This window comes from Streptomyces sp. NPDC040432, assembly GCF_055595445.1.
The window spans coordinates 1-57,671 of sequence record NZ_JBVIVP010000034.1 but is presented as its reverse complement, the minus strand read 5'-3'; the positions used below and the strand labels follow the sequence as shown (position 1 = coordinate 57,671).

The 57,671-nt window shown below is 72.7% G+C and carries 44 protein-coding genes (1 of these 44 running past the window's edge); 17 read left to right on the top strand and 27 right to left on the bottom strand.

Features of this window, described 5'->3' with window-relative positions:
• From ACZ58N_RS36725 to ACZ58N_RS36715, 3 genes are all read right to left on the bottom strand, one after another.
• A protein-coding gene (locus tag ACZ58N_RS36725) for a DUF5719 family protein (protein ID WP_471169273.1) crosses the window boundary here: on the bottom strand, positions 1 to 1,402 show its 5' portion. It extends 83 nt beyond the left edge of the window; the window shows 1,402 of its 1,485 coding nt (coding positions 1-1,402); its start codon is at positions 1,400 to 1,402; its stop codon lies beyond the left edge, outside the window.
• Positions 1,399 to 4,956, bottom strand: a complete 3,558-nt coding sequence (locus ACZ58N_RS36720) for a glycosyltransferase (protein ID WP_471169271.1) — start codon at positions 4,954 to 4,956, stop codon at positions 1,399 to 1,401. The genes ACZ58N_RS36725 and ACZ58N_RS36720 overlap by 4 nt, the downstream gene beginning before the upstream one ends.
• Positions 4,957 to 5,172: 216 nt before the next feature.
• Positions 5,173 to 5,436: a WhiB family transcriptional regulator gene (locus ACZ58N_RS36715; RefSeq protein ID WP_003983763.1), complete on the bottom strand. Its 264-nt coding sequence runs from the start codon at positions 5,434 to 5,436 to the stop codon at positions 5,173 to 5,175.
• A 640-nt stretch (positions 5,437 to 6,076) separates the two neighbouring features.
• On the opposite strand from ACZ58N_RS36715, the gene ACZ58N_RS36710 reads away from it, so the two are divergent.
• Genes ACZ58N_RS36710 through ACZ58N_RS36700 form a run of 3 tightly spaced genes read left to right on the top strand, consistent with a single transcriptional unit; the run spans position 6,077 to position 8,895 of the window.
• Complete coding sequence (locus tag ACZ58N_RS36710; RefSeq protein ID WP_471169269.1) at positions 6,077 to 6,631, top strand: cupin domain-containing protein; 555 nt, start codon at positions 6,077 to 6,079, stop codon at positions 6,629 to 6,631.
• Positions 6,632 to 6,643: 12 nt separating this feature from the next.
• On the top strand, positions 6,644 to 7,603 hold the full coding sequence (gene cofD / locus ACZ58N_RS36705; protein ID WP_471169267.1) for a 2-phospho-L-lactate transferase: 960 nt from the start codon (positions 6,644 to 6,646) through the stop codon (positions 7,601 to 7,603).
• On the top strand, positions 7,600 to 8,895 hold the full coding sequence (locus ACZ58N_RS36700) for a coenzyme F420-0:L-glutamate ligase (RefSeq protein WP_471169264.1): 1,296 nt from the start codon (positions 7,600 to 7,602) through the stop codon (positions 8,893 to 8,895). The genes cofD and ACZ58N_RS36700 overlap by 4 nt, the downstream gene beginning before the upstream one ends.
• Here the strand turns inward: ACZ58N_RS36700 and ACZ58N_RS36695 are convergent.
• Together ACZ58N_RS36695 and ACZ58N_RS36690 are read right to left on the bottom strand one after the other, a co-directional pair.
• Positions 8,892 to 9,884 carry a DNA-3-methyladenine glycosylase family protein gene (locus tag ACZ58N_RS36695; protein WP_471169262.1) on the bottom strand — a complete coding sequence of 331 codons (993 nt, stop codon included), beginning with the start codon at positions 9,882 to 9,884 and terminating at the stop codon, positions 8,892 to 8,894. The two genes, ACZ58N_RS36700 and ACZ58N_RS36695, sit on opposite strands and share 4 nt — an antisense overlap.
• A gap of 844 nt (positions 9,885 to 10,728) precedes the next feature.
• On the bottom strand, positions 10,729 to 12,195 hold the full coding sequence (locus tag ACZ58N_RS36690; protein WP_471169259.1) for a peptidoglycan recognition protein family protein: 1,467 nt from the start codon (positions 12,193 to 12,195) through the stop codon (positions 10,729 to 10,731).
• A 139-nt stretch (positions 12,196 to 12,334) separates the two neighbouring features.
• Between ACZ58N_RS36690 and ACZ58N_RS36685 the strand changes: the two genes are divergently transcribed.
• From ACZ58N_RS36685 to ACZ58N_RS36670, 4 genes are all read left to right on the top strand, one after another.
• Complete coding sequence (locus ACZ58N_RS36685; RefSeq protein ID WP_471169257.1) at positions 12,335 to 13,078, top strand: TIGR03089 family protein; 744 nt, start codon at positions 12,335 to 12,337, stop codon at positions 13,076 to 13,078.
• 274 nt (positions 13,079 to 13,352) lie between these two features.
• Entirely contained in the window at positions 13,353 to 14,507 is a 1,155-nt protein-coding gene (locus ACZ58N_RS36680; RefSeq protein ID WP_471169255.1) for an LCP family protein, read from the top strand.
• A 223-nt stretch (positions 14,508 to 14,730) separates the two neighbouring features.
• Entirely contained in the window at positions 14,731 to 16,476 is a 1,746-nt protein-coding gene (locus ACZ58N_RS36675) for an LCP family protein (RefSeq protein ID WP_471169252.1), read from the top strand.
• A 168-nt stretch (positions 16,477 to 16,644) separates the two neighbouring features.
• The gene (locus tag ACZ58N_RS36670) at positions 16,645 to 18,345 is read left to right on the top strand and encodes an LCP family protein (RefSeq protein ID WP_471169249.1); all 1,701 of its coding nucleotides are present in this window, start codon (positions 16,645 to 16,647) and stop codon (positions 18,343 to 18,345) included.
• A 71-nt stretch (positions 18,346 to 18,416) separates the two neighbouring features.
• On the opposite strand, the gene ACZ58N_RS36665 is transcribed toward ACZ58N_RS36670, so the two are convergent.
• Positions 18,417 to 19,442 carry a glycosyltransferase family 2 protein gene (locus ACZ58N_RS36665; protein WP_471169247.1) on the bottom strand — a complete coding sequence of 342 codons (1,026 nt, stop codon included), beginning with the start codon at positions 19,440 to 19,442 and terminating at the stop codon, positions 18,417 to 18,419.
• A gap of 167 nt (positions 19,443 to 19,609) precedes the next feature.
• On the opposite strand from ACZ58N_RS36665, the gene ACZ58N_RS36660 reads away from it, so the two are divergent.
• On the top strand, positions 19,610 to 21,094 hold the full coding sequence (locus ACZ58N_RS36660; RefSeq protein ID WP_471169244.1) for an LCP family protein: 1,485 nt from the start codon (positions 19,610 to 19,612) through the stop codon (positions 21,092 to 21,094).
• Between the two features lie 33 nt (positions 21,095 to 21,127).
• On the opposite strand, the gene ACZ58N_RS36655 is transcribed toward ACZ58N_RS36660, so the two are convergent.
• Entirely contained in the window at positions 21,128 to 21,664 is a 537-nt protein-coding gene (locus ACZ58N_RS36655) for an acyl-CoA thioesterase (RefSeq protein ID WP_385580731.1), read from the bottom strand.
• A 106-nt stretch (positions 21,665 to 21,770) separates the two neighbouring features.
• Here ACZ58N_RS36655 and ACZ58N_RS36650 point away from each other — a divergent pair, with 106 nt between their 5' ends.
• Positions 21,771 to 23,105, top strand: a complete 1,335-nt coding sequence (locus tag ACZ58N_RS36650) for an LCP family protein (protein ID WP_471169241.1) — start codon at positions 21,771 to 21,773, stop codon at positions 23,103 to 23,105.
• A gap of 219 nt (positions 23,106 to 23,324) precedes the next feature.
• Complete coding sequence (locus tag ACZ58N_RS36645; RefSeq protein WP_471169238.1) at positions 23,325 to 24,488, top strand: acyltransferase family protein; 1,164 nt, start codon at positions 23,325 to 23,327, stop codon at positions 24,486 to 24,488.
• A 77-nt stretch (positions 24,489 to 24,565) separates the two neighbouring features.
• Here ACZ58N_RS36645 and ACZ58N_RS36640 read toward each other — a convergent pair whose 3' ends face one another.
• The 4 genes from ACZ58N_RS36640 to ACZ58N_RS36625 form a co-directional block, all read right to left on the bottom strand.
• The gene (locus ACZ58N_RS36640; protein ID WP_471169235.1) at positions 24,566 to 26,164 is read right to left on the bottom strand and encodes a hypothetical protein; all 1,599 of its coding nucleotides are present in this window, start codon (positions 26,162 to 26,164) and stop codon (positions 24,566 to 24,568) included.
• A gap of 94 nt (positions 26,165 to 26,258) precedes the next feature.
• Positions 26,259 to 27,068 carry a polyprenol monophosphomannose synthase gene (locus ACZ58N_RS36635; protein WP_471169233.1) on the bottom strand — a complete coding sequence of 270 codons (810 nt, stop codon included), beginning with the start codon at positions 27,066 to 27,068 and terminating at the stop codon, positions 26,259 to 26,261.
• 24 nt (positions 27,069 to 27,092) lie between these two features.
• Positions 27,093 to 28,175 carry a mannose-1-phosphate guanylyltransferase gene (gene manB / locus ACZ58N_RS36630; RefSeq protein ID WP_471169230.1) on the bottom strand — a complete coding sequence of 361 codons (1,083 nt, stop codon included), beginning with the start codon at positions 28,173 to 28,175 and terminating at the stop codon, positions 27,093 to 27,095.
• Between the two features lie 454 nt (positions 28,176 to 28,629).
• Positions 28,630 to 29,802, bottom strand: a complete 1,173-nt coding sequence (locus ACZ58N_RS36625) for an acyl-CoA dehydrogenase (protein ID WP_281206420.1) — start codon at positions 29,800 to 29,802, stop codon at positions 28,630 to 28,632.
• 184 nt (positions 29,803 to 29,986) lie between these two features.
• Between ACZ58N_RS36625 and ACZ58N_RS36620 the strand changes: the two genes are divergently transcribed.
• Together ACZ58N_RS36620 and ACZ58N_RS36615 are read left to right on the top strand one after the other, a co-directional pair.
• On the top strand, positions 29,987 to 31,330 hold the full coding sequence (locus ACZ58N_RS36620; protein ID WP_471169227.1) for a UDP-glucose dehydrogenase family protein: 1,344 nt from the start codon (positions 29,987 to 29,989) through the stop codon (positions 31,328 to 31,330).
• Positions 31,331 to 31,437: 107 nt separating this feature from the next.
• Positions 31,438 to 32,751 carry a glycosyltransferase 87 family protein gene (locus ACZ58N_RS36615; RefSeq protein ID WP_471169224.1) on the top strand — a complete coding sequence of 438 codons (1,314 nt, stop codon included), beginning with the start codon at positions 31,438 to 31,440 and terminating at the stop codon, positions 32,749 to 32,751.
• On the opposite strand, the gene ACZ58N_RS36610 is transcribed toward ACZ58N_RS36615, so the two are convergent.
• From ACZ58N_RS36610 to ACZ58N_RS36595, 4 genes are all read right to left on the bottom strand, one after another.
• Positions 32,748 to 33,827: a membrane dipeptidase gene (locus tag ACZ58N_RS36610; RefSeq protein ID WP_471169221.1), complete on the bottom strand. Its 1,080-nt coding sequence runs from the start codon at positions 33,825 to 33,827 to the stop codon at positions 32,748 to 32,750. The two genes, ACZ58N_RS36615 and ACZ58N_RS36610, sit on opposite strands and share 4 nt — an antisense overlap.
• Before the next feature lie 225 nt (positions 33,828 to 34,052).
• A complete protein-coding gene (locus ACZ58N_RS36605; protein WP_471169219.1) occupies positions 34,053 to 35,231 on the bottom strand; it encodes a dipeptidase in 1,179 nt (392 codons plus the stop codon).
• Entirely contained in the window at positions 35,228 to 35,764 is a 537-nt protein-coding gene (gene purE / locus ACZ58N_RS36600; protein ID WP_471169216.1) for a 5-(carboxyamino)imidazole ribonucleotide mutase, read from the bottom strand. The genes ACZ58N_RS36605 and purE overlap by 4 nt, the downstream gene beginning before the upstream one ends.
• Positions 35,761 to 36,879, bottom strand: coding sequence for a 5-(carboxyamino)imidazole ribonucleotide synthase (locus ACZ58N_RS36595; RefSeq protein WP_471169308.1), 1,119 nt, complete (start codon positions 36,877 to 36,879; stop codon positions 35,761 to 35,763). Before ACZ58N_RS36595 ends, purE begins: the two co-directional genes overlap by 4 nt.
• A 242-nt stretch (positions 36,880 to 37,121) precedes the next feature.
• Between ACZ58N_RS36595 and ACZ58N_RS36590 the strand changes: the two genes are divergently transcribed.
• Entirely contained in the window at positions 37,122 to 37,652 is a 531-nt protein-coding gene (locus ACZ58N_RS36590) for a GtrA family protein (protein ID WP_471169213.1), read from the top strand.
• 66 nt (positions 37,653 to 37,718) lie between these two features.
• Here ACZ58N_RS36590 and ACZ58N_RS36585 read toward each other — a convergent pair whose 3' ends face one another.
• Together ACZ58N_RS36585 and ACZ58N_RS36580 are read right to left on the bottom strand one after the other, a co-directional pair.
• Positions 37,719 to 38,984: an ATP-binding protein gene (locus ACZ58N_RS36585; RefSeq protein WP_471169211.1), complete on the bottom strand. Its 1,266-nt coding sequence runs from the start codon at positions 38,982 to 38,984 to the stop codon at positions 37,719 to 37,721.
• 30 nt (positions 38,985 to 39,014) lie between these two features.
• Positions 39,015 to 39,692 carry a response regulator transcription factor gene (locus ACZ58N_RS36580; RefSeq protein ID WP_281206429.1) on the bottom strand — a complete coding sequence of 226 codons (678 nt, stop codon included), beginning with the start codon at positions 39,690 to 39,692 and terminating at the stop codon, positions 39,015 to 39,017.
• A gap of 471 nt (positions 39,693 to 40,163) precedes the next feature.
• On the opposite strand from ACZ58N_RS36580, the gene ACZ58N_RS36575 reads away from it, so the two are divergent.
• Positions 40,164 to 41,678, top strand: a complete 1,515-nt coding sequence (locus tag ACZ58N_RS36575) for a peptide MFS transporter (RefSeq protein ID WP_471169207.1) — start codon at positions 40,164 to 40,166, stop codon at positions 41,676 to 41,678.
• A gap of 70 nt (positions 41,679 to 41,748) precedes the next feature.
• Here ACZ58N_RS36575 and ACZ58N_RS36570 read toward each other — a convergent pair whose 3' ends face one another.
• The 8 genes from ACZ58N_RS36570 to hutU form a co-directional block, all read right to left on the bottom strand.
• Positions 41,749 to 43,134, bottom strand: coding sequence for a hypothetical protein (locus tag ACZ58N_RS36570; protein WP_471169204.1), 1,386 nt, complete (start codon positions 43,132 to 43,134; stop codon positions 41,749 to 41,751).
• Positions 43,131 to 44,246, bottom strand: coding sequence for a neocarzinostatin apoprotein domain-containing protein (locus ACZ58N_RS36565; RefSeq protein WP_471169202.1), 1,116 nt, complete (start codon positions 44,244 to 44,246; stop codon positions 43,131 to 43,133). The genes ACZ58N_RS36570 and ACZ58N_RS36565 overlap by 4 nt, the downstream gene beginning before the upstream one ends.
• Positions 44,243 to 45,241 carry a COG1470 family protein gene (locus ACZ58N_RS36560; RefSeq protein ID WP_471169199.1) on the bottom strand — a complete coding sequence of 333 codons (999 nt, stop codon included), beginning with the start codon at positions 45,239 to 45,241 and terminating at the stop codon, positions 44,243 to 44,245. The genes ACZ58N_RS36565 and ACZ58N_RS36560 overlap by 4 nt, the downstream gene beginning before the upstream one ends.
• Before the next feature lie 17 nt (positions 45,242 to 45,258).
• Entirely contained in the window at positions 45,259 to 45,954 is a 696-nt protein-coding gene (locus ACZ58N_RS36555; protein WP_471169196.1) for an LPXTG cell wall anchor domain-containing protein, read from the bottom strand.
• A 190-nt stretch (positions 45,955 to 46,144) separates the two neighbouring features.
• Positions 46,145 to 47,323 carry an imidazolonepropionase gene (hutI, locus tag ACZ58N_RS36550; RefSeq protein WP_471169194.1) on the bottom strand — a complete coding sequence of 393 codons (1,179 nt, stop codon included), beginning with the start codon at positions 47,321 to 47,323 and terminating at the stop codon, positions 46,145 to 46,147.
• 118 nt (positions 47,324 to 47,441) lie between these two features.
• Complete coding sequence (locus ACZ58N_RS36545) at positions 47,442 to 48,785, bottom strand: formimidoylglutamate deiminase (RefSeq protein ID WP_471169192.1); 1,344 nt, start codon at positions 48,783 to 48,785, stop codon at positions 47,442 to 47,444.
• On the bottom strand, positions 48,782 to 49,972 hold the full coding sequence (locus tag ACZ58N_RS36540) for an allantoate amidohydrolase (protein ID WP_471169305.1): 1,191 nt from the start codon (positions 49,970 to 49,972) through the stop codon (positions 48,782 to 48,784). The genes ACZ58N_RS36545 and ACZ58N_RS36540 overlap by 4 nt, the downstream gene beginning before the upstream one ends.
• 65 nt (positions 49,973 to 50,037) lie before the next feature.
• Complete coding sequence (gene hutU / locus ACZ58N_RS36535; protein WP_471169190.1) at positions 50,038 to 51,723, bottom strand: urocanate hydratase; 1,686 nt, start codon at positions 51,721 to 51,723, stop codon at positions 50,038 to 50,040.
• Between the two features lie 104 nt (positions 51,724 to 51,827).
• Here hutU and ACZ58N_RS36530 point away from each other — a divergent pair, with 104 nt between their 5' ends.
• Positions 51,828 to 53,210, top strand: a complete 1,383-nt coding sequence (locus ACZ58N_RS36530; RefSeq protein WP_471169302.1) for a type III PLP-dependent enzyme domain-containing protein — start codon at positions 51,828 to 51,830, stop codon at positions 53,208 to 53,210.
• A gap of 10 nt (positions 53,211 to 53,220) precedes the next feature.
• Here ACZ58N_RS36530 and ACZ58N_RS36525 read toward each other — a convergent pair whose 3' ends face one another.
• Complete coding sequence (locus tag ACZ58N_RS36525; protein WP_471169188.1) at positions 53,221 to 54,063, bottom strand: MurR/RpiR family transcriptional regulator; 843 nt, start codon at positions 54,061 to 54,063, stop codon at positions 53,221 to 53,223.
• A gap of 160 nt (positions 54,064 to 54,223) precedes the next feature.
• On the opposite strand from ACZ58N_RS36525, the gene ACZ58N_RS36520 reads away from it, so the two are divergent.
• Complete coding sequence (locus tag ACZ58N_RS36520; RefSeq protein WP_471169186.1) at positions 54,224 to 54,619, top strand: hypothetical protein; 396 nt, start codon at positions 54,224 to 54,226, stop codon at positions 54,617 to 54,619.
• Between the two features lie 403 nt (positions 54,620 to 55,022).
• On the opposite strand, the gene ACZ58N_RS36515 is transcribed toward ACZ58N_RS36520, so the two are convergent.
• Positions 55,023 to 56,405: a cystathionine beta-synthase gene (locus ACZ58N_RS36515; RefSeq protein ID WP_471169299.1), complete on the bottom strand. Its 1,383-nt coding sequence runs from the start codon at positions 56,403 to 56,405 to the stop codon at positions 55,023 to 55,025.
• 134 nt (positions 56,406 to 56,539) lie between these two features.
• Between ACZ58N_RS36515 and ACZ58N_RS36510 the strand changes: the two genes are divergently transcribed.
• Positions 56,540 to 57,577 carry an SGNH/GDSL hydrolase family protein gene (locus ACZ58N_RS36510; protein WP_471169183.1) on the top strand — a complete coding sequence of 346 codons (1,038 nt, stop codon included), beginning with the start codon at positions 56,540 to 56,542 and terminating at the stop codon, positions 57,575 to 57,577.
• Positions 57,578 to 57,671: the final 94 nt, after the last annotated feature.

The following is a 57,671-nucleotide window of genomic DNA, read 5'->3' as shown; positions in this document are numbered from 1 at the left end:
ACATCGGGATCCCCTCGTGCGGCACGCTCAGGGTGCGGGCCGCGTGGACGGGCCCACCGGAGAGGGTTTCGATGGTCAGGGCGTAGGAGCCCTTGCCGCCCGAGGGGACGGGCGGTGGGGTCACGGCGAGGGTGGTGCCCGCCTTGACGGTGAACTCCCGGACCTCCTGCGTGCCTCCCTCGGTTCCCGGCGAGGCCGTCATCCGGACCTTCGCGTCGGCGCCGACGGCGGTGAGGGCCGGCGCGGTCGCCCGGTCGGTGGAGTCGGACCGGTTGTCCGCGACGGTCGCCCGCGCGCCGACGGGGGCGCCGGCCGGGATGAAGCCGAGCTCCTGCTTCGTGCCGGTGCCGCGGACCACGCGCAGGGCCGCGACCACCGGTACGGCCTTCTTCGGGTCCGTCGGGGTCAGCAGGAACGAGCCCGCCTCGCCGCGCGTGACGTCGCCCAGGTCGACGCTCGCCGTCATGCCGGCCTTGAGGTGCAGTTGTTCGTTGCCCGCGGGGCTGATCGGGCCGGTCGGCCCGGCCAGTCGCACGTCGAGGTCGGCGTCCTCCTCGCCGGGGGCGAAGGCGACGAGCCGGACGGAGGTGGCGTCCGCGGGAATGCCCGGCAGGACGAGGCTGCCCGCCGGGCCGGCGGAGGCGGGGAGCCAGTCGGCGCCCACGCCGTCCTCGGCGACCTGCGCGAAGGCGCCGACCCGGCCCGAACTGGTCGTCACGTGGGCGGTGACGGAGGCCAGATGGGCCTCCTGCGCGAGGGAGGACAGCAGGACCTTCACCGTGGAGCGGGGTTCGACGGCGATGACGGTGTCGGCGGTCCCCGGCTTGCCCTTCACCAGCCCTTCGGGGCCGTACAGCTTGATGTCGACCTCGGCGACGGTGTCGTCCGGGTTGGTGAGGTGGACGTAGTCCTGACGGCCCTTGGCGGTGCTGACGCCGGGGAACCAGAAGTCGGTGCCGGGCGCGGTGCAGGTCACGCCGAGCAGGCCGCGGGCCTGGCCGACGGAGACCTTGGTGGTCTGCTGGGCGGTCCAGCCGGGTGCCAGGACCCCTTCGGCGACTCCCGTCAACGCGGGGGCCTCGGCGCCGGAGGCGGTCGCTCCGACGGGCCTGCCGGGCTCCTTCGGTTCCAGGACGGCCTTGCCGTCCTTGGTCAGCAGCCGGGCCGAGCCGTGTCCGCCGGGCTTGCCCGGGGTGAGGGAGGTGTAGGCGGTCTCGGCGATGTCCGAGGAACTGGGCGCGGGGCACACCAGCAGGGACCGCTCGACCGGCATGCGGGAGGCGGCCTCCTGCCGGGCCGCGGCGGCCGGGGCCGGGGCGGGGGCGGTCAGGAAGGCCAGTCCGGTGAGGGTGGCCAGCGCCAGCGTCACCGCCGCCGGCGTCAGGAGGGCGCGCTGCTTCACTGCTGGGGGCTCCCGTCCGGACGCGGCTCGTGCTGTCCGTAGGTGTCGTACCGCTGGTCGTACTCGTACGGGTGGGGCTGCTGTTGCTGTTGCTGCGGGAACGGGGGCTGCGGGTACGGCTCGGCGTACTCCTGGTACGGCCCGGGCTGCTGCTCGTCGTACGGCTGGGGCGCGTCGTAGGCGTACGTCTCCTCCCCGTACACCGGCTGCGCCGGGATCCGGGCGTACGGGTCGGCGACCGCTTCGGCCGGCGCCGGCTGCGCGCCGGGCCCGGCCCCGGCGCGCAGCCGGCGGGCGCGGCGGCCCTCGCCCGGCCCGGCCGGGCCGGTGCCGACGGCCGCCCCGACCATGGCGTCCTCGTCGGGGAGGTCGTCGTCGAGGCGGGCGCGGCGACCCGGGAGGGCCATGACGAGCAGGACGAGGGCGAGCAGGCCCTGCGCCCAGTGCCAGGCGTCGCGGGTGAGGGAGTCCTCGTGGACGAGGTCGAGACGGCCGCCTTCGCGGGGCAGTTCGAAGCCCTGGGCCCAACCGTCGAGGGTGGTGGGGGTGAGGGGCTTCCCGTCGAGGGTGGCCCGCCAGCCCGGGTCGGCCCGGTCGGCGACGCGCAGGGTGCGGCCCTCCTCGCCGGCCGGGATCTTGGCGTGGGCCTCGACGGGGCCGGCGTCGACGGCGATCGGGGTCCGGCCCTCCTTGCCGTCGAGGACGGTGACGCGGGCGGGCAGCCGCTGGACCTCCCAGAGGGCGGTGCCGTCCTCCTGGTGGCGCTGCTTGAGGCCGGGGGTGCCGTCGAGGACGCGGCGCATCCGCTCGGGGCCACCGGCCGGGATCATCACGTAGCGGACGGCGAAGGCGCCGAGTTGTTCGGAGTGGTTGGCGCCGGAGCCGGAGACCAGGCCGGCGACGGCCTTGGCGAGGCGGGGTTCGCCGCCTGCGGCGGCGAGGAGCTCGGCGTCGCCCAGGCGGGCGCCGGAGCCCCGCACCAGGGTGTAGGAGACGGTGGCGGGCGAGTCGCCGCCGAGGACCAGGGTGCGGGTGCGGTTGCTGTCGGCGGACTGCTCCGCGACGACCGCGGGGACCTGCACGGGGTCGCGGCGCCGCAGCGGTCCGTCGGCGCCGGCCGCGCCCCACACGGCGGCGGCGCACAGCGGTCCGGCGGCGGCGGCGAGCGCGACGAGCGCGGCGAGCGGCTGGCGCCAGCCGAAGCTGCGGGAGGCGACCCGTTCGCGGGCGCCGTCGGCGCCGACGGCCGCGGCGGCGAGGATGCCGAGTCCCTGGACGAGGCTGCCGGGGCCGGCCCAGCCGCCGCGGTTCAGGACCACGGCCAGCAGCAGCCCGGCGAGGGCGACGGTCCAGGCGGTGGCGACGGCGAACCGACGGTCGGCGCGGAGCAGGGCGGCGAGGGCGGCCAGGACGGCGCCGGCGAACAGCAGGGCGGTGCCGGTGCCGGGCCCGCCCGGATGGGCGGCGAGGAGGTCGAGGGGCCCGGCGGCGCTGCCCGTGTCGGGCAGCCCGGCCTCGTCGAGGAAGCGACCGGGGTGGGTGAGCAGGCCCAGGGACCAGGGGGCGAGGACGAGGAGCGGTACGACGAGGGTGACGAGGAGCCGCAGGGCGTACGTCGTGCGGCGGGCGCGGCGCACCAGCAGGCCCGCGGCCCCGAGGACCGCGGCGAGCGGCCACACGACGGGGGTGAAGGCGGTGGCCAGGGTCAGCAGCAGGGTGTAGGTCCACAGCGCGCGCCGGCCGCCCTGCGGGCCGGCGCCCCCGGGGCCGTCGGTGAAGCCGGCGGCGGCCACTGCCGAGCGGGCGATGAGCGGGAGCAGGACGGCGAGGACGGCGGTGCCGAGGCGGCCGCCGGCGAGGGCGCCGGTCACGGCGGGGAGGAAGGCGTAGGCGACGGCGGCCCAGGCGCGCAGCAGTCGGGATGCGACGAGCGGCCGGGACGCGAAGTAGGCGGTGAGTCCGGCGAGCGGGACGGAGCAGACGAGGAGGAGGGTCAGCGCGGCCCTGGTCGAGTCGAACAGCAGGACGGAGAGGCCGCCGAGGACGGCGAGGTAGGGCGGGGCGACGGCGGTGGTGCCGATGCCGGCGGGCTGCCAGTCGCCGGTGTAGCCGCGCCACAGGTCGAGGCCGCTACCGGGGGCGGGGAGCAGGGCGCCGCCGCTGAGGGATCCGCCGCCGAGGAGGGCGCGGCAGGCGACGAGGGAGACGAACAGGAGCAGGGCGAACAGGACGGGGGCCGGGTTGCGGGCCGCCCGTCGGAGGAGGCCCGCGGGGGCGGGCTCCGGGTGGTGGGCGTCGTCGGAGCCGGGCCCGGCGCCGCCGTGGCGGCCGGCGGCCGGCCGGTCGGTGTCGCGGTCGGAGCCGAGGTACCCGAGGAATTGTTCGGCATGGGCGCGCAGGGAGGCGCCGGGGGGCGGGAAGAGGGGGCGCAGTTCGGCGGCGGGGACGGCGGGCTTGCGGCGGGCCTTGCGGGCGGCCAGGACGCGGCCGGGCCGGAGCAGGGTGGCGAGCAGCCCGGTGATCTCGTCGACGGCCTGGCCGGGGGCCTTGCCGACGAGGTAGCCGAGGGTGCGCAGGAGGGTGCCGACGAGGAGGCGGAGCAGGACGTAGGGCAGGGCGCGGCCGGAGGCGTTGGCCAACACGGTGTGGACGGCGCCGGCCTTGTCGACGCGGTGGGCGCCGACGGCGGAGCGGCCGGCGCAGTCGACGGTGCGGCGTTCGCGGGCGGCGGCCTCGGCGTGGCGCAGGACGGCGTCGGGGGCTACGAGGACGCCGAAGCCGGCGCTGTGGGCGCGCCAGCAGAGGTCGACGTCGTCGCGCATGAGGGGCAGCCGCCGGTCGAAGCCGCCGAGGGCGTCGTACGCGTCGCGGCGCACGAGCATGCCGGCGGTGGAGACGGAGAGGACGGGGCGGACCCGGTCGTGCTGGCCCTGGTCCTGTTCCCGGCGGTCGAGGCCGGTCCAGCGGCGTCCGCCGCGGGCGATGGTGACGCCCGCTTCGAGGAGTTGCCTGCTGTCGTACCAGCCGCGCAGTTTGGGGCCGATGACGGCGGCCTCGGGGTTGTCGTCGGCGACGCGCAGGAGTTCGGTCAGGGCGTCGGGTTCGGGCGCGCTGTCGTCGTGGAGCAGCCAGAGCCACTGGACGGGTTCGCCGTGGGGGTGTTCGGGGAGGTCGTAGGCGTCGTCGCGCCAGGTGCGGCTGACGGGGTCCCAGCCGCTGGGGCGCTTGAGGTAGGGGAGGTCCTCGGGCGTCAGGACGCCGGCGGTGCGGGCCGCTTCGTCGACGGCGGCGCCGAAGCCGGTGCGGCGGGCGAGGTGCAGGACGCGGTCGCGGCCGAGGGCCTCGGTGAGCAGCCGGACGGATTCGTCGGCGCTTCCGGTGTCGGCGGCGACGTGGTTCTGCGCGGGGCGTTCCTGGGCGAGGAGGCCGGCGAGGGTCCGGGGCAGCCAGCGGGCTCCGTCGTGGGCGACGAGGACCGCGGTGACGACGTGCCGGGGGAACTCGGGGGTGGCGTCCGGCCGGTGGGAGGCCGTCGAGTTGCTGTGCAGGGACATCGCGGTACGGGCCCTCCGGCCGGGGATCCGGGGGTGTTGTGCCCTCGGAGGCTGCTGGACAGCGCCCCACACTAACGGCTGGAAAGACGACGGTCCGCCTCCTGCGGGGAAGGTGCGGGAGGCGGACCGTTTGCTCTGCTGACGTCCTGCGGGTGGTGCGGTTCGATATGGAGTCGGTGGCGCTGCGGGTGCCCGGCCGGCCGTGCTCCGGGGGGTTCAGACCGCTGCCTTTTTCAGGCGGCGCCGCTCGCGCTCCGAGAGGCCGCCCCAGATGCCGAATCGCTCGTCGTTGGCGAGGGCGTACTCAAGACATTCGGAGCGGACTTCGCAGGCGAGGCAGACCTTCTTGGCCTCGCGGGTCGAGCCGCCCTTCTCGGGAAAGAAGGACTCGGGGTCGGTCTGGGCGCACAGAGCGCGCTCCTGCCATCCGAGCTCCTCGTCCGCCTCCTCGACCAGCAGTTCCTGAAACAGCTCGGTCATGTGCGCCCCTCGCTCTTCTGTGCGTCCCCGTGGTGTTGTCGTCACTGATAGCTACGTAACGACACGAGTGAAATTACAAGTGTGTGGCTCCTGCGCAGTCAAGCCGGGATCTGCTATTGGGCCCCTTATTCACTCTGCGGAACCAAGCCTATGCAGAAAGTGTTCATATCGCCAAAAATCGTGACACAAGGCACGGGCACCACAATGTTGCGCTCTTGCCCCTTGATCGACGCGTCACTCCGAAGGAGGGGTTGCGATTCCACCGAACATGCGGCGCGGATCACATTCCGGTCACGAGTCGAGGGGGTGGGTTTGAGGGCGGTTTCGGCGGTACTGGAGCGGCACATCCCCTGGCGCGGACTGCACAAACCTTTCTCCGCGCACGGTAACCGGATGAGGTGAAACTTTTCCCTTAAAACGGACATTGGGTTGACAGTCCGACCCTTCCCCCGTTCTCCTTGTCCTCATGTCAGCGCCCGCAGCCGCCACCCGGACCCCCATTCGTGGGTTCCTGCGCGCTGCCCAGGTTCGCTGTTGCTGTTGCAGCTGTTGATGCCCCAGGAGCTCCGGCTCCCGTTGAGCACCGGCTCCCCCACAGCAACCGCCCCGCACGACTGACATCCGTCGAGGAACCCCCACGATGAACAGCGCAGCCGCACCCCTCACCGTCGCCCCCACCGCCGTGGCCCCCACCACCCCGGCCCCCGTCGAGAGCGACCTCCAGATCGCCGGCGACATCCTCGCCGTCCAGCACCTCCTCCAGCCCGCCCGCGAGCACCCGGCCACCATCGCCGAGTTCGTCGGCCTCGCCCGCTCCATCGCCGCCGACCGCGCCGGCTGGGAACACCTCGTCCAGTACGACGCCACCACCCGCTGGTACCACCGCCTGCGCACCGGCCCCGGCTACGAGATCTGGCTGCTCAGCTGGGTACCCGGCCAGGGCAGCGGCCTCCACGGCCACGGCGGCTCCTCCGGCGTCCTGACCGTCCTCGACGGCGAACTCACCGAGCACAGCGCGCGCGGCCCGCTCGCCCTCGGCCCCGGATCCCAGCGCGTCTTCGCCCCCGGCTACGCCCACGAGGTCGTCAACGACACCCTCGAAGGAGCGGTCAGCCTGCACGTCTACTTCCCCGGCCTGACCGAGATGCCGATGCACAGCTGCTCCCCGGCCCACCAGGAGCAGGTCACCGCCTGACAGACTGCCGGCATGCGCATTGTTGTTCTGGCCGGCGGCATCGGCGGCGCCCGTTTCCTGCGCGGCCTCAAGGTCGCGGTCCCCGACGCGGACATCACGGTCATCGGCAACACCGGTGACGACATTCACCTGTTCGGGCTCAAGGTGTGCCCCGATCTGGACACGGTGATGTACACCCTCGGCGGTGGCATCAACGAGGACCAGGGCTGGGGCCGCACCGACGAGTCCTTCACCGTCAAGGAGGAACTCGCCGCCTACGGCGTCGGACCCGCCTGGTTCGGCCTCGGCGACCGCGACTTCGCCACCCACATCGTCCGCACGCAGATGCTCGACGCGGGCTACCCGCTCAGCGCCGTCACCGAAGCCCTCTGCGACCGCTGGCAGCCCGGCGTCCGGCTGCTGCCCATGTCCGACGACCGCGTCGAGACCCACGTGGCCGTCACCGACCCGGAAACCGGCGAACGCCGCGTCATCCACTTCCAGGAGTACTGGGTCCGGCTGCGCGCCTCGCTGGACGCCGAGGCCGTCGTACCCGTCGGCGCCGAACGGTCCAAGCCCGCACCCGGCGTCCTGGAGGCCATCGCCGCCGCCGACGTCATCCTCTTCCCGCCGTCCAACCCGGTCGTCTCCGTCGGCACCATCCTCGCCGTACCCGGCATCCGCGAGGCCGTGGCCGCGGCCGACGCCCCCGTCGTCGGCCTCTCCCCCATCGTCGGGGGCGCCCCCGTGCGCGGCATGGCCGACAAGGTCCTCGCCGCCGTCGGCGTCGAGTCCACCGCCGCGGCCGTCGCCCTGCACTACGGCACCGGGCTGCTCGACGGCTGGCTCGTCGACACCGCCGACGCGCGGGCCGTCGCCGACGTCGAGGCCGCCGGCATCACCTGCCGCGCCGTCCCGCTGATGATGACCGACCTCGAAGCGACCGCCGCCATGGCCCGGGCGGCCCTCGAACTGGCGGAGTCCTCCCGGTGACCGTTCCCTCGTACGAGGTCGTCGCCGTCCCCGGAATCCCCGAGGTACGCCCCGGTGACGACCTGGCGGCGCTGATCGCCGCCGCGTTCCCGGGCCTGCGCGACGGAGACGTCCTCCTCGTCACCTCGAAGATCGTCTCCAAGGCGGAGGGCCGCATCACCCGGGCCTCCTCCCGCGAGGAGGCCATCGACGCCGAAACCGTCCGGGTCGTCGCCCGGCGGGGCGCCCTGCGCGTCGTCGAGAACCGGCAGGGCCTCGTCATGGCCGCCGCCGGCGTCGACGCCTCCAACACCGCCCCCGGAACCGTCCTGCTGCTGCCCGAGGACCCCGACGCCTCCGCCGCCACGATCCGCGAGGGACTGCGCGCGGCCCTGTCCGTGGACGTCGGCGTCATCGTCACCGACACCTTCGGACGCCCTTGGCGCACCGGACTGACCGACGTCGCCATCGGCGCCGCCGGCGTACGGGTCCTGGACGACCTGCGCGGCGGCACCGACGCCCACGGCAACCCGCTCGGCGCGACCGTCGTGGCCACCGCCGACGAACTCGCCGCCGCCGGTGACCTCGTCAAGGGCAAAGCCGCCGGACTGCCCGTCGCCGTCGTCCGCGGCCTGGGCCACGTGCTCGGCGACGGCCCCACCGCCCGGGACCTCGTCCGCGCCCCGGCCGACGACATGTTCCGACTGGGGACCTCCGAAGCCGTACGGGAGGCCGTCACCCAGCGGCGCACCGTACGGGCCTTCACCGACGAGCCCGTGGACCCCGGCGCGGTCCGGCGGGCCGTGGCCGCCGCCGTCACCGCCCCGGCCCCGCACCACACGACGCCGTGGCGGTTCGTGCTCCTGGAGTCGGCGGGCGCCCGCCTGGAACTCCTCGACGCGATGCGCGACGCCTGGATCGAGGACCTCCGCCGCGACGGCAAGTCGCCCGAGTCCATCACCCGCCGGATCAAGCGCGGCGACGTGCTGCGGGCCGCGCCGTACCTCGTCGTCCCCTGCATGGTCACCGACGGGGCCCACGACTACGGGCACGCCCGCCGGGACGCGGCCGAGCGGGAGATGTTCGTCGTCGCCATGGGCGCCGGCGTGCAGAACTTCCTCGTCGCACTGGCCGGGGAACGGCTCGGCTCGGCCTGGGTGTCCTCGACGATGTTCTGCCGGGACGTCGTCCGCAAGGTGCTCGGCCTGCCCGAGCACTGGGACCCGATGGGGGCGGTGGCCGTGGGCCACGCCGCCGAACCGCCCCGCGACCGCCCGGCCCGCCCGGTGGATGCCTTCGTGGAGGTCCGCTAGATCAGGCCGATGTCCCCGCGCGGCATGCGCGGGGTCCGGCGCGGCGGGGTCCGGCCCGCCAGCAGGATCAGACGGGCCGCACGATGACGCTGGCCCGCGTACGGGGCGAGGAGCTCCAGCATGACGGCGTCGTCGGCGTCCCGGTCGCCCGTCAGGGCGTAGCCGACGATCCCCGGCAGGTGCAGGTCGCCCGTGGTCACCGCGTCGGGGGCGCCGTTGCTGCGCTGGAGCGTCTCCGCCGAGGTCCACGGGCCGATGCCGGGCACGGCCTCCAACCGGCGCACCGCCTCCGGCAACTCCATCGCGGCGGCCTCCTCCAGCCGGGCGGCCACCCGGGCGGCCCGCACGATGGTCGCCGACCGCTTGGCGTCGACCCCCGCCCGGTGCCAGTCCCAGGAGGGGATCAGCGCCCAGCTGCGGGCGTCGGGCATCACGTACATGTCGAGCGGCCCGGGTGCGGGCTCCCCGTGCTGGCGCACCAGCCGGCGCCAGGCGCGGTACGCCTCGTCGGAGGTGACCTTCTGCTCCAGCACGGTCGGCACCAGCGACTCCAGGACCAGGCCGGTCCGGGTCAGGCGGAGCCCCGGGCGGCGGCGGTGACTGGCGTGCAGGAGCCGGTGGCGGGGCACGAACGCGGCCGGGTCGTCACCGGCGCCGAGCAGTTCGGGGAGCCCCGCGAGGACCCGGTCGGCACCCGGACCCCACGCCTCGGCCTCCACCGTGTCCCCGCGGAGGGCCACCCTGAGGGTGGCGGGGCCGTCGGGGGTCCGGGTCGCCCGCCACACGGAGCCGTCGGGGGTGGTGCGGAAGGTGGGATCGGCGGGGCCGCGGCGCAACGGGCCGAGGACGAGCCCGAGGTCCAGCGGGGCTCCGGGTGCCCAGGTCCGCGTCCTGGAGCCGGCTCCGGCCGGCGTGCCGGGGCCCTGCGGGACGGCGGTACGGCCGCCGCGCACGCCGGCACGCGTCACGGGTTCCCGGGGTGAGGCCACCCCCCGAGCCTATCCCCTGGCCGGGCCCCGCCCGGGTCCCGCACCGCCCCGACCCCCGGGGCTCCGCCCCGCGCCTCAAACGCCGGCGGGGCTGGATGTACGGCGGGCCCGAACCGTAAAGCCGGGTCCGGCGCAGGCCCCCGGGGCTCCGCCCCGACCCCGCGCCTCAAACGCCGGCGAGGCTGGATAGTGCAGCGGGACCGGACGGCCCGCAGACCCGGGGCCAACACTGCAAACCCCCGGGGCTCCGCCCCGGACCCCGCGCCTCAAACGCCGGCGGGGCTGGATGGTGCAGCGAGGTAGGGGTGTCCGGCAAGGCCGGAGGACGCGGTGGGGCTGTGGGGCTGGAGGATGCGGTGAGCCTGGGGTAGCACGGCGGGCCGGGACGGCAGCACAGCGCGGTACCGCGGCGCGGCAGGCCGGTACGGCGGGACGGTACCGCGAGGCGGCAGGCCGGTACGGCGGGACGGTACTGCGAGGCGGCAGGCCGGTACGGCGGGACGGTACGGCGGGACGGTACTGCGAGGCAAGGGCAGGCCGGTACGGCAGAGCAGCACGGCGAGGCAGGCCGGGACGGCGGGACGGTACTGCGAAGCAGGAGCAGCCCGGTACCGGTACGGCGCTGGTGCCGCGGGTCGGGGACGGGGACGGGGTGGGGTGTCGTCAGGGACTAAAACGTGATTTGTTGGCGCCCGGTACCGCCGCCACCCACGCAGCCCCGGACAGGGCGCCATAAATCATGCCCGTCCCGGACGACACCCCACCCCGGCACCGGCCCCGACCCACCCGCAGCCACCACCCCGGCCAAGGCCCCGACCCCGACCCCAAGCACCGACCGGCCAGGTCAAGGGCGGCCCTGGAGTTTCGCCGACGACGTCCGCGTCGGCGGCAGCTGCCCGTACAACAGCCGACCCGGGCACTCCGTCGCGAAGCCGTCGCGGTGGCCCGAGATGACGTTCAGCTTGACGTTGCTGCCCTTCTTGTACAGGTTGCCGCCACCCGACTTCAGGGTGGCCTTGGCCCGCGGGTCCACCCCGAACAGGCCCAGCTTCCACGCCGTGAGCTGCGCGACCGCGTTGACGGCGGGCGCCGGCGGGGCCGTGGTCGAGTAGGAGCCGATCACCGCGATGCCCATGCTGTCCGTGTTGAAGCCCATGGTGTGCGCGCCGAGGACGGCCTTGGCGACCCCGCCGGCACGCCCCTCGTAGACGGTCCCGCACTTGTCGACGGCGAAGTTGTAGCCGACGTCCCGCCAGCCGCTGCTGACCACGTGGTAGCGGTACAGGCTGCGCAGCACCGCGGGGGCGTCCTTGCAGGCGTAGTTGTTGCCGGAGGCGCTGTGGTGGACGAAGGCGGCCTTGACGGTGTTCGTGTAGACGAAGCCCTTCTCGCGCAGGCTCTCGTCGGCGCCCCAGCCCTGCCGGGTGACGATGCGCGGGCGCGGCCCGATGTAGGGGGCGGCCTTCCCGATCGTGCCCTCCCCGGCGAGGATCGCGTCGGCGGTGGAGTCGGCCTTGTCGAGGGCGACGATCTCGGTGGCGCCGAGGGGGGCGTGCGGAAGGTTGGCGGAGGAGGATTCCGTCATTTCCATGGTCATGCCGGGCAGGGCTCCCACCTGGCCCTTGTCGTCCTCGACGGGGCGGCCCCCGACCCCGCCGGGCATGCCGTTCTTGCCGTCGACGACCGTGGGCGGCCGGTCCGCCCCGGGGTCGACGAGTTCGATGCGCATGCCGGAGGGAAGGCGGTGGGACGCGGCCCGGGTGCCCGCCCCGCCGGCCCCCGCGTCGGCCCGCGCGCCGGCTTCCGCCTGGACCCGTACCTCGACGCCGTCGGACGGTCCGACCCACAGGGGTGCGGTGCTGCCGCGGACGCGGCCGGAGCCGCGTTCCGCCGCGTCGGGGTCGGCGGCGTGTTCGCCGTTGTGGGTCTCCACGTCCTGCCAGTCGGACCAGGCGGCCGTTTCCACGGAGCGGGTGCGGACCTGGACGACCCCGTGGAGCTGGGTGGCGGCGTCGTCCCAGACGATTCCGACCAGGGAGAACGTCTCGACCTCGGGGGCGTCGAGGCCCTGCGTTTCGGGCAGGTCCCGCGTTTCGGGCAGCCCGGGCGAGGCGCTCATGCCGGGGACGCCGGGGATCCGGCCGGCCGAGGGTCCCAGCGGGACGAGCGGCAGCGACTGGGTGGACCCGGCTGGGGTCTCGGGGACGACCGTGCCGGACTGAGCGGCCAGGGCCGGAGTGGTGAGGGCGAGCGGCAGGACCAGTGCGGCAGCCGTCGCGACGCCGATCGAGGAAGCAAGGAATCCACGCATGGAAGCGATGCTGAACTCAGTCACCACGAACCGCCATCGGAGAACTGACGATCCGTCCGATGGCGGCCGGGGCCGCCTCCCCTGGACGGCCGAGCCGTTGCCCTCCGTACGGGGGAAGGCCCCGCGTACGCTGGGGCGGGTGAATGCCACTGACCGCACCCCTGCCGACCTGCTGCGATCCGCTCTGGCCGCGGATCCGGGCCGCCCGCTCGTCACCTTCTACGACGACGCCACCGGCGAGCGCGTGGAATTGTCCGTCGCCACCTTCGCCAATTGGGTGGCCAAGACCGCCAATCTGCTCCAGGGAGACCTGGCCGCCGAGCCGGGCGACCGGCTGGCGTTGCTGCTGCCCGCGCACTGGCAGAGCGCCGTGTGGCTGCTCGCCTGCGCGTCGGTCGGCGTGGTCGCCGAGGTGGGCGGCGATCCGGCCGGCGCGGACCTCGTGGTGAGCGGACCGGACACCCTGGAGGAGGCCCGCGCCTGCAAGGGGGAGCGGGTCGCGCTCGCGCTGCGCCCGCTGGGCGGGCGCTTCCCGCAGCCGCCCGCCGGTTTCGCGGACTACGCCGTGGAGGTTCCGGGGCAGGGCGACCGGTTCGCGCCGTTCGCCCCGGTCGACGCCGACGACCCGGGCCTGGTGGTCGGCGGCGAGGAGTTCTCGTACGCGGAGCTCGTCGCGCGGGCGCGCGCCGACGCGGCGGGGCGCGGGGACGGCTCCCGGGTGCTGTCGGGGCTGGGCTACGACACCTGGGAGGGCCTGTCGGCGGGGCTGTTCGGGGCGCTGGCCACCGGTGGCTCCGTGGTGCTGTGCCGGAACCTGGACGCGCTGTCGGAGGCCGGGCTGGCGCAGCGGGTGGAGAGCGAGCGGGTCACGCACACGCTCTGACCGGCGGGCCGGGGCGAGGGGCCGGCCCCTCCCCCGAACCCATCTGCCGGACTTCGCGCTATTTGTCACCCGCATGGCCCTTGACGGCACCCCGCCCCCGGGCCGGTCCCGTCGCCCGGGGGGAGACTCGGCTCCAGGTCGTGCTCACCCGCACGGCCCGTTCTTCCACGGCGGCCGAGGGGACGGAACGCGAGTGACGGACCGCGCGGGCATACCTGACGGTGCCGGGCCGGCCGGGAGCCCTCCGAAGCCCCCGGCCGGTCGCAGGCGCCGGATGCTGCGCTGGATCGGCCTCGGCCTGGCCCTCCTCGTGCTCACGGGTACCGCGGTGGGGTGGTGGCTGTACGCCAAGCTGGACGGGAACATCACGGCGGACGCGTCGGCCGCCGCCGAACTGGAGCGCTACGAGCGTGAGCGCCCGGCGCACCTCGGGACGGGCGCGCAGAACATCCTGCTGATCGGCTCGGACTCCCGCGCCGGTGCGGGCAACTCCGGCTACGGCCGGGACCGGGGCACCCAGCGTTCGGACACCACGATCCTGTTGCACCTGCCGAAGGACCGCAGGAGCGCGACGGCGGTGTCGATACCGAGGGACCTGATGACGGACGTCCCGAGTTGCCTGAAGCCCGACGGCACCCGCACCGGGGAGCGGTTCGTCCAGTTCAACTGGGCCTTCGAGTGGGGCGGGGCCGCCTGCACGATCCGTACGGTGGAGAAGCTCACCGGGATCCGGATCGACCACCACATGGTGGTGGACTTCGGCGGGTTCAAGAGGATGGTCGACGCGGTCGGCGGGGTGGAGGTCTGTCTCAAGGAGCCGGTGGACGACACGGAGGCGCGGCTGCGGCTCACGGCGGGGCGCCATCTGCTCCGGGGCGAGCAGGCCCTCGGCTTCGTCCGGGCCCGGCAGAGCCTGGGCAACGGCAGCGACACCCAACGGATGCAGCGCCAGCAGCAGTTCCTCGGCTCGCTCGTCAAGAAGGTGCAGGGCAACGGGGTCCTGCTGAACCCCGCGCGGCTGTATCCGGTGCTGGACGCGGCGACCTCGTCGGTGACCACGGACCCGGGGCTGGCCTCGCTGCGGGGGCTGTACGAACTGGTGCGGAGCGTAAGGGACATACCGACCGAGCAGGTCAAGTTCCTGACGGTGCCGCGCCGTCCGTACCCGAGCAACCCCAACCGGGACGAACTGGTCGAGCCGGACGCGGACCGGCTGTTCCGGCAACTGCGCGAGGACCGGCCGTTGACGATCACTCCGCCCGATCCGGAGTCGGACCGGGAAGGTGGCCAGGACCTGCGGGAACGTGCGGACGCCCGCGCGGAGGACGAAAGCGCGGCCGACGCGGACGGGAAAATCGGAACCGGCGCCACCCCCACCCCCGTCCCCACTTTCACGGGAACGACCGCAGGTCAGGCCGATTGCCGGTAAAGCAATCCAAAAAGCCGGGATCCGACCGCGCCGCTTGGGGGTTTTGGCCCGTTATAAGGGGAGTGGATTTTGTCCCCGGCATGGTTTGCTGCCGACCCGGCCGGATAAGGTGAGCGATCCGGTGCACCGGCCGGCCAAGAGGCCGTGCACCAGCAGCCGGATCGTTGACCGCGCGCCTGGGGGGAGGCGCGTCGCGAAGCACCGACGGAGGATTCGAGCAACCGTGGATGCGCAAAGCCGTGGGCGGGCGGACGAGATCGACCCCGCAGACCAGTGGGTCCTCAATCCCCGCACTGGCAACTACGAACTGCAACTGGGCCATTCCCCTGCGCAGCCGCCCACCGTCGCGCCCCCGCGCAGATCCCGCCGCAGAACCCCGGCCGGCCCCGAGGCGCCCGCGACTCCCTCCCCCGCCGTTCCCAAACCCCGTCGGGGCGACGGACCGCCGGGAGGACGGCGCGGCGGCGGACGCTCGCGCAAGGCCGGCGGCGCCCCGAACCGACGCCGCAAGCGTCTGGCGGTCACCGGCGGAACCCTGGCGTTCCTGCTGGTCGGCGGCGCGGCGGGGGCGTACCTGTACTTCGAGCACCTGAACAGCAACCTGAACGTCATCGACACGGGGCGCAAGGCGGGCAGCTTCAAGAAGGACCAGCCGATCAACATCCTGGTCATCGGCACCGACAAGCGCAGCGGCGCGGGCAACCAGGGCTACGGGGACACGGACAGCGTCGGCCACGCCGACACCACGATCCTGTTCCACGTGTCGAAGGACCGCTCCAACGCCACGGCGCTGTCCATCCCCCGCGACCTGATCACCGACATCCCCGCCTGCCCGACGAAGGTGGACGGGTCGGTCAAGGACATCCCCGGGAGCAAGAACACCCGCTTCAACAACAGCCTGGGCCAGGAGGGGCGGGACCCGGGCTGCACGATGCGTACGGTCGAGGAGCTCACCGGCGTCCCCGTCGACAACTTCATGATGGTCGACTTCAACGCCGTGAAGGCCTTGAGCACGGCGGTCGGCGGGGTCCCGGTGTGCGTGGAGAAGGACGTCAAGGACGAGGCCTCCAAACTCGACCTGAAGGCCGGCGAGCACCGGCTGGAGGGCGAGCAGGCGCTGGCCTTCGTCCGGACCCGACACGCGTTCGGCCTCAAGAGCGACCTCGACCGGATCAAGACCCAGCAGCAGTTCCTGGGTTCGATGATGCGCGAGATGAAGTCCAAGGAGACCCTGACCAGTCCGAAGAAGTTCTTCTCGCTGGCCGAGGCCGCCACCAAGTCGCTGACCGTGGACCAGGGGCTCGGCTCCATCGGCAAGCTCACCGACCTGGCCGGTGAGTTGAAGGACATCGACCTCAAGAACGTCACCTTCACGACGCTCCCGGTGATCGACAACCCGAACGATCCGCCGAACCAGAACCTGACCGTCGTCGTCAACTCCGCCCAGGCCGACCCGCTGCTGGAGATGATCCGCGGCGACGTCTCGCTCACCGAGGTGGAGAAGCAGAAGGAGGCCGCCAAGGAGGCGGCCGACACCGAGGCGAAGAACAAGCAGGACGCGCTGCTCCAGGGCAACCGCGCGCCCGCCGGGGACGTCCGCGTGGAGGTCTACAACGGCGGCGGGCCCTCGGGATCCGCGTCCACCACCTTGACCTGGCTCCAGCAGAGCAAGGGCGTCTACCGGGCGAGCAACCACGGCAACGCCTCGGTGAAGCTGGGCAGCACCCAGCTGGAGTACGCCCCCAACCAGGCGGACCAGGCCCGGGCGCTGGCGGACATGATGGGCCTGTCCGCGTCCGCGCTGAAGATCGGTACGACGGACGCCGCACCGAAGGCCCCGATGAAGTTGACGCTCGGCGCCGACTTCAAGGAGCCCGGTGCCCCGCTGAACCCGGCCGCGGCGACTCCGCAGCAGGCGCCCGAAGGGCTCCAGCGGCTGGAGGCGGACAAGGCGGTCTGCGCGAAGTGACCGGTCGACCGACCGGTTCGGCGACGACGCCGGACCGGGCCCGCCGGCGGGCACCGACCGAACAACGCCGCCCGCCGGTGGCACGCACAGGAAGACCGCCGAAAATAACGGGCGGTAGCCGGTAGGACCGGCACCACACCGACGATAGTGATCTTGAGGGGGGTACGCGTGAGGCACAGCAGCGTGCGGGGGGAGGGGGCGCCCGACCGGGCCGCCGGTGGCATATCCGGCGGTGCGGAGGCCGCCGGCACGGTACCCCCGCAGAGACGGGGTTCCGGCTCCGGAACCGCGGGCGGCGGGGGCCCGGTGCGGCGGCGCAGACGCCGCACCCTGCTCTGGGTGGCGTCCGTCATGGCGTTCCTGATCCTGGGGACCTCCGCGGCCGGGTTCCTCTACTACCGGCACCTCGACGGGAACATCCGCAGCGGCCAGCGCCTGAGCGGGGACAGCGGCGTCGAGAAGTCCCGCGCCAACGCCAAGGGCCAGCGCCCGCTGAACATCCTGCTGCTCGGCTCCGACAGCCGGAACAAGCCGGAGAACCTGGAACTCGGCGGCAGCCACGACAGCGTCGGCGCCCCGCCGCTCGCGGACGTGCAGATGCTGCTCCACGTGTCGGCCGACCGGGAGAACGCCTCCGTGGTGAGCATCCCGCGCGACACCCGGGTCGAGATACCCGAGTGCACGGACCCGAAGACCGGGGAGAAGTTCAAGAAGGTCACCGCGATGATCAACGAGACCCTCGGTCGCGGTGGCCCCGGCTGCACCCTGGCCACGTGGGAGAAGCTGACCAACGTCTACATCGACCACTGGATGACGATCGACTTCACCGGCGTGGTGCAGATGGCGGACGCGATAGGCGGGGTCCCGGTCTGCGTCAAGGACAACGTCTGGGACCGCGCCCTCGGCACCGACGGCGGCGGCTCCGGCCTCAAGCTCCCCGCCGGCACCACCAAGGTCAAGGGCGAGCAGGCCCTCCAGTGGCTGCGCACCCGTCACGCCTTCAGCAGCGACCTGGGCCGGGCCCAGGCGCAGCACATGTACATGAACTCGATGATGCGCGAGCTCAAGGGCCAGAACGCCTTCACCGACGTCGGCCGGATCACGGCCCTGGCCGAGGCGGGCACCAAGGCGCTGGAGGTCTCCGAGGAGATCGGGTCGGTCAAGAAGCTCTTCAACCTGGCCATGGAGCTCAAGCACGTACCGACCAACCGCATCACCATGACGACGATGCCGACCTTCCCCGACCCGCGGGACCAGAACCGGCTCGTGGTGAACACGGCGGACGCCGAGAAGATGTGGACGATGCTCCGCAAGGACATCGCCTTCGACAAGAACGGCGCCCCCAAGAACCCCGACGCCTCCCCGAGCGCGCAGCCGTCCCCGGGCTCCCCGCAGCCCGCCGCGAGCCCCTCGCAGCCCGGAACTCCCGTCCAGGACCCGTCCAAGGCGCCGGTCACCGCCAACGACAAGATCGCCGTCCACGTGGTCAACGGCACCGCGGCCGGAATGCCGCTGGCGCCCCAGCGGGCGAGCACGGTCGCGGAGGCACTGGTCGCGAAGGGCTTCACCTCGGCCCGCGCGGACAGCGCGCTGACCCCCGAGAAGACCACCGTCGTGCGCTACCCGACCGCGGACCTCGCCGACGAGGCGCAGAGCGTCGCGGCCGCGCTGGGCATCCCGGCGACCGCGGCGCAGCAGTCGGCGCAGGTCTCCCGCATCACGCTGATCGTGGGCGCCGACTGGCGCGAGGGCTCCGCGTACCCGCAGCAGGCGCCGCCCGAGGCCGGTTCGATACCGGACACGGCCGACGCCCTCAACGGCTCCGACAGCGGGGCCTGCATGGAGGTCTACAAGCCGTACCGCTGGTAGGGCCGGCGGTGGGTGACGCGAAGGGGTGGCCCCGTCCCGCGAGGGAGGGGGCCACCCCTTCCGCGTACCGTTCAGACCGCGGAGGGGTCCCGGCGCACCGACGGGCGGCGGCCGGCGACGACCTTCGCCGCGAGCGAGCGCGGGCTGGTCAGGAAGCCGAAGCCCCAGCACATGTGCATGGTGGCCAGGGCCACCGGGATCCGTGCCCGGGCCTTGAGCGGGAGCCCCTTGCCGGCGGGCACGGAACCGGCGGTGATCGCCGCGAGGTAGCCGGCCGGGACGACGAGGGCCCACGGGGTGAGGGTCGCGCCCGCCACCAGGCCGGCCGCGATGGCGCAGACGGCGGTGGGCGGGGCCAGGTAGCGCGGGTTGATCGAGCCGGAGTGGTGGCGGGCCACCACGTGCCGCCAGCGGCCGTAGTCCTTGTACTGCTTGGCCAGCGCCCGTACGGACGGGCGGGGGCGGTACCGGACCTTCAGCTCGGGTGAGAACCAGACGAGCCCGCCGGCCTCGCGGATGCGGAAGTTCAGCTCCCAGTCCTGGGCGCGGATGAACTCCTCGTTGTAGCCGCCCTGCTGCTCCAGGGCCTCGCGGCGGAACACGCCGAGGTAGACGGTCTCGGCCGGCCCGGCCCGGCCGCCCGTGTGGAACGCGGCGTTCCCGACGCCGATCTTCGAGGTCATCGCGGCGGCGACGGCTTCCTCCCACGCGTTCTCGCCCTCGGCGTGCATGACGCCGCCGACGTTCTGCGCGCCGGTCTCCTCCAGGAGCCGGACGGCGGTGGCGATGTAGTTCGGGGAGAGCAGGCCGTGGCCGTCGACGCGGACGACGATCGGGTGGCGGGACGCCTCGATCGCGGCGTTCAGGGCGGCGGGCGTACGGCCGGTGGGGTTCGGGACGGTGTGGACCCGCGGGTCCTCGCGCACGAGCTCGGCGGCGATCTCGTCGGTGCGGTCCGTGGACGGCCCGAGTGCGATGACCACTTCCATCTCGCCCGCGTACTCCTGTTCGAGTATGTGGCGGACGGAGTCACGCAGATGGCGCTCCTCGTCGAGCACCGGCATGATCACCGAGACTGCGGGCTGCTGCGCGGGCATGTGGTCCTTCGAGGTCGGGTATCCGTGTCACGTTACCGCGTACGGGGGAACCGGGTGCGCGCCGGACAGCTGGTACGGACAGAGGCTGATCGTATGGGCCTACTGTTCTGACGAATCCGAAGATCAGACGACCGTTGCCCTGCTGTTCCCCCGCGGAGGTGTCCCTCGTGCCCCAGCCGCACCGTCCCACCCGACCCGCCAGGCCGCCCCAGCCGCAGCGCGCGCGGCGGGGCGGCCCCCAGGCCCGGCGCCGGAGGGACAGACCCCGGTGGGGGGTGCGGATCGCGGCCGGGGTGGCGGTCGTGGTGCTCGGGTCCGGGGCGGTCGGGCACGCGGTGATGACCGGCCTGGACACCGGGATCCAGCGGGTGGACCCCTTCAAGGACATGAAGAACCGCCCCCAGGCCGGACACGGCCTGAACTTCCTCCTCGTCGGCACCGACGGCCGGGACAGGATCTCCAAGGAGGAGAAGCGGGAGTACCGGCTCGGCGGCGCGCCCTGCCGCTGCACCGACACGATCATGCTGGTGCACCTGTCCGCCGACAAGGAACGGGCGAGCGTGATCAGCCTGCCCCGCGACAGCTACGCCGAGGTCCCCGCCCACCACGACCTGGTGACCGGGAAACCCCACAAGGCCCACCCGGTGAAGCTCAACGCCGCCTACGCCGAGGGCGGGCCCAACCTGACCGTGCGCACGGTCGAGAACATGACCCGGGTGAAGATCGACCACTACTTGGAGGTCGACTTCACCAGCTTCATGAAGACCGTCGACGCCATGGGCGGCGTCGAGATCTGCACGGCCAAGCCTATGCGCGACACCTACACCGGCCTCGACCTGCTGCCCGGCACGCACCGACTGACGGGTGGCCAGGCCCTGCAGTACGTGCGCTCCCGCCACATCGACGGGGCCTCCGACCTCGGCCGCATGCAGCGCCAGCAACGGTTCGTCGCCGCGCTGATCAAGCAGGCCACCGGGAGCGGGGTGCTGCTGAACCCGGTGAAGTTCAAGGAGGTCAGCTCCACGCTGCTGGGCTCCGTCCGGGCCGACAAGGACTTCGGCTCCGAGCAGATGCTGGCCCTGGGCCAGGCCATGCGGGACTTCACCCCCTCGTCGTCCGAGTTCGCCTCGGTCCCGGTCGGCGACGCCTCGTACGCCGTCAAGGGCATCGGGTCGACGGTGAAGTGGGACGCGGCGAAGGCCGCCAAGCTGTTCGAGTCGGTCCGTCAGGACCGGCCGCTGGCCCCCGCCCGCACCCGGAGCACCGCCCGACCCGCCGCGGTACCGGTCGACGTGCCGCCGAACCAGATCAAGGTGCGGGTGGAGAACGGGACCCGGATCGACGGCCTCGGCGGCCGGGTGGACTCGGCGCTGCGCGCCACCGGCTTCGACACCACCGGCACCCCGGGCAACGGCGCGGGCCGGGACGTGCGGCGGACGGTGATCGCCTACGACCCCCGCTGGGACCGCTCCGCGCGCACCGTCGCGACGGCCCTGCCCGGCAGCGAGCTGCGCGCGGTGCCGCGCCAGGGCCGGACGGTGCTGGTGATCGCGGGCACCGACTACTCGAAGGTCGTGCCGGTACGGGCGGAGGACCCTTACCAGGGCACGTTCGGGGTGGTTACCGGCGACCAGGTGGTGTGCGGGAAGTGACCCCGCCCGGCCGGGCGGGGCCGGTCAGTCCGGTCAGTCGTCGAGGCCCTCGGCGGACCGGCGCTCGCGCAGCTCGGTGATCGCCCTGCGACGGGCGAGCCGGTGCGTGCGGCGGATCTGCGCCTCCTGGTTGCGGCGCTCGTCCTGCTCGGTCTCCGGGAGCACCGGCGGGACCTGGCGGGGCTTGCCCTCGGAGTCCACCGCCGTGAACACGAGGTAGGCGCTGCCGACCTGGGTGGCGGGGGTGGACTCGTTCCACCGCTCGGCCAGGACCCGCACGCCGATCTCCATGGAGGAGCGGCCGGTCCAGTTGCACTGCGCCCGGACGTGGACCAGGTCACCGACCCGGACCGGGGCCAGGAAGGCCATCTCGTCCATGGAGGCGGTGACGGCGGGACCGCCCGAATGCCGACCGGCCACGGCACCCGCCGCGTCGTCCACCAGCTTCATGATCACACCGCCGTGGACGGTGCCCAGGAGGTTGGTGTCGCTCGCGGTCATGATGTGGCTGAGGGTCGTGCGGGAGGCCGAGACGGGCTTGCCCTGCGGTTCGGCCGGTATGTCTGTCATACAGCCACCTTAAATCGGTACCGCAGGCATCAGGTGTGCAACAGCACCGGTACGAACCCCCCACCGGGGTGTCGTCCGACACGCCCGGGCAGGCATTCTTGTCCGCATGAGTGACTGGGACGGGTGGAGCGGCGAGCGCGACGGGCGCGGCCGCCGCGATGACGGGTACGGACACGGCAGCGGGCAGGCCCAGCCGGAGGGCGCGCAGCGGATGCGTCACGTCCAGCGACAGCCGCAGCCCCCGCAGCGCCCGGCCCGACCGCCGGTACCCCCGCAGTCGGCGCCCCCGGCGGGTCCGCCCGCCCACGGGGTCCCGCCGCAGCAGACCCGGAGCCCCGGCGACGGCGGCTACGACAGCGGCTGGAACACCGGCCAGGTCTACGGTTCGCCGTCGGGCCCCGGTGGACCGGGACGTCCCCCGGCCGGCGGCGGCACCGGAGGGCCCGGCCCGGCCCGCGGGGCCGTCGACTGGCGTCGACGCATCAAGGTCGGCTCGATCGTCGTGGCCTCCGTCCTCGTGGTGACCACGATCGGCACCTACTTCTGGGCGGACTCCAAGGTCCGCCGCGAGGTCGCCCTCTCCAAGGTGATCGAGCGCCCCAAGGAGGGCGACTGCACGACCTACCTGATCGTCGGCTCCGACAGCCGCGAGGGCATGTCCGCCGAGGAGAAGAAGAAGCTCCACACGGGCTCCGCCGAGGGCAAGCGCACGGACTCCATGATGATCCTGGCGAAGTGCTCCAGCGGGAACACGATGATCTCGCTGCCGCGCGACTCGGACGTGGAGATCCCCTCCTTCGTCGGCTCCCAGTCCGGCAAGAAGTTCCCCTCCCAGGGCCGCCGGGTCAAGCTGAACGCCGCCTACGCGGAGGACGGCCCGGAGCTGCTGGTGCGGACGGTGGAGTTCAACACCGGCCTGCGCATCGACCACTACGCCGAGATCGGCTTCGCCGGCTTCGCGAACATCGTGGACGCGCTCGGCGGGGTCGAGCTGGACATCGAGAAGGCGTTCAAGGACGAGAAGTCGGGCGCCGACTTCCAGGCGGGCCGCCAGACCCTCAACGGCGAGCAGTCGCTGGCCTTCGTACGGACCCGCTACGCCTTCGCGGAGTCGGACCTCCAGCGCACCAAGAACCAGCAGAAGTTCCTGGCGGCGCTGGCGAGCCAGGCGGCCACGCCGGGCACCGTCCTCAACCCCTTCTCGCTCTACCCGGTGATGGGCGCGGGCCTGGACACCCTGATCGTGGACGAGGACATGGGCCTGTGGGACCTGGGCCAGATGTTCTTCGCGATGAAGGGCGTCAACAGCGGTGACGGCGTGTCGATGAACATGCCGATCTCCGGCCAGCGGGGCGGGAACCTCGTGTGGGACAAGGCGAAGGTGAAGCAGCTCGTCAAGGAGATCCAGAACGACGAGAAGGTCACCGTTCGCGGCAACTAGCCTGGTAGAAATGGGTAGTTGGGATGTGAACGGCGCCCGATCGCCGGCCTCGCGATGCCCGGGCGGGTGGAGTGGATGAGAGATGGGACACTTGTGGGGGGCCTGGCTGGCATTGCCGTCGTGACTTCACGACACTGACTTGCTGGCCGGTACGGCAGGTTCTGGGGGGCTTGGCGGTCATCGGCCCCCGCCTGCCACCACCCGTCCAGGAGACCAGTGATGCTCTTGCCCGCCAGCCCGCTCGACGCCCTCGCCAAGTCGCCGCCGCAGGTACCGGAGGCCGACGTCCCGGGCCGGAGCGACCCCGGGGCACAGGCGGACCGGCCGGTCGCCGCCGTCCCCCGGGTCCGGGTTCTCGACGGGCTGCGACTGGTGGCGGCGCTCGCGGTCGTGGCCTTCCACCTCACCGGCGACGCGGTCTGGGGCGACGGCCGGGCGACGTTCGGCCTGCTGGGCCACATCGCCCCGTACGGCTGGCTGGGCGCCGGCTTCTTCTTCATGATCAGCGGCTTCGTCATCTGCATGTCGGCCTGGGGCAAGTCCCTGGGCCGGTACGTCCGCAGCCGCGTGGTGCGGCTCTACCCCGGGTACTGGTTCTGCGTCCTGGCGACGACGGCCGCGCTGTTCGTCATCCCGCAGGCCGCCGGCGGGGACCACCCGCTGACCCTCTCGCGCGTCCTGACCAACCTGACGATGCTCCAGGCCCCCCTCGGCGTGACGGACATCGACGCCTCCTACTGGACGCTGTGGGTCGAGGCACGCTTCTACCTGATCTTCGCGGTGGTCGCTGCGGTGGGACTGACCTACCGCCGCGTCCTCACCTTCTGCTGGATCTGGACGATCGCCTCGCTCGTCGCGCCCGACTCCGGCTTCCCCCTGCTCGACACGCTCGCCAGCCCCGGCTGGTCGCCCCTGTTCATCTCCGGCATCGCGTTCTACCTGATCCGCCGCGAGGGCCCGGGCCGGGCCGAGCTGTGGCTGCTCCTGGCTCTGTCCTGGCTGCTGATGCAGCGCCGCATGATCGACATCATGAACGTCTACAACCCGAAGACGTTCAAGCTCTCTTGGACGGTGTGCGTCGTCATCGTGTCGCTCTGCTACGTGGTGATGGCGGGAGTCGCCCTCGGCTGGTTCGACCGGATCAACTGGAAGTGGCTGTCCGTCGCCGGCGCGATGTCGTACCCGCTCTACCTGATCCACCAGGCCATCGGTGTGGCCGTCATCGGTCACTGGCGCGGCTCGCTGAACCCGTACGTGCTGGTCCTGGCCCTCGTCATCGGCTCGGTGGTGGCCGCCTACCTCATCCAACGGTTCGTGGAACGGCCCGGCGGTGCCGCTCTCAAGCGGTTCTTGGAACGACGTCCGGCGGCCGTGCGCGGCTGATTCGGGATTCGGACACGAGGAAGGGGCACCCCGTATGGGGTGCCCCTTCCTCGTGTCCGAATCCCGAATCAGCCGTGTCAGCCGACGACCTTGTAGAGGACCTGCCCGTTGGGGCCCTTGCGGACCTTGGAGATGGCCTTGTCGGTCGGCGGCAGGCCGCCCTTGTCCTCCCACTGGAGGATCCACTTCACGTCGTACCGGTGCAGGATCTCCAAGCGCTCCTCGCGCGAGGTGCCGGCCGCGAAGTAGCGGTCGGTGTCCTTCGCTCGCCGGTCCTCGTCGGGCAGGAAGAAGTCCGGGTAGCCGGCTATGACGGTGTAGCCGCCGTAGCCGGGGAGCATCTCCGCCGTCTTCTGGTCCGTCATGAAGACGTCGCCGTAGCGGGCGTACTTGGTGGTCCAGTAGTACGTCGGGCCGGCCTGCCAGGCGCCCTCGGTGACGGACTTGGGCAGCGCGTCCTTGCGCAGAACGAAGCCGAGGGCGTCGTTCTGAGCCCACGCTCCGAACACGAGGCCGAAGCCGACCAGAACGCCGAAGACGGTGCGCAGCAGGCGCGTGCCTCCCTCCACGACGGCGATCGCGGCGGCGATCTGCGCCGGGATCACCACGGCGGGCTCCGCACGGCCCCAGGACCACTTCTCCATCAGCCCGCCGGCCACGACCATCGCGAGGGCCAGGGCGAACCAGATGACCAGGGGGTCACGGCGGTTGCGCGCAAAGCGCAGGGCGAGCGCGGCCACGCCGATCAGCACGAAGCAGTACCGCAGGAACAAGTCGCTGTTGTACAGCGACCAGTGGATGTCCTCCAGGCCGCCGGCGCTGAAGAGGGAGAAGAAGGAGTAGTACGGCCACAGCACCAGCACCGCGAGGCCCGTCGCCAGGGAGGCGGCCAGCTTGAGCCAGGTCGCCTTCACCGGCCAGGGGCGTGCCGCCCCGAGGACACCCATGGCACCGAAGGTGATGACGACGCCGGAGAACTGGTGGCTGAGCATCAGCACGGACCACAGCGCGCCCAGTCCGATGTACGCCGACCAGCCGGTGTCGGTGCCCCGGCGCAGCGCCTTCATCAGCAGGGCCAGGAAGTGGAAGCCCAGGCCGGTGGTGAAAGTACTCGGATAGGAGACGTTCAGCGAGAGCGAGGTGAAGGCGAGGAAGCCGCTCCACACGAAGAACTGCGTGCCCCAGAGGAACATCACGCACAGCACGGCCAGCGGCGGGGCCGCACGATGGCGGGTGAGCTGCCGGGTGAAGTGGTAGATGCCGGTGACCAGCAGCGCCAGGCCGACGATGGCGGCGAACCGCAGGATGTTGAAGGTGTTGAACCCGGTCGCCTTGCCCAGCAGGGCCAGGACCACCATCCACGGCGAGTAGTAGGGGCTCGTGGTGTCCGAGTCCACCATCGGGTTGCCGGGGTCGGTCAGGTCGTGCCGAAGGCGCTCGATGGTCGCCGCGTGCACGCCCATGTCACCGATCCAGGGCAACCTGACGATCATGAAGGTGAACAGGGTGAGCAGCACCAGTGTCGCCCCGTGCAGGACGGCGAGAAGGCGGCTCGGCGCGAACGGCTCGCGCCACCAGGGCGTTGCCCCGGTTCCGTCCGCGGTCTGTGCCCGGCCTGCCTCGGCGTCGGGCCGGGGTTCGGCGGAACGGGGCAACGGCTCGACTGTACGACTCACGTGGCAGACACCTGGATCGGAAGAGGGACAAGGGGACGCACCCCGTACACCGGGGGCGTACGGGGTGCGGCGTACGGCGCGCGCCGTACGGAGGTCAGCGCTTGCCCGCGCGGGCGCGGAGCTTCCACGGCATGGCGATGGACTCCAGCTGGACCGCGAGGTTCATCTTGGACTCGCCGACGGTGCGGTCCTCGAAGTGGATCGGGACCTCCATGACCTGGAAGTTCCGGCGCAGCGCCTTGAACTTCATCTCCACCTGGAAGCTGTAGCCCGCGCTGCCGATCGACGCGAGGTCGATGGCCTTGAGCGCGTCGGCGCTCCACAGGTTGAAGCCGCCCGTGATGTCGCGGACACGGGTGCCCAGGATGGTGCTCGCGTAGGCGTTGGCCCAGCGGGACAGCAACTTGCGGTGCGCGCCCCACGCGTCGGACAGGGTGCCGCCCGGAACGTAGCGGCTGCCGACGACGAGGCCGGCGCCGGTGGAGCGGGCGACGCCCAGCATCTCGGCGATCTTGCCGGCGGGGTGGGAGCCGTCCGCGTCCATCTGGAGCACGTACTCGGCGCCGTCCTCGACGGCCTTGGCCATGCCGGCGGCGTAGGCACGGCCGAGGCCGTCCTTCGCGGTGCGGTGCAGGACCGACATGCGCGGCTTGCCGTCCTCGGTGAGGAAGCCCTCCGCGAGTTCGTCGGCGATCTTGCCGGTGCCGTCGGGCGAGGAGTCGTCGACGATCAGCAGGCGCAGGCCCGGCTGGTCGAGACCCATGAGCAGCTCGACCATGCCCGGCAGGTTGCCCGCCTCGTTGTACGTGGGCATGACGACGGTGAGCGGGGTGTGCGCCCAGGTGTCCGGAAGCTTCGTGTTCGCGACGTCGGTCGCGCGGGGGGTCTGCTGCTCGCCTATCACAGGGTTATGCCTCACTGGAGTTGGTCACCGGTCCGAGGAGAAGCGGACGGCGGCAGCGGGAAGTTCCGCCTCGCACCACACCCGCACCCCCGCGCGAAGTTCGTTGTCGGCCCCTACGACGGCGCCGTCACCGATGACCGCGCCGTTCAACACCGTGCGCGACCCCACCGAGGCGCCGGCGCCGATGAGGCTGGCGTTCACCACCGTGTCCGGGCCGAGGGTCGCACCGTCCAGCACGATCGAGCCCTGGACGACCGCGCCCGCTTCGATCCGGGCACCGGCACCCACCACCGTACCCCCCGACAACTTGGCGCCGTCGGCCACCTGAGCCCCGGGGAGGACGAGGGCCTCACCGCGCGGACCGGGAACGGCCGGGGAGGCGACGATGCCGCGCACGAGGTCGGCCGAAGCCTGGACGAAGGACTCGGGCTTGCCGAGGTCCAGCCAGTAGGTGTCCTCGGTCACGCCGTGCAGCTTGGCGCCGGTGGCGAGCAGACCCGGGAAGGTCTCACGCTCGACGGATACCGATCGGCCGGCCGGGATGGAGTCGATCACGCTGCGGCGGAACACGTAGCAACCGGCGTTGATCTGATCGGTGATGATTTCCTCGGGGGTCTCCGGCTTCTCGGTGAAGGCCAGCACCCGCCCCTCGGAGTCGGTGGGGACCAGACCGAAGGCGCGGGGGTCATCGACCCGCACGAGGTGCAGGGAGACGTCGGCGTCGGCCTCCCGGTGGGAGTCGACGAGGCCCGCGATGTCCAGGCCCGTCAGGATGTCACCGTTGAAGACGAGTACGGGGGAGTCCGGGCCACCGGTCAGGCGCTGCGCGGCGTTGCGGATGGCTCCGCCGGTGCCGAGCGGCTCGTCCTCGACGACGTACTCAAGGGTGATGCCGAAGTCGGAACCGTCACCGAAGTAGGGCTCGAAGACCTCGGCGAGGTAGCAGGTGGCCATCACGATGTGCGTGACACCGGCGGCGGCGGCCCTGGCTATCTGGTGGGCGAGGAACGGAACGCCTGCGGCCGGAACCATCGGCTTGGGGGTGTTCACCGTCACGGGGCGCAGTCGCGTCCCCTGCCCGCCAACCAGCAGGATCGCTTCCGTCATTGTTTTCTCCCCAACCGGTTCGGGCGTACGAAGGTTCAAATTTAGCCCATCCGGGGACATGCCAAGGCCGGTGGAGGCCTCTGTGGGGCTTCCTCCGGCCACGTTCGGATCACGGGCGGACGCCTCGGCGGGGGCGGGTGTCATGTGGGGCGTCGGACCGCACCCGTCACGGAGGGCCTCCGATGCGACACATGACGGACAGTCGCCTGTTCGGGCCGACATCACCGCTGGTGAGAGCGTTGTTCACGGGCTGGTCGGGCCGGTGTCGACGGCGGGCGGGCGGGCGTCCGAACGGTTCCGGGCGGGGGCGCGGCCGACGACGATCGTCGGCCGTCCGTCCCCAACCTGTCGGCAACCCGTTACCAACGGACGCCCGCAGTGCCGTGCCGAGGCTGCCTCCCGCAGCAGGGAAGCCCCCGTTTCGACGGGGGCTTCCTTGGGGCTCGTGGTCCCGTTACGGCAGGTTGCGCGCCATGACGATGCGCTGGACCTGGTTCGTACCTTCGTAAATCTGCGTGATCTTCGCGTCGCGCATCATGCGCTCCACCGGGTAGTCGCGCGTGTAGCCGTAGCCGCCGAGGAGCTGGACGGCGTCCGTGGTGACCTCCATGGCCACGTCGGAGGCGAAGCACTTGGCCGCGGCGCCGAAGAACGTGAGGTCCTCCTTGTCGCCCCCGGCGGAGACGCGCTCCGACTTGGCGGCGGCCGAGTACGTCAGCTGGCGGGCGGCCTCGATCTTCATGGCCATGTCCGCGAGCATGAACTGCACGCCCTGGAAGTCGCCGATCGGCTTGCCGAACTGCTTGCGCTCCTGGACGTAGCCCTTGGCGTAGTCCAGCGCGCCCTGGGCGATGCCGAGCGCCTGGGCCGCGATGGTGATGCGGGTGTGGTCGAGGGTCTTCATCGCCGTGGCGAAGCCGGTGCCCTCGGCGCCGATCATGCGGTCCGCGGGGATGCGGACGTTGTCGAGGTAGACCTCGCGCGTCGGGGAGCCCTTGATGCCGAGCTTCTTCTCCGGGGCGCCGAAGGAGACGCCCTCGTCGCCCTTCTCCACGACGAAGGCGCTGATGCCCTTGGAGCGCTTCTCGGGGTCGGTCACGGCCATCACCGTGTAGTACTCGGAGACGCCCGCGTTGGTGATCCAGCGCTTGACGCCGTTGAGCACCCAGAAGTCCCCGTCGCGCACGGCGCGGGTCTTCATGCCGGCGGCGTCCGAGCCCGCGTCGGGCTCGGAGAGGGCGTACGAGAACATCGCGTCGCCCTTGGCCAGCGGGCCGAGGTACTTGGCCTTGAGCTCCTCGGAACCGGAGAGGATCACCGGGAGGGAGCCGAGCTTGTTCACGGCCGGGATGAGGGAGGAGGACGCGCAGACGCGGGCCACCTCCTCGATCACGATCACGGTGGCGAGCGCGTCCGCGCCGGCGCCGCCGTAGTTCTCCGGGACGTGGACGGCGTGCAGGTCGCTGGCGACCAGGGCGTCGAGGGCCTCCTGCGGGAAGCGGGACTCCTCGTCGACCGCGGCCGCGAACGGCAGGATCTTCGCCTCGGCGAGCGAGCGGACGGACTCGCGGAGCATGTCGTGCTCCTCCGCCGGGCGGTACAGGTCGAAGTCGGCAGAACCCGCCAAGATCTCTCACTCCCCAAGGTGACACACGATGCTAACTACCGTTAAGTAACCCAAATCTTAGTGTCCGGCGCCCCGGCAGCGATATGTACGGCGCACGTGAGCTGCGTGACAGCGGGGAGCGTCCCCCGCCCGGGGCCCGACTATGCTCGGTTGCCGCAAACGGCCCCGCACCTCTGGAGCACTCATGGCCCCCCTCAAGATCACTGTGATCGGCACCGGCTACCTCGGCGCGACGCACGCCGCCGCGATGGCCGAGCTGGGCTTCGAGGTACTGGGGCTGGACGTGGTCCCGGAGAAGATCGAAATGCTGGCGGCCGGTCGGGTGCCCATGTACGAACCGGGGCTGGAGGAACTGCTCGCCGCGCACGTCGCCGGTCTGCCCGGCTCCAGCGGGCGGCTGCGCTTCACCACCTCCTGGGAGGAGGTGGGCGCGTTCGGCGACGTCCACTTCGTCTGTGTGAACACCCCGCAGAAGCACGGCGAGTACGCCTGCGACATGTCGCACGTCGACGCCGCCGTGGAGTCGCTGGCCCCGCACCTGACCCGGCCCGTGCTCGTCGTCGGCAAGTCCACGGTTCCCGTCGGGTCGGCCGAGCGGCTGGCGGCGAAGCTCACCGCGCTGGCCCCGGCGGGTGAGGACGTCGAGCTGGCCTGGAATCCGGAGTTCCTCCGCGAGGGCTTCGCCGTCGAGGACACCCTCCACCCGGACCGGATCGTCGTCGGCGTCCGCGGCGACCGGGGCGAGAAGCTGCTGCGCGAGGTGTACGGGACGCCCCTGTCCGAGGGCAGCCCGATGGTGATCACCGACTTCCCGACCGCCGAACTGGTCAAGACGGCCGCGAACTCCTTCCTCGCCACGAAGATCTCCTTCATCAACGCCATGGCGGAGGTCTGCGAAGCCGCCGGCGGCGACGTCGCCAAGCTCGCCGAGGCCATCGGGCACGACGACCGCATCGGCTCGAAGTTCCTGCGCGCCGGCATCGGCTTCGGCGGCGGTTGCCTGCCCAAGGACATCCGCGCCTTCATGGCCCGCGCCGGTGAGCTCGGCGCCGACCAGGCCCTGACGTTCCTGCGCGAGGTCGACTCCATCAACATGCGGCGCCGCGGTCACATGGTCGAGCTGGCCCGCGAGGCGGTCGGCGGTTCCTTCCTCGGCAAGCGGGTCGCCGTCCTCGGCGCCACCTTCAAGCCCGACTCCGACGACGTGCGCGACTCCCCCGCGCTCAACGTCGCCGGTCAGATCCACCTCCAGGGCGGTCAGGTCACCGTCTACGACCCCAAGGGCATGGACAACGCCCGCCGCGTCTTCCCGACCCTCGGGTACGCCGACTCGGCGGTCGAGGCCGCCCGCGGCGCCGAGGTCGTCCTGCACCTCACCGAGTGGCGCGAGTTCCGCGACCTCGACCCGGCCGCGCTCGGCGAGGTCGTCACCGACCGGCTCCTGCTGGACGGCCGCAACGCCCTCGACCCGCTGCGCTGGCGCGCCGCGGGCTGGACGTACCGCGGCATGGGGCGGCCGCACGCGTGACCCCGGCCGGGCCGGTGGAGGTCGGGCGGGACGTGAGGTGACGTCCCCCCGTTTCCGGGGTGTTCAACACAAAATACGGACAAATCGACTGGGTAGACTTCGGGCCGATGACCACGACCAGCACCCCACCGACCAGGGCGCCCGAGGCGTCCGCGTACGCGACGGCGGCCCCCGACACCCGTGATCGGCGACGGTCCTCGGCCCTACGGGGGCCCGGGGCCCTGCTGGGCATCGCGGGCCTCTGGGTGGCCGCTCGGGCGGCGATGCTGTGGATGCTCGTCAACGACTTCCACGCGTCGAGCATCGTCCGGGTCGAGGTCACCGAGACGTACTACGACTGGTACCACGTCCTCGTCACGTGGACCGTGCCGCAGGACGACGTCATGTGGCAGTACCCGCCCGCGGCGGCGGCCGTCTTCCTCTCCCCCGACCTGCTGCCCTTCCTCACCTACTTCCAGGCCTTCGTCGCCCTGACCGTGCTGTGCGACGGCCTGATCCTCCTCGGGCTCGTGCGGGCCGCACGCCGCTACGACGGCAGCATGGCCGGGGCGGTCCTGTGGCTGGTCTCGCTGCCCCTGCTGATGGCGACCCCGTTCGCCCGCTACGACGTCCAGGTCACCCTGCTCGCCGTCGGCTCGCTGCTCTGCCTGCGCCACCGGCCCCGGCTCGGCGGCGTCGTCGCCGGCATCGGCGGCGTGGTCAAGGTCTGGCCCCTGCTGACCCTGCTCGGCACCCCGCGCGGCAGGTCCACCCGCGAGGCCGTCACCGCCGCCGCCCTGTCGTGCGTCGCGCTGCTGGCCGTCTTCGCCGCGCTGTTCCGCGACTCGCTGGGCTTCCTGGGCAACCAGGGCGACCGGGGCGTCCAGATCGAGTCCCTCGGCGGGTCCGTGCTGATGGTGGCCCGCCTCGCCGACGTGTGGCCCGGCGGGATCCGCTTCCAGTACGGCGCCTACGAGTACGTCGGCCCCCATGTGCCGGAGATCGCGCGGGCCTCCCTCGCGCTGACCCTGATCGGCTTCCTGCTGCTCGTGCTCTGGCGCGTCAGGGCCAACCGCTGGTCGCCGGCGACCCCGTTCGACGCCGCGCTGTGCGCCATCATGATGTTCACGGTCACCAGCCGCGTCATCAGCCCGCAGTACCTGATCTGGCTGCTCGGTCTCGCGGCCGTCTGCCTGAGCTCGCGCCACACCACCCAGCGTCCGATCGCGTGGCTGCTCGCGGTCGCCGCCGCGCTCACCTCGCTGATCTTCCCGGTCCGGTACGGCCCGGACATCCTGGGGACCACCGGGCTCGGCACGCTCCTGCTGTGCGCCCGCAACGGCATCCTGCTGTACGCGACCGTGTGGTCCGGTCTGCGGCTGTGGAAGGCGACCGTCGTTCCCGAGCCCGCGCTCCCGACCGCTCCCCGGAGCACCTCCTAGGCGGTCCTGCGGTGTTGGGCGGCGCGGGCCGTGAACTCCACGCCGCGCAGCACCCGCTGGGCGTTGCCCCAGGTCAGCAGGGCGAGGTCGGGGTCCGACCAGCCCCGGTCCAGGAGTTCCGCGATCAGCCTCGGATAGCCCGAGGGGTCCGTCAGACCGGCGGGGCGGGGGCGTCCCCGCTCCGAGCCGAAGGCGGCGCCGAGGCCGACGCCCTCCGGGCCGGCGAGCGCCCGTACGTGCTCGACGTGGTCCGCGACCGCGTGCAGGGAGTCGCCCGTGCGTTCCGTGTCGAAGGTGACCATCGCCAGCCCGTTCGCCGCCCGCAGGGCGAGCAGCACCTCGTCGGTGACGTTGTCCGGATGGGGGTTGAGGGCGTGCGCGCCGGCGTTCGACACCACGACCGGGGCCTTCGAGGCCGCCGTGACGCGGCAGGCCACGGCCGGTGCGCAGCCCGTCAGGTCCAGCAGCATCGCCAGCCGGTTCGCCTCCCGGACCACCTCGTGGCCGAAGGCCGTCAGGTCGCCGTCGGCCCAGGGGGCTCCGGCCGGCGCGACGATCCGTACGCCCAGGGCGTGGAAGGCGCGCAGTGCGCCGAGTGAGTCCGTGAGCGTGCGGCCGGGAACGGGGCCGAGGAACGAGGCGATCCGGCCGCGGTTGCGGGCGTCGGCCATGTCGTCGGCGCCGAGCGCGAGGCACAGGCCGTCGGGGTAGCGGCGCATCAGGGCCAGGGCCGCGTCGATCTGTTCGAGGGTGTCGGACACGACCTGGTCGGGGTCGGTGTCGGGGGCCGCCGGGTCCGGGGGCACGAGCAGGGACCAGAACTGCGCGCCGACGCCGCCGGCCCGCAGCCGCGGGATGTCGGTGTCGACGCCCGTGTCGGGGGTTTCGATGTCGTGGTACGGGCTCTGGCGCAGGGTCCACACGAGGGTGTTGCAGCCGTCGGCGACGGGATGGACGGCGAGCAGCGCGGCGGCGCGGTCCAGGGCTCCGGCCGGCCTCGCGGGGGCGGGGCCGGGGGCGGGTGGGTCCTGGGTACCGATGCCCACGGTGTGGGGTTCTTCCTGCAGGTCGGCCATGGCTTTGGCTCCGGTCTCGGCGGCAGCAGGGGGAGGCTGGTGCCACCGTGACACGTGGGGTGTGTGAGCCGCCCGGCGGATGTGGCGTTCGGGTGTTCCCCGTCGCCCGGGCCCGCCCCGCGCCCCGGCCGGTCGGGCCGGTCCGGGCGCGGGTTTCCCGGAGCCCGTCCCGGGCCCGACCCCCGGGCCCGGCCCCCGGCGCCGGTCGGCGCCGGGGCGGCCCGATCAGAGGTGGGCGTTCGACGGGCCCCGGGTCGCCGACAGGTCGGCGGCCACCGACTCCGCGTCCCGCAGCGCTCGTACCGCGTTCGACCAGGTCAGCTTTGCCAGGTCGGGGGTGGACCAGCCGCGGGAGAGGAGTTCCGCGATCAGGTTCGGGTAGCCCGCGACGTCGTCCAGGCCGGCCGGGGTGAAGGCGGTGCCGTCGTAGTCGCCGCCGATGCCGATGTGGTCGACGCCGGCGACCTCGCGCATGTGGTCCAGGTGGTCGGCGACCGTGGCGGGGGTGGCGACGGGACGCGGGTGCGTCTCCTCGAAGGCCCGGTGCAGGGCCATCGCCTCCGGTGTGGTGTCGAGGTGGTGGAAGCCGTGCGCGCGCAGGTTCTCGTCGGCGGCCAGCGTCCAGTCGACGGCCGCCTGGAGGACGAACTTCGGTACGAAGGTGGCCATCGCGACTCCGCCGTTGGCCGGCAGCAGTTCCAGGACGTCGTCGGGGACGTTGCGCGGGTGGTCGCAGACGGCCCGTGCCGAGGAGTGCGAGAAGATCACCGGTGCGGTCGAGACCGCGAGGGCGTCGCGCATGGTCGTCGCGGCGACGTGCGAGAGGTCCACCAGCATGCCGACGCGGTTCATCTCGCGGACGACCTCGCGGCCGAAGTCGCTCAGGCCGCCGTGCCGGGGCTCGTCGGTCGCCGAGTCCGCCCAGTCGATGGTGTCGTTGTGCGTGAGCGTCATGTACCGCACGCCGAGCTGGTGCAGGGCCCGCAGGGTGGCGAGGGAGTTGTTGATGGAGTGGCCGCCCTCGGCCCCCATCAGCGAGGCGATCCGCCCCTCGGCGCGGGCCGCCTCCATGTCGTCCGCCGTCAGCGCGAGCCGCAGGTCGCGCGGGTAACGCGCGATCAGCTGCTCGACCACGTCGATCTGTTCCAGCGTGGCGCTGACCGCCTGGTCACCGGTGTAGTCGGAGCGGACGTAGACGGACCAGAACTGCGCGCCGACGCCGCCGGCCCGCAGCCGCGGGATGTCGGTGTGCAGGTGTGCGCTCTGGTCCGCGGCGATGTCGCGTCGGTCGAGGTCGTAGCGGACCTGCTCGCGCAGCGCCCACGGCAGGTCGTTGTGCCCGTCGACCACCGGGTGCGCGGCGAGCAGCTCCCGGGCCTGCCCGAGCAGGTCCGCCGCGCTCACTTGCCGAATCCGAACGAGTCCGCGCCGGCGACCTTCGTACGGAGCCGCTTGCCCTTTTCGGTGGCCTGGTCGTTGAGTTCCTGCTGGAAGTCGCGCATCCGCGCGAGCAGCTCGGGGTCGTGGGCCGCGAGCATGCGGACGGCGAGCAGCCCCGCGTTGCGCGCTCCGGCGACGGAGACGGTGGCGACGGGGACCCCGGCGGGCATCTGGACGATCGACAGCAGGGAGTCCATGCCGTCGAGGTACTTGAGCGGCACGGGGACGCCGATGACCGGCAGCGGGGTGACCGAGGCCAGCATGCCGGGCAGGTGGGCGGCGCCGCCCGCACCGGCGATGATCGCCTTCAGGCCGCGATCGGCGGCCTGCTCGCCGTACGCGACCATCTCGCGCGGCATGCGGTGGGCGGAGACGACGTCGACCTCGTAGCGGATCTCGAACTCGTCCAGCGCCTTGGCGGCGGCCTCCATGACCGGCCAGTCGGAGTCCGAGCCCATGACGATGCCGATGACGGGGCCGGCGGTGGGGGTGCTCATTCCGTGATCGTTCCTCTGAGGTAGCCGGCTGCGTGACGTGCGCGCTCCAGCACATCGTCCAGGTCGTCGCCGTAGGTGTTGACGTGGCCGACCTTGCGGCCGTGTTTCACGTCCTTGCCGTACATGTGGATCTTCAGCTGGGGGTCGTGGGCCATGCAGTGCAGGTACGCCGCGTACATGTCGGGGAAGTCCCCGCCGAGCACGTTGGCCATGACCGTCCAGCGGGCCCGCGGGCGCGGGTCGCCCAAGGGGAGGTCCAGGACGGCACGGACGTGGTTGGCGAACTGCGAGGTGACCGCGCCGTCCTGGGTCCAGTGCCCGCTGTTGTGCGGGCGCATGGCCAGTTCGTTGACGAGGATGCGGCCGTCGGTGGTCTCGAACAGTTCCACGGCCAGGTGGCCGGTCACGTCGAGTTCCTTGGCGATGCGCAGGGCGAGCGCCTGGGCCTCGCCCGCCAGTTCTTCCGAGAGGTTCGGGGCGGGGGCGATCACCGTGTCGCAGACGCCGTCGACCTGGACGGATTCGACGACGGGATAGGCGACGGCCTGGCCGTGCGGGGAGCGGACGATGTTCGCCGCGAGTTCGCGGACGTACTCGACCTTCTCCTCCGCGAGGACCGGGACGCCCGCCTTGAACGGGGCCTCCGCGTCCTGGGGGGTCCGGACGAACCACACCCCCTTGCCGTCGTATCCGCCGCGCACCGTCTTGAGGATGATGGGGAAGCCGCTCCCCTCGTCCGCGAAGGCGACCGCGTCCGCCGGATCGCTCACGATCCGGTGGCGGGGGCTGGGCGCGCCGATCTCGTCGAGGCGGGCGCGCATCACCCCCTTGTCCGCGGCGTGCACCAACGCGTCGGGCCCCGGTCGGACGGGGATGCCGTCCGCTTCCAGGGCCCGCAGGTGTGCGATGGGCACGTGCTCGTGGTCGAAGGTGATCACGTCGCAGCCGCGCGCGAAGGCGCGGAGCGTCTCCAGGTCGCGATAGTCGCCGATGACGACGTCGCTCACGACCTGGGCCGCCGAGTCCTGTGGGGTGTCACTGAGGATCTTGAATTTGATGCCGAGGGGGATGCCCGCCTCGTGGGTCATGCGGGCGAGCTGTCCGCCGCCGACCATGCCGACTACCGGGAACGTCACCACTCCAGGGTATCCGTCGGTATTCCGCCATCCGGACCCGCATCGTCGCGGGCCCGGATGGCGGACCCGTCGGTTCCGGCGGAGGGGCCGTGTGCCGTGCGTCGCAAGGGGTGCCAACGCACGGACGGAGCCCGCGGGCGACACTTACCATGAACGGGTTGACGAGATCGAGTGACGCCTCAACGAGGGGCGACGACGACGGACAGGGACTGAACCATCACATGAGCACGCCGAAAGCAGCACCGCTGACCGAGCGCTTCCGCGGCCTCGCCCGGGAGGTCATCAAGTTCGGCGCGGTCGGTGGCCTGGGTGTTCTGGTCAATTTCGGTGTGTTCAACCTGCTCCGGAGCACGACCGACCTCCAGACCGTGCGCGCGAACGTCATAGCCATCGTGGTGGCGATCGTCACCAACTACATCGGCTTCCGGTACTTCACCTATCGGGACCGCGACCTCGGCGGCCGGCGACGCGAGATGTTCCTGTTCGTGCTGTTCAGCGGCATCGGCATGGTCATCGAGAGCGGCGTGCTGTACGCGGCGACGTACGGGTTCGGCTGGGACAGCTCCCTGCAGAACAACGTCTTCAAGTTCCTCGGCATGGGTGTGGCGACCGTGTTCCGCTTCTGGTCCTACCGGACCTGGGTCTTCCAGGCGCTGCCCACTCCGGCCGCGCCCTCGCTGGTCGTCGAGCAGCGTGACGGCCACGAGGCGCCGGTGACCGCGCTCGCCCCGGAGCCGGCGGCCACCAACTAGTACGGCTCCGCTCCTCCCGTACCGGATCCGCCCCGCGCGGCTCCTCCCGTACGGCTCCGCCCGCCCTCACCGCACCGTCCGCGCCGGTTCCGTCCCTTCCGGAGCGGTGGTGCTGAGGAAGAGGGCGAACACCGGCGGCTGGGTCTGGAGCAGTTCCAGCCGGCCGCCGTCCGCTTCGGCGAGGTCCCGGGCGACGGCCAGGCCGATGCCCGTGGAGTTGCGGCCGCTGATGGCCCGCTCGAAGATCCGGTTGCCGAGGTCCGGCGGGACGCCGGGGCCCTCGTCGGTGACCTCCAGTACGGCCTGGTTGCCCGTGACCCTGGTGCGCAGCGCGACCGTGCCGCCCCCGTGCATCAGCGCGTTCTCCACGAGGGTCGCCAGGACCTGGGAGACCGCCCCGGGGGTGCCCACGGCGCGCATGCCCGTCCTCCCCGAGCGCACAATGGCCCGTCCGGCGCTGCGGTAGGCCGGCCGCCACTCCTCCACCTGTTGTTTGACGACCTCGTCGAGGTCGAAGGGGACCGCCGAGCCGGTCCGCGGGTCCCGCGAGTTGGTGAGCAGCCGCTGGACGACGTCCGTGAGGCGCTCCACCTGGGTGAGGGCGATCGTCGCCTCCTCCCGTACGGTCTCCAGGTCGTCGGTGACCGTGATCTCCTCCAACCGCATCGACAGGGCGGTCAGCGGGGTGCGCAGTTGGTGGGAGGCGTCGGCGGCGAGGCGCCGTTCGGCCGTGAGCATCCGTCCGATCCGTTCGGCGCTGGCGTCCAGGACGTCCGCGACGCGGTCCAGTTCGGGTACTCCGTACCGCTTGTGGCGGGGGCGTGGGTCGCCGGATCCGAGGCGTTCGGCGGTCTCGGCGAGGTCGGTGAGCGGGGAGGCCAGCCGGTTGGCCTGGCGTACGGCGAGGAGGACGGCCGCCACGACGGCGAGCAGGGCCACCGCGCCGACCACGGCCAGGGTCCGCCCGACCTCCTTGGTGACCGTGGAGCGGGTCTCCTCCACGATGACGGTCTCGCCCTGCTCGCCGCGCGCGGTGCCCCGGATGACGCTGCCCTCGATGCGGTGGCCGACCTCGACGACCGGCTGTCCGGGGACGGTGATGCGGGCGTACGTGCCGAGGTCCAGTTGCTCGGCGAGCGCGGCGGCGTCGACGGGTTCGCGCTCCAGGGCGTCGGCCTCGACGATGCCCAGCAGCCGCAGGGCCTCGGACCCGATCCGGTCCTGGGCACTACTGGTGATGGTCCGGGTCTCCACGATGACCAGGGAGACCCCGAACACGGCGATCACGACGAGCACCACGGCGAGCGTGGAGTTGATCAGGCGGCGGCGCATCCTTAGAGGATGCCCTAGGACGGCGTGGGGTCAGCTCTTCTCGAAGCGGAAGCCGACGCCGCGGACGGTGGCGATGTAGCGGGGGTTGGCCGCGTCGTCGCCGAGCTTCTTGCGGAGCCAGGAGATGTGCATGTCGAGGGTCTTGGTGGAGGACCACCAGGTGGTGTCCCAGACCTCGCGCATCAGTTGGTCGCGGGTGACGACCCGGCCGGCGTCGCGGACGAGGACGCGCAGGAGGTCGAACTCCTTGGCGGTGAGCTGGAGCTCCTCCTCCCCCATCCAGGCGCGGTGCGACTCGACGTCGATCCGCACGCCGTGGGTGGCGGGGGGCTGGACGGTCTCGGCGGCGCCGCGGCGCAGGAGGGCCCGGACGCGGGCGAGCAGTTCGGCGAGCCGGAAGGGCTTCGTCACGTAGTCGTCGGCGCCGGCGTCGAGGCCTACGACGGTGTCGACCTCGTCGGCGCGGGCGGTCAGGACCAGGATCGGGAAGCCGTGGCCTTCGGCGCGCAGCCGGCGGGCGACCTCCAGGCCGTCCATCCCGGGCAGGCCGAGGTCCAGGACGACGAGGTCGATGCCGCCCTGGAGTCCGGCGTCCAGGGCGGTGGGGCCGTCCTCGCGGACCTCGACCTCGTAGCCCTCCCTGCGCAGGGCGCGGGCCAGGGGTTCCGAGATGGAAGCGTCGTCCTCGGCGAGCAGTACACGCGTCATGTGGGTGATGTTAGTCCGCGGCGGGTCAAAGGAGAGGCCCTCCTGCGGGCCCCTCGCTATCTGTGCTTGCGTACGACCCGGGACCTTCGAATATGGTCAAACGGTTCCCTCGGAACCTGTGATCCATCTCTCAAGTCCTTCCATATGCCGCAGTGTCGTGTCGTATGGTGGCGAGACGCCTCTTGCACTACTCCGGGGATCCTTGTGCCGAAAAGCGCGCCATGGACCTCAAATTCTGCTCTGGTCGGATTGCTCCGACCCAGATGACAGTGAATGACCTGTGGGCCGGGCCCTGCGCGCGACGCTGCGCGTGGGGCGTGGATCCCGGTTACGGCTGACCCTTCGACTCCGGCACACCGGAGGCCGAGACCCCGGGCGTGGGGTGGGACATCCGTCGCCGGTGCCGGCCACCCCCCACCGGGCGCTGTTCGGCTCACGAAGCCGAGCGTCCCGAGCAAGCAAGGATCGACCATGGCTTCCAGCCTGACGACGGCTTCTCCGAGCCCAGCTCACGAGAAGACCCTCTTCGGCCACCCGATCGGCCTGGCCACGCTGTTCATGACCGAGATGTGGGAGCGCTTCTCCTACTACGGCATGCGTGCGCTCCTCGTCCTGTACCTGGTCTCCGGTGGTACGGACGCCGCGACCGGGAGCCAGGGCGGTGGCCTGGGCTTCAAGATGGGCGCGGCCACGGCGATCTACTCCGTGTACGTGGCGATGGTCTACCTCATGGCCATGCCCGGCGGCTGGTTCGGCGACCGCGTCTGGGGCGCCCGCAAGACCGTCGCCATCGCCGGCTTCGTGATCATGGCCGGTCACGTGGCGCTGGCGCTGCCCGGTCAGATCGCGTTCTTCGTCGGTCTGCTGTTGGTGGCGATCGGTTCCGGTCTGCTGAAGGCCAACATCTCCACGATGGTCGGCCACCTGTACAAGGGTGCGGACGACCCGCGTCGTGACGGCGGCTTCACGCTGTTCTACGTCGGCATCAACCTGGGTGCCTTCGGTGCGCCGTTCCTGATCGGCACCGTCGGCGAGGTCGTCAACTGGCACCTCGGCTTCCTGCTCGCCGCGATCGGCATGGGCCTCGGCCTGGTGGTGTTCCTGGTCTTCGGCCGCACCCTGAGCCCGCAGAGCAGCGTCGTCCCGAACCCGCTGTCCGCCACCGAGCGCAACGGCATCGTCGTCAAGGCCGTGATCGCCATCGCGATCGTCGGCGCCTTCTACGGCACCGTGACCGCCATGGGCATGTTCACGATCAACTGGGCGCTGTACCCGATCACCATCGCCGGTCTGATCATCCCGGTCGTCGTCCTGACCCGCATCAAGCGCGACAAGGACCTCTCGGCCCCCGAGCAGTCGAAGATGTCCGCGTACATCTGGTTCTTCATCGCGGCCGCCGTCTTCTGGATGATCTACGACCAGGGTGGTTCGACCCTGTCGCTGTTCGCCGATTCCAAGACCGGCACGCTCTTCGGCTGGGACCCGTCCACCACCTGGTACCAGGCGCTGAACCCGCTGTTCGTCATGGCGCTGGCCCCGGTCTTCGCCTGGATGTGGCTGTGGCTGGCGCGCAAGAACCAGGAGCCGAACACCATCGTGAAGTTCGCGATGGGTCTCGTCCTGGTCGGCGGCTCCTTCTTCGTCTTCGTCGTCCCGATGAGCATGGCCTCCGACGGCACCAAGGTGTCGCCGATGTGGCTGGTGTCGATCTACATGATCCAGACCATCGCCGAGCTGTGCCTCTCCCCGGTCGGCCTGTCGGTCACCACGAAGATGGCCCCGCAGAAGTACGCCTCCCAGATGATGGGTGTCTGGTTCCTCGCGGTCACCGCCGGTGACTGCACCACGGGTCTGCTGTCGCTCGCCGGCGTGGACCTGAACGGGACCTGGATCATCGGCATGCAGGCGGCGCTCGCCGCGGCCGCCGGTTTCGCGGTCTACATGTACCGCAAGCGGGTCCAGGCCCTGATGGGCAGCGTCCACTGACGCACCCCCGCGCAACGGAACGGCCCGGCACACCGGAAGGTGTGCCGGGCCGTTCCGTCGTACGGGGTTCCTACCTCGTGCCGCGCAGACGGCGCCACGGGGTGAAGGCGAAGACGGCGCCGCCGAGCAGGATCACCGTGCCGGCGACGAGGGCGAGGGCCTTGATGCCGCCCTCGTCCTCCGCGCCGGTCTCGGCGAGCCCGCCCGAGGCGGCGGAACCGCCGGTGCCGGCCGTGGTGGTGCCGGCCGTGGTGGAGCCGCTGCCGCCCGGCTGGGCGGCGGTGTCCAGCTCCAGCGAGACACCGCTGCTGGCCGCCTTGCAGGGCACGTTGATCGGGGTGGACCCCGGGGCCATCGTGACGTCGATGGTCAGCTGGTCGGGGCTCAGGGTGACCTTGCCCGACTTCCCGGGCTTGTAGGTGCCGGTCATGTCGCTGAGGCTGACCGGGGCCTTGTCGGGGATCGGGTCGGCGTTGGCCGGGCCGGAGACCTTGACCGTGCCGGAGTCGGCGCCGCCCAGCTTGACGTTCATCGACGGCTTGAGCGCGCCGGCCGGCAGGGCCATGGGGGCGGCCATCGCGCCCTTGGCGGTCTTGACCGTGAGCTGGTAGTCGCCGCCGCTCTTCTTGGCGTTGATCGTCACCGGGGTCTTGATGCCGCCGGGGACGACCGGACCGCAGTCGAAGGCGACCTCGACGGCCTTGCCCGGGAAGTCGGTCTGTCCGCCCCCGCCGCCGCTGGTGGAGCCCGTGGTGGAACCGGTCGTGGCGCCGCCGGTCGTGGAACCGGTCGTCGCGCCACCGGTGGTCGCCCCGCCGGTGGTCGCGCCGCCGGTGGTCGCGCCACCGGTCGTCGCCCCGCCGGTGGTCGCGCCACCGGTGGTCGCCCCGCCCGTCGTCGCGCCGCCCGTGGAGCCCTCGGCGACGTCGATGGTGGCGCCTCCCGAGACGGTGCCCACCGGGGCGCACTTGGTGACGAAGGTGCCGAAGGGGAAGGAGACGGCGACCTCGTACCGGCCCGGGGTCAGCGTGACCTTGCCGGCCTTGGTCAGCTTCAGCTTGCCCTTCATCGTCGACATGACCATGGGGGCCTTCTTCGGGATCTCCGGGTTCTTCTTCTCCCCGACGACCTTCAGTTCGCCCCCTCCCCCGCCGACCGTGAACCAGCCGGTGGGCACCACGGAGTCCTTCGGGATCACCATGAGGTCGGTGTTGTTGGAGGCGGGTTTGACGGTCTCCCACGACACGTCGACCTCGTCGCCCACCTTGGCCGTGGCCGGGGCAGTGATCTTGACGGTGCTCTCGCCCTCCACCGGGTCTCCGCCGCCCGCGGGCGGCACGCACTTGACCTTGTAGGTGGCATCGGCGGCCTGGGCGGGGGAAGCCGCCATGGCGATGCCCGCGCCGCCGAGCAGCAGCGCGACCAGGGCCGCGCTCGCCCTCCGTTGGGTGTTCACGAATGTCCCTTCGTTGTCGGACTTTGATCGGACGGTGCGGATGTCTGCGGTTGCTCCGCCGGCGCGTCCCGCGCCGGCACCTGTTCCTCGGGGGTGAACCACGGCAGGACCGCCGTGGGGGTCTGGGGGGCGGCCGGCGCGGGGCCCCGCGCGGCGGGGATCCTCGGCAGCCGGGCGGTCACGGCGCCAGCGGCGTCCAGGGCCTTCGCGCCCCGGTGTCGGCCGCCGGCGGGCGTCGTCGCGGGCGGTCGGAGCCGGTCGACGACGGCCATGCCGGCCCGGAACAGCGCGGTCGGGACCACCACCAGGAGCAGGCCCCAGAAGAGCAGCACCCCGTACGGGCGGTCCACGCCCCACGGCTGGGCCGCGAGCACCGTGTCCCCGTACTTGAGGGAGACGGTGTGATCGCCGTGGGCTCCGGCGGGCAGGGTCACGTCCAGGCCGATCTCGGCCTTGCCGCCGGGCGCGATGGTGCCCTTCCACCGGGCTTCCTCCCAGGTCGGGGCGAACACCCCGCGGGAGGTTCCGAGTTGGAAGACGGGGTCCTTGACGGGTGCCGAGCCCAGGTTCCCGACGGTGACGGTGAACCGGCGCCCGGCCGGGGCGCCGAACCAGGTCAGCACCCCGTCCTCGCCCCGGAGCCGGACCCCGGTGAGGACCGCGAGGCGGGCCGTCCCGGACTCGGCGGGCAGCGGGGCGCTCTCGTGGTCGGTGATCCTCAGCGGGAGGGCGACGGTGGACCGGTCCCCGTTCACGGAGGCCACGTTGACCACGCAGGGGCAGGGCTTGGGCGGTGCGACGACCTGGAGCCGGGCCGTGAACCCCCCGTCGGCGGCGACCGCGACGGCGGCCCCGTCGGCGTTGGCGCAGCTGTTGGTGCCGCCGATCATGTTCTGGCCGCAGACGAGCAGCATGACCATGGTCCGGGCCCGCCAGCCTGTGCCGGTGACGGTGAGTTCCGTGCCCTTGGCGGCCTCCTGGAGGGAGAGCGCGGCCGCCGCCCCGCCCTCGTCGGCGACGGCGGGCGCAGCCGCGGGGAACAGGGCCAGGGCGAGCGTCGCCAGGACCGCCGCGAGGAGGGATCGGGCCTTCGCGCCCGCGGTGCGGCTCACCTGGATGCTCCCGTCAGCTCGTGGTGCGGTGACCGGTCCGGCGCGGCGTCGGGTTCCGGGGGCGGCGGGTCCGCCGGGGCGCCCCGGGTGCGGCGTACGAGGAACAGCGCGGTCGCCGCGGTGGCGCCGAGCAGGAGCAGTCCGCCCCCGGTGAGGGCGACGAGGTTCCACGGCACGAACCACGCGGTGGTGGTGGCGGTGGCCGGGACGGCGCCGGGCGCGGTGACGGTGACGGTGAGGGAGACCCGGTCGAGGACCGGCGCGCCGGGCCACGGTTCGGTCAGCTCGACCCGCCGGCCGGGCAGCAGTTCCACCGGCAGGGCGCGCGCGGCGCGGCCGGGCACCTCGCCGAAGCGGCCGTCGGCGCGGATCGCGAGCTCGGGGGCGAGGGCGACGTTGCCCCGGTTGACCAGGGTGTACGCGACGACGGCGGTCGCGCCCTCGCCGCGTACGGCGACGTCCTCGACGGTGAGGGCCGCCACCGTCGGGCCGCCGACCCGCAGGTGGATCCGTACGGCCGTCTCCCGGCCGCCCTCGGCCGCGACGACGGCGGCGGGGTGGTCGCCGGGGGACGAGGCGGGCGGCACGGTCACCGTGAACGGGACCACCGCGCGGGTGCGGGGCGGTATCCGCACCGTGGCAGAGCCGCCGAAGCTGATCCAGGAACCGGCGTCGATCGACTCCCGGGCGGGGCGCAGGGCGAGGGCGCCGTCCGCCGTGTTGTCGGCGTCGGCCCCGCGCAGGGTGACGGTGCGCTCCCGGTCGGAGGGGTTGGCCAGTGCGAGGCGGTCCTCCAGTACGGCTCCGGGGGTGCCCGCGAGGTAGAAGTACGGGCGGGCGGCGCCGGCCCGACCGGACGCCGACGCCGGTTCGACGGTCCAACCGGGTTCGTCGGCGGCGGCGGTCGGGGCGCCGCACAGCAGCGCGGCGGCGAGGAGTACGGCGCCGAGTCGCGCGGGGGCGCCGGGCCGGCGGGGGACGGGGAGCACGGGCATGGCCGGGGCTGCTCCGTTCAGGACCGGGTCCGACGGCCGCGCCGGGTCAGCCAGAGCACGCCGGCGGCGCCGCTGAGCACGACGGTGGCGCCGAGGGTGCCGAGCGCGATGGCGGATTCGGCGGGCCCGGTCTGCGGGAGGGTGTCGGCGGTGGAGCCCTGGCCGCCGCCGGGTGGCGGGGCGGGCTGCTCCTTGGCGCCGCCCGCGGCCGTGACCTCCAGTTCGAGGGACGGCTTGGGGCTGTTGCCGGGGGTGCAGGTGGTGGTGGTCCCCATGGCCTTGATGGTGAGGACCCCGGCGGTGAAGGTGACCTTGCCGCTCTTCTTCGGGGTGTAGGTGCCCGAGAGGTCGGTGATCCTGATGGGGGTGTTGGCGGGTACGGCCTCGGGGTTGGGCGCGCCGGAGACCGGCACCGACACCTTCTCCGCGCCGTCGGCCAGGATGACCGCGCTGGGGCTCATGGCGCCCTTGCCCAGCTCGATGGGGCTGGAGGAGACGCCCTTCTGGAAGGACATCGTCAGCTTGTAGCCGTCGCCCTCCTTGACTGCCTTGATGTCGATGGGCGAGACCGCCGACTTGTCCCCGATCGGGGTCTGGCAGTTGTACTCGACGTCGATCACGTCGGCGTGGGCCGCGGGGGCGGCGAGCAGGACCGCCGATGCGGCCGCCGCGATTGCCGGCGCGAGCGCGGTGGAGCGTTTCCGGTCGGACACCTTCGTCTTCCCCTCGGCCACAAGTTACTGACGACACATCAGATTGGTGGCTCAAGGTACGCCGGGGGCCCTACGGAGGGAAGACACGGGACGGCCCGGATCGGCGGTCTTTCGGCCGTACTGTTTCCGGCCGGTCCCATGCCGGTCCGGGCCGGTCGCAGGCCGATCCGGGCCGTGCCGTCCCCGTCCCTCAGGCGGCGCGGACCCCGCGCTGCCACACCGCGGAGACGAGCGGGACGCCCGGGCGGTAGGCGAGGTGGACGTGGCTGGGGGCGTCCAGGAGGGTCAGGTCGGCGCGGGCACCGGGGGTGAGCGCGCCGATGTCGTCCCGGCGCAGGGCGCGGGCCCCGCCGGCGGTCGCGGACCACAGGGCCTCGTCGGGGGTCATGCCCATGTCCCGCACGGCGAGGGCGATGCAGAACGGCATGGAACTGGTGTAGGAGGAGCCGGGGTTGCAGTCCGTGGACAGGGCGACGGTGGCGCCCGCGTCGAGCAACCGTCGGGCGTCGGGCCACCGGGCGCGGGTGGAGAACTCGGCGCCGGGCAGCAGCGTGGCGACCGTGGTCGCGGCGGCCTGGGCGAGGGCGTCGACGTCCGCGTCGGTGAGGTGGGTGCAGTGGTCGGCGGAGGCCGCTTCGAGCTCCACGGCGAGCTGGACGCCGGGCCCGTGGGAGAGCTGGTTGGCGTGGATCCGCGGGATCAGCCCGGCGGCGGCGCCCGCGGTGAGGATGGCGCGGGCCTGGTCGCCGTCGAAGGCGCCCTTCTCGCAGAAGACGTCCACCCAGCGGGCGTACGGGGCGCAGGCCGTCAGCATGTCGCCGGTGACGAGGTCGACGTAGGCCGCCGGATCGTCGGCGTAGTCGGGGGAGACGATGTGCGCGCCGAGGTAGGTGACCTCCTCGGTGTGCGCGGCGGCGATGCGCAGGGCGCGGGCCTCGTCGGCGACGGTCAGGCCGTAGCCGGACTTGGTCTCGAAGGTGGTGGTGCCCTGGCGGCGGGCCTCGTGGAGGTGGCGCAGCAGGTTGGCTTCGAGCGCGGCGTCCGTGGCGGCGCGGGTCGCGGCGACCGTGGTGCGGATGCCGCCGGCGGAGTAGGCGCGGCCGGACATCCGGGCGTTGAACTCGGCGGTGCGGTCGCCCGCGAAGACGAGGTGCGAGTGGGAGTCCACGAATCCGGGGATGACGGCGCGGCCCGTCGCGTCGAACGCGGTGTCCGCGGCGGGGGCGTCCGCGGCGGGGCCGGTCCAGGCGATCCTGTCGTCCTCGATGACGACGGCCGCGTTCTCGATCAGGCCGAGGGGGGAGCCGTCGCCCGCGGAGGGGTCGTTGGTGACGAGGCTGCCGATGTTGGTGATGACGGTGGTGGTCATGGTTCCTCTCGGGGGGTTCCTCTCGCCGCCCCGCCCGTTCGCCGTTCCGGGGCGGGGCCCCCTGTGGCGCCGGGCAGGGCGCGGGCGTGCCGGACGGGGTCGGGGCCGGGAGGGTGGGTCAGGCGCGCAGGGCCGCGATGGAGTCGGACAGGGCGGACGGGACGTCGGGGACGAGGGTGTGGGCGCCGTCGCGGACGATGTGGCGGCCCGCGACCACGGTGTGCCGGACGTCCGAGGCCGTCGCCGCGAACACCGCCGTCTCGGCTCCCAGGCGCGGTACCGCTCCGGCCGTCCGGACGGAGTCCAGGGCGATCGTGGTGAAGTCCGCGAGCGCGCCGACCTCCAGCCGGCCGGCGTCGGGCAGGCCGAGGGCGGCGTGGCCGTCGGCGGTGGCGGCGGTCAGCAGGGCGTTGGCCGTCCAGTGGCCGCGGGTGCGGCTGCGCAGGCGCTCGTTCAGCTCCATCGCCCGGGCCTCCTCCAGCAGGTCGATCACGGCGTGGCTGTCGCTGCCGAGCGACAGCGGGCTGCCCGCGTGCTGGAGGCGGGCGGCCGGGCCGATGCCGTCGGCGAGGTCGCGTTCGGTGGTGGGGCACATGCAGGTGCCGGTGGTGGTGGTGCCGAGCAGGGCGATGTCGGAGTCGGTGAGGTGCGTGTTGTGGACGCCGGTGGTGCGCGGGCCCAGGACGCCGTGGTCGGCGAGGAGCTCGGTCGGGGTGCGGCCGTGGGCGGCCCGGCAGGCGTCGTTCTCCGCGGTCTGCTCGGAGAGGTGGACGTGCAGGGGTGCCCCCCGTTCCTCGGCCCAGCGGGCGACGGTCGCCAGTTGGTCGGCGGGGACGGCGCGCACCGAGTGGATCGCGGCGCCGACGCGGGCGTGGCCCCCGCCCTTGAGGGCGGAGGCGCGCTCGGTCCAGGCGTCGGCGGTGCCGTCGGAGAACCGCAGCTGGTGCGCGTTGGGGGCCTCCCCGAAGCCGGCCGACAGGTAGGCGGTGTCGAGGAGGGTGATGCGGATGCCGGCCGCGGCGGCCGCCTCGATGAGGGCCTCGCCCATGGCGTTGGGGTCGGCGTAGGGCGTGCCGCCGGGGGCGTGGTGGACGTAGTGGAACTCGCCGACGTTGGTGATGCCGGCGAGGGCCATCTCCGCGTACGTGGCGCGCGCGAGCGCGTAATAGGTGTCCGGGGTGAGGTTCTGGGCGACCTTGTACATGAAGTCGCGCCAGGTCCAGAAGGTGCCCGAGCCGACCTGGACGGTGGAGCGCAGGGCCCGGTGGAAGGCGTGGGAGTGCGCGTTCGCCAGGCCCGGGACGGTCAGCCCGCGCAGGACCTCCGCCCCGGGGGGCGGGGCGTCGGCGCCGGTGCCCAGGGCGGTGATCCGGCCGTCCGGACCGGTCGTCAGGATGACACCCGGCTCGACGTGGGTGCCGAGCCAGGCGTGTTCCAGCCAGTACGTCGTGGGCGCGGTCACCTGCACGCCAGTCCTTCCAGTACGTCGGCGAGGGCGAGGACCCCGGCCTCGCAGTCGTCCTCGGCGGCGAACTCCTTCGGGGAGTGCGAGACGCCGGTGGGGTTGCGTACGAACAGCATCGCGGTCGGGACGGTCGCGGAGAGGATTCCGGCGTCGTGTCCCGCGCCGGTGCCCAGGACGGGGAGGGAACCGCCGAGGATCCGGTTCATCTCGTCGCGCAGGGCGTGCTCGAACTCGACGACGGGGGTGAAGGACTCGCGGACGACGGCGAGGTCGATGCCGTCCCGGTCGGCGCGTTCGCGGGCGGCCTTCTCGATGGCGGTGACGACCGTGTCGAGGGTGGCCTGGTCGGCGGCCCGGGAGTCGAGCCAGCCGCGGACGAGGGAGGGAATGGCGTTGACCCCGTTGGGCTCGACGGAGATCTTGCCGAAGGTGGCGACGGCGCCCGCGAGGGTCGCCTCCTGGCGGGCTGCCAGGACGGTCGCCGCGTACGTGAGCATCGGGTCGCGGCGGTCGACGAGGCGGGTGGTGCCCGCGTGGTTGGCCTCGCCGTGGAAGTCGTAGCGCCAGCGGCCGTGGGGCCAGATCGCGGAGGCGATGCCGACGCGGTCGCCGGAGAGGTCGAGGGCGCGGCCCTGTTCGACGTGGAGTTCGACGAAGGCGCCGATCCGGGCGAGGCGTTCGGGGTCGGCGCCGATCGTCTCCGGGTCGTAGCCGGCCTGTTCCATGGCCTGGGGCAGGCTGATGCCGTCCGCGTCGCGGAGTTCGTACGCCTTCTCCTTGGTCAGCTGTCCGGCGGCGAGCCGGGAGCCGACGCAGGCGAGGCCGAAGCGGGCGCCCTCCTCGTCACCGAAGTTGGTGATGGCCAACGGCCGGGTGGGGCGGGCGCCGCGGGCGCGGAGCTCGTCGAGTGCGGCGAAGGAGGACACCACGCCGAGCGGGCCGTCGAAGGCCCCGCCGTCGGGGACGGAGTCCAGGTGGGAGCCGGTGACGACGGCGTCGCCCGCGAGGGGGTCGCCGAGCCAGGCCCACTGGTTGCCGTTGCGGTCGGTCTCGTACGTCAGGCCGCGCGCCTGGGCCTGCTCCTGGAACCAGGTGCGGCAGTCGGCGTCGGCGCCGGTCCAGGCGTAGCGGCGGTAGCCGCCGGAGTCGGGGTGGCGGCCGATGGGGGCGAGGTCGGCCCACATGGTGTGGAAGCCGGCCCCCCCGGCCCCCGGGGTCTCGCCCCGGGGGCCGGGGAAGGAACCGTTGCTCACGCGGAATCGCCCTCCCGCATCGGGACGCGGACGTCACGCTCGTCGGCGACGGTCTCGGCGATGTCGTAGCCGGCGTCGACGTGCCGGATGACGCCCATGCCGGGGTCGTTGGTGAGGACGCGGCGGATCTTCTCGCCGGCGAGCGGGGTGCCGTCGGCGACGGTGACCTGGCCGGCGTGGATGGAACGGCCCATGCCGACGCCGCCGCCGTGGTGGATGGAGACCCAGGAGGCGCCGGAGGCGACGTTGACCATGGCGTTGAGCAGCGGCCAGTCGGCGATGGCGTCGGAGCCGTCGAGCATGGCCTCGGTCTCGCGGTACGGGGAGGCGACCGAGCCGCAGTCGAGGTGGTCGCGGCCGATGGCCAGGGGCGCGGCGAGGGTGCCGTCGGCGACCATCTCGTTGAAGCGCTCGCCGGCCTTGTCGCGCTCGCCGTAGCCGAGCCAGCAGATGCGCGCGGGCAGGCCCTGGAAGTGGACCCGCTCGCCCGCCATCTTGATCCAGCGGTGCAGGGACTCGTTCTCCGGGAACAGCTCCAGCATCGCCTTGTCGGTCTTGTGGATGTCCGAGGCCTCGCCGGACAGGGCGGCCCAGCGGAAGGGGCCCTTGCCCTCGCAGAACAGCGGCCGGATGTAGGCGGGGACGAACCCGGGGAAGGCGAACGCGCGGTCGTAGCCGGCCAGCTGGGCCTCGCCGCGGATGGAGTTGCCGTAGTCGAAGACCTCGGCGCCCGCGTCCATGAAGCCGACCATGGCCTCGACGTGCCGGGCCATGGACTCGCGGGCACGGGAGGTGAAGCCCGCCGGGTCCTTGGCGGCGGCATCGGCCATGTCCTCGAAGGCGACGCCGACGGGCAGGTAGGCGAGCGGGTCGTGGGCGCTCGTCTGGTCGGTGACGATGTCGATCGGCGCGCCCTCGGCGAGCATCTGCGGGAGCAGCTCGGCGGCGTTGCCGAGGAGGCCGATGGACAGCGGCTTGCGGGCGTCGCGGGCCTCGACGGCCAGTTGGAGGGCGTGGCGCAGGTTGTCGGCCCTGACGTCGAGGTAGCGGTGCTCGATGCGGCGGTCGATGGCGCGCGGGTCGACGTCGATGCAGATCGCGACGCCGTCGTTCATGGTGACGGCGAGCGGCTGGGCGCCGCCCATGCCCCCGAGGCCGGCGGTGAGGGTGATGGTGCCGGCGAGGGTGCCGTTGACCCCTCCCTTGCCGATCGAGTGCAGCTTGGCGGCCACGGCGGCGAAGGTCTCGTAGGTGCCCTGGAGGATGCCCTGGGTGCCGATGTAGATCCACGATCCGGCGGTCATCTGCCCGTACATGGTCAGGCCGAGGTGCTCCAGGCGGCGGAACTCCTCCCAGTTGGCCCAGTCGCCGACCAGGTTGGAGTTGGCCAGCAGGACGCGCGGCGCCCACTCGTGGGTCTGCATGACGCCGACCGGGCGGCCGGACTGGACGAGCATCGTCTCGTCCTGCTTGAGGGTGCGCAGGGTGCGGACCATCGCGTCGTACGAGCGCCAGTCGCGGGCCGCCTTGCCGGTGCCGCCGTAGACCACCAGCTTGTCCGGGTGCTCGGCGACCTCGGCGTCCAGGTTGTTCTGCAGCATCCGCAGGGCGGCCTCCTGCTGCCATCCCAGGGTGCTGAGCTCGGTGCCTCGCGCTGCCCGTACGGGGCGGGGTCCTGACATGGCGGTGCCTCCTCCGGTGTTGGTCAATCCATTCACATCCTCGCGTCATGAATAGATCCAGTCAACAGCTGCGGGCGGAGCGGCCCGGTGGTGGGATTGACGACATGGCCGCCGAGACGCACCCCCCGCCCCGCACGCCGGACACCGCGCACGACCCCGCGGCCCGCCGCGACCTGGTCGTACGGGCCGCCGTCGCCGCAGGTCTGATCGGCGGGCGCGAGGACGCCGAGCCGCTGGTGTGCCTGCTCGACACCGACGGGATCCGCGCCTCCGCCGCCGCGCTGACCGGCGCGTTCGCCACCGCCGTGGCCCCGGGCACGCCCGTCCTGCACACCTTCGCGGTCAAGGCGACCCCGCTCGTGCCGGTCCTGCGGCTGCTCGCCGCCGAGGGCATCGGCTGCGAGGTGGCCGGGCCGGGCGAGCTCGCCCTGGCCCGGGCGGCGGGACTCCCGGCGGACCGGATCGTCCTGGACTCCCCCGCCAAGACGGTGGCCGAGCTGCGGCAGGCGCTGGCCCTCGGGATCGCGGTGAACGCCGACAACCGCCAGGAGCTGGAGCGGCTCGACCTGCTCGTACCGGCTGCCGCGGCCGGCTCCGCGATCGGCGTCCGGATCAACCCGCAGACCGGGCCGGGCAGCATCGACGCCCTGTCCACGGCCACCGCCACCGCCAAGTTCGGGGTGCCACTGCGCGACCCGGGGGCCCGCGAATGGCTCGTACGGGCCTTCCTGGACCGGCCGTGGCTGACCCGGCTGCACGTCCATTCGGGCTCGCAGGGCGTGCCGCCCGCGCACATCGCCCGGGGCGTACGGGAGCTGCACGCGCTCGCCGAGGAGATCAACGCGGCGGCCGGACGCCGGCAGGTCGACACCCTCGACATCGGCGGCGGCCTGCCGGTCGACTTCACCTCGGACGGGACCTCCCCGACGTTCGGGCAGTACGTCGCGACCCTGCGCGGCGCCGTACCCGGCCTGTTCGACGGCTCGTACGGGCTGGTCACGGAGTTCGGCCGGTCCCTGCTCGCGAAGCACGGCCTCGTACTGGCCCGCGTCGAGTACACGAAGACGACCGGGGGCCGACCCGTCGCGCTGACCCACGCCGGCGTCCAAGTGGCGACCCGCACCGTGTACGCCCCGCGGGACTGGCCGCTGCGGATCCTCGCGCACGACGCCGAGGGCGCCCCGAAGTCGGGGCCGCTCCTCGCCCAGGACGTCGCGGGCCCCGCCTGTTTCGCGGGGGACCTGCTGGCCACCGCCAGGGAACTGCCGGAGTTGACGCCGGGCGACCTGATCGTCGTACCGGACACCGGCGCGTACTTCTTCACCGCCCCCTACGGCTACAACAGCCTGCCCCGGCCGCCCGTGCACGGATTCACGCTCACGGCGGCGGGGGCGGTGCGCTTCACCCCGCTGCGCGCCGCGCAGTCCCTCGCCGACATCGTCGCGGAGGCGGGGGGCGACCCGCGGGACGCCCCGGGGGCCTCCTGACCGTACGGGGCTACTCGACGAAGAGCCCGCGGGCGGCGGCCCCGGCGTCGAAGGCCTCCAGGCGGGCCTGGGCGTCGGGCAGGGCGTCCGCCATGGCCTCCAGCAGCACCCGCCCCAGCAGCATCGGCGCGCAGGCGGTGTCGAAGGCGAGCCCGGTGCCGACGGGCGCCGGGATCAGCAGGTCCGAGTGCCGGGCGACGGGCGCGAACGCCGAATCGGCGACGGTCACCACGGTCAGCCCGGCGGCCCGCGCGTGGTCCAACGCCTCGACGACCTCGCGCGGGTGGCGGGGCAGCGCGAAGCACAGCAGGGCCGTGGCCCCGGCCCCGGCAGCCGCGTCGATGCGGTCGGCGAGCATCGAACCGGCCTCGTCGAGGAGGCGCACGTCCCGGTGCACCTTGGCGGCGAAGTAGGCGAAGCCGCGGGCCTGCGAGGACGCCGCCCGCAGCCCCAGCACCGGCAGCGGCGCCGACGCGGCGAGCAGTCGGCCCGCCTCCTCGACGGGCGTCGGGTCGGCCAGCATCTCGGCGAGCCGCGTCAGGTTCTCGATCTCGCCCCGGACGGCCTGCTGGTACTCGTTGTACGAGTCCTCCCGCGGCGCCGGCTCCTGTCCGGCGGGCGCCACCTCGCGCAGGTGGCGGCGCAGGGCCGGGTATCCGTCGAACCCGAGGGCCACCGCGAAGCGGGTCACGGACGGCTGGCTCACCCCGGCCAGCTCGGCGAGTTCCACACTGGACAGGAACGGCACGTCGGCCGCCCCGCGCACCATGCAGTGGGCGATCCGCCGCTGGGTCGGCGTCAGCCGGTGCCCCTCGAACAGCTTCTGCAGCCGTGCGGCCGGGCCGTCACTCATGGCCGTCCCCTCCGTTCCGTCCCGTCACCGGTGAGATATTCAGTCACGGTGCACTCTGCATGTGGTTATGCAGCGGGGCAAGCCGCGACCGCGATCCGGACCCCGTGATACGGGGGGTAGCCCCAGTGCCGGAACGCGCCCCGGTTCCTACGGTGGGGTCATGACAGCCCATTCCCCCCAGGCCGAAGACCTGAAGAAGGAACTCGGCGCCACCCTCGACGCCCGGCGGGAGCTCGGGCCGGAGTACGAGGCGGCGCTGGTGGATTCGTTCGTGGAGAAGGTCGACACGCAGGTGCGACGTCGACTCGCGGAGGAACGCCTGCTCGCGGCCCGCGGCGGCTCCCCCGATCCGGCCGCCACGGCCGTCGGCAACTTCGGGGAACGCTTCGGCTTCGCCGTGATCACCCTCGTGCTGGCCATCCCGCTGTCGGCCATCGCCGCGACGCAGGCCCACCTGAGCGGGCTGCTCGTCGCCTGGGCGGGGATCCTCGGCGTGAACTTCATCCACGCGTCCAGGAAGGGCCTCGGCAGCCGCGGGAAGGGCCCCGCCGACTGAACCGGCCGGCCGGTCGAACGACGGACCGCTCCGGCGCTCCGGACGGAAGCTTGCGCGGGGACCGCCGCACCCCCGGTCTCCCGGGGGGCGGGACGACGGCGGTCCCCGCGTGGGACACGGGCCGGGTCAGGGCCGTCCGCGTCCTTGGGCGTCCGCGTGGTCCGGGAGCCGCTCCGGAGGCGCGCCGACGCCGTTCGTGACGCCGGCCGGGATCCGCCGGTCACCCGGTGTTCCCTGCCGACGACCACCACTGTGCCGAACGCGTGTTAAGCCGGTGCTGCCGTGACGTGTCGGGCCCGTACCGATCGCGCGACCGGCCGAAGACGGTACGCCGCCCGGCGGATACGGATCCGCCCCCGGCGCGAACCGGGCGTCCCCCCGCCGCGGCGGGGGGACGCGGCGGCTACTTGGCGCCCTTGGCGAGGAACGCGAGCAGGTCCTGGCGGCTGACGACGCCGGTGGGCTTGCCCTCGACCAGCACGATCGCCGCGTCGGCCTCGCCGAGCACCGCCATCAGCTCGGAGACGGGCTCGCCGGAGCCGACCTGCGGCAGCGGCGCGCTCATGTGCTTCTCCAGCGGGTCGCTGAGGGAGGCGCGCTGCGCGAAGAGCGCCGCGAGGAGCTCCTTCTCGACGACGGAGCCGATGACCTCGGCGGCCATGACGTCGGGGTGCCCGGCGCCCGGCTTGACGATCGGCATCTGGGAGACGCCGTACTCGCGCAGCACCTCGATGGCCTGGCCGACGGTCTCCTCGGGGTGCATGTGCACGAGGGAGGGGATGCCGCCCTCCTTGTCCGCGAGGATGTTGCCGATGCGCGCCGACGGGCCCGCTTCCTCCAGGAAGCCGTGACCGGCCATCCACTCGTCACTGAAGATCTTGCTGAGGTAGCCGCGACCGCTGTCGGGCAGCAGGACCACGACGACATCGTCGGGGCCGAGGCCCTCGGCGGCGCGCAGCGCGGCGACGACGGCCATGCCGCAGGAGCCGCCGACGAGGAGGCCCTCCTCCTTGGCGAGGCGGCGGGTCATCTGGAAGGAGTCCTTGTCGGACACCGCGATGATCTCGTCCGTGACGTTGCGGTCGTAGGCGGTGGGCCAGAAGTCCTCACCAACGCCCTCGACCAGGTACGGACGGCCGCTGCCGCCGGAGTAGACCGAGCCCTCGGGGTCGGCGCCGATGACCTTCACCTTGCCGCCGGACACCTCCTTGAGGTAGCCGCCCGTGCCGGAGATGGTGCCGCCGGTGCCGACGCCCGCGACGAAGTGGGTGATCTTCCCGTCCGTCTGCTCCCACAGCTCGGGACCGGTGGTCTCGTAGTGCGAACGGGGGTTGTTCGGGTTGCTGTACTGGTCGGGCTTCCAGGCGCCGGGCTCGCGCGCGAGGCGGTCGGAGACGTTGTAGTACGAGTCCGGGTGCTCGGGGTCGACGGCGGTCGGGCAGACCACGACCTCGGCGCCGTACGCGCGCATCACGTTGATCTTGTCCGCGGACACCTTGTCAGGGCAGACGAAGATGCACTTGTAGCCCTTCTGCTGGGCCACGATGGCGAGTCCTACACCGGTGTTGCCACTGGTGGGCTCCACGATGGTGCCACCGGGCTTGAGGGCACCGCTCTGCTCGGCGGCCTCGATCATCCGGACGGCGATCCGGTCCTTCACGGACCCGCCCGGGTTGAAGTACTCGACCTTCGCAAGGACGGTGGCCTGCAGGCCTTCGGTCACACGGTTGAGCTTCACCAGCGGGGTGTTGCCGATGAGGCTGATCATCGAGTCGTGGAATTGCACCATGTTCTCCAAGGAGGGGACTCCACGGGTTCTCCGGGAGGTCCGGCCAGAGTATGCGGAAAGGGATTGGCCGACCCGCACTACGGGGCAGGTAGGTCATCGGGACCAGAGCGCGGAGCGAGGTGGCTTGAAGGGTGTCCAGGGCGAGGACGGCCCGCCGGATCGCGGCGGGAGCGGCGTACGGCGGCGGCGGGCTGGGGCTCGTCGGGGTCGCCGCGGTGGGTCTGGTGCTGGCCGAGGTCCAGTTCGCGAAGCGGACGGTGGGCACGGGCCTGCCGGACCCGCCGCGGGCCGACGGCCTGTACGGGAGCGAGTTCGGCGGCCCCGAGCTGAGCCCGGGACCCCTGCGGCTCGGCATGCTGGGCGACTCCACGGCGGCCGGGCTCGGGGTGCGGCGGGCCCGCCAGACACCGGGTGCGCTGCTGGCGTCGGGCCTGGCCGCGGTGGCGGAGCGGCCGGTGGAGCTGCGCAACGTCGCGCTGTCCGGGGCGATGTCGGACGACCTCGACCGGCAGGTGGGGCTCCTGCTCGACGGGGACGCGCCGCCGCCGGACGTGTGCGTGATCATGATCGGCGCGAACGACGTGACGCGGCGGATGCCGCCGACCCAGTCGGTCCGGCTGCTGACCTCGGCGGTCCGGCGGCTGCGGCTGGCGGGGTCCGAGGTCGTCGTGGGCACCTGCCCGGACCTGGGCACCATCGAGCCGGTCTACCAGCCGCTGCGCTGGATGGCCCGACGGGTGTCGCGGCAGCTGGCGGCGGCCCAGACGATCGGCGTGCTGGCCCTGGGGGCCCGCACCATCTCGATGGGCGACCTGCTGGGGCCCGAGTTCGCGGCGAACCCCCGGGAGATGTTCGGGCCGGACTCCTACCACCCGTCGGCGGAGGGGTACGCGACGGCCGCCATGGCCGTGCTGCCCACGATGTGCGCGGCGCTGGGCCTGTGGCCGGAGTCCGACCGGCTGGACGTCTCGCGGGACGAGGACATGCTGCCCGTCGCCAAGGCGGCGTCCGCGGCGGCCGGCGAGGCCGGCACCGAGGTGACCGGCGCGCGGGGCCCCTGGGCCCTGCTCAAGCACCGGCGCCGGCGGCGGGTCGCGGGCGAGGAACTCGCCCCGGCGCCGGCCGACGCCGCCAAGACACCCGCGACCCCGGTCGCGGAGTCCCGGTAGGGCCTGTCGTCAAAGTCCCGTCGTCGCCCGGAGGGCGGCCTCGCGGTGTCCGGTGCGTGCTCCCGGCGTGCCGGGCGGAAGCCCGCGTACTGGA

Coding starts and splice junctions, on each gene's coding strand:
- ACZ58N_RS36720 (WP_471169271.1), bottom strand. CDS start 4,956: ATGTCCCTGCACAGCAACTCGACGGCCTCCCACCGGCCGGACGCCACC.
- ACZ58N_RS36715 (WP_003983763.1), bottom strand. CDS start 5,436: ATGACCGAGCTGTTTCAGGAACTGCTGGTCGAGGAGGCGGACGAGGAG.
- ACZ58N_RS36710 (WP_471169269.1), top strand. CDS start 6,077: ATGAACAGCGCAGCCGCACCCCTCACCGTCGCCCCCACCGCCGTGGCC.
- cofD (WP_471169267.1), top strand. CDS start 6,644: ATGCGCATTGTTGTTCTGGCCGGCGGCATCGGCGGCGCCCGTTTCCTG.
- ACZ58N_RS36690 (WP_471169259.1), bottom strand. CDS start 12,195: ATGCGTGGATTCCTTGCTTCCTCGATCGGCGTCGCGACGGCTGCCGCA.
- ACZ58N_RS36680 (WP_471169255.1), top strand. CDS start 13,353: ATGCTGCGCTGGATCGGCCTCGGCCTGGCCCTCCTCGTGCTCACGGGT.
- ACZ58N_RS36665 (WP_471169247.1), bottom strand. CDS start 19,442: ATGCCCGCGCAGCAGCCCGCAGTCTCGGTGATCATGCCGGTGCTCGAC.
- ACZ58N_RS36655 (WP_385580731.1), bottom strand. CDS start 21,664: ATGACAGACATACCGGCCGAACCGCAGGGCAAGCCCGTCTCGGCCTCC.
- ACZ58N_RS36650 (WP_471169241.1), top strand. CDS start 21,771: ATGAGTGACTGGGACGGGTGGAGCGGCGAGCGCGACGGGCGCGGCCGC.
- ACZ58N_RS36645 (WP_471169238.1), top strand. CDS start 23,325: ATGCTCTTGCCCGCCAGCCCGCTCGACGCCCTCGCCAAGTCGCCGCCG.
- manB (WP_471169230.1), bottom strand. CDS start 28,175: ATGACGGAAGCGATCCTGCTGGTTGGCGGGCAGGGGACGCGACTGCGC.
- ACZ58N_RS36620 (WP_471169227.1), top strand. CDS start 29,987: ATGGCCCCCCTCAAGATCACTGTGATCGGCACCGGCTACCTCGGCGCG.
- ACZ58N_RS36615 (WP_471169224.1), top strand. CDS start 31,438: ATGACCACGACCAGCACCCCACCGACCAGGGCGCCCGAGGCGTCCGCG.
- ACZ58N_RS36610 (WP_471169221.1), bottom strand. CDS start 33,827: ATGGCCGACCTGCAGGAAGAACCCCACACCGTGGGCATCGGTACCCAG.
- purE (WP_471169216.1), bottom strand. CDS start 35,764: ATGAGCACCCCCACCGCCGGCCCCGTCATCGGCATCGTCATGGGCTCG.
- ACZ58N_RS36595 (WP_471169308.1), bottom strand. CDS start 36,879: ATGGTCGGCGGCGGACAGCTCGCCCGCATGACCCACGAGGCGGGCATC.
- ACZ58N_RS36590 (WP_471169213.1), top strand. CDS start 37,122: ATGAGCACGCCGAAAGCAGCACCGCTGACCGAGCGCTTCCGCGGCCTC.
- ACZ58N_RS36585 (WP_471169211.1), bottom strand. CDS start 38,984: ATGCGCCGCCGCCTGATCAACTCCACGCTCGCCGTGGTGCTCGTCGTG.
- ACZ58N_RS36580 (WP_281206429.1), bottom strand. CDS start 39,692: ATGACGCGTGTACTGCTCGCCGAGGACGACGCTTCCATCTCGGAACCC.
- ACZ58N_RS36575 (WP_471169207.1), top strand. CDS start 40,164: ATGGCTTCCAGCCTGACGACGGCTTCTCCGAGCCCAGCTCACGAGAAG.
- ACZ58N_RS36560 (WP_471169199.1), bottom strand. CDS start 45,241: ATGCCCGTGCTCCCCGTCCCCCGCCGGCCCGGCGCCCCCGCGCGACTC.
- hutI (WP_471169194.1), bottom strand. CDS start 47,323: ATGACCACCACCGTCATCACCAACATCGGCAGCCTCGTCACCAACGAC.
- ACZ58N_RS36540 (WP_471169305.1), bottom strand. CDS start 49,972: ATGTGGGCCGACCTCGCCCCCATCGGCCGCCACCCCGACTCCGGCGGC.
- hutU (WP_471169190.1), bottom strand. CDS start 51,723: ATGTCAGGACCCCGCCCCGTACGGGCAGCGCGAGGCACCGAGCTCAGC.
- ACZ58N_RS36530 (WP_471169302.1), top strand. CDS start 51,828: ATGGCCGCCGAGACGCACCCCCCGCCCCGCACGCCGGACACCGCGCAC.
- ACZ58N_RS36525 (WP_471169188.1), bottom strand. CDS start 54,063: ATGAGTGACGGCCCGGCCGCACGGCTGCAGAAGCTGTTCGAGGGGCAC.
- ACZ58N_RS36520 (WP_471169186.1), top strand. CDS start 54,224: ATGACAGCCCATTCCCCCCAGGCCGAAGACCTGAAGAAGGAACTCGGC.